This window comes from Mycobacterium sp. D16R24, assembly GCF_002013385.1.
In the GTDB taxonomy this organism is placed as follows: Bacteria; Actinomycetota; Actinomycetes; order Mycobacteriales; family Mycobacteriaceae; genus Mycobacterium.
Map to the genome: position 1 here is coordinate 57380 of NZ_MAEV01000010.1, position 55427 is coordinate 112806.

61 protein-coding genes and 2 pseudogenes (2 of these 63 running past the window's edge) are annotated in these 55427 nt (G+C 64.2%); 44 read left to right on the forward strand and 19 right to left on the reverse strand.

Translation table 11 applies throughout. The features are described from left to right. The 4 genes in view from B4383_RS08000 to B4383_RS08015 are tightly spaced (at most 34 nt apart) and all read left to right on the forward strand, a layout consistent with a single transcriptional unit that may run on beyond the window. Positions 1–527, forward strand: partial view of a phosphotransferase family protein gene (locus B4383_RS08000; protein ID WP_078290055.1) — the final stretch only. 541 nt of this gene lie to the left of the window's left edge; 527 of the gene's 1068 nt are visible here — the last part of the coding sequence; its start codon lies beyond the left edge, outside the window; it ends in the stop codon at positions 525–527. Then, on the forward strand, positions 524–1705 hold the full coding sequence (locus B4383_RS08005) for an acyl-CoA dehydrogenase (RefSeq protein WP_078290056.1): 1182 nt from the start codon (positions 524–526) through the stop codon (positions 1703–1705). The genes B4383_RS08000 and B4383_RS08005 overlap by 4 nt, the downstream gene beginning before the upstream one ends. Before the next feature lie 34 nt (positions 1706–1739). Further along, positions 1740–2723, forward strand: a complete 984-nt coding sequence (locus B4383_RS08010; RefSeq protein ID WP_078290057.1) for a DEDDh family exonuclease — start codon at positions 1740–1742, stop codon at positions 2721–2723. After that, positions 2723–3874: a serine hydrolase domain-containing protein gene (locus tag B4383_RS08015; RefSeq protein ID WP_078290058.1), complete on the forward strand. Its 1152-nt coding sequence runs from the start codon at positions 2723–2725 to the stop codon at positions 3872–3874. Before B4383_RS08010 ends, B4383_RS08015 begins: the two co-directional genes overlap by 1 nt. A 7-nt stretch (positions 3875–3881) precedes the next feature. Here B4383_RS08015 and rpsR read toward each other — a convergent pair whose 3' ends face one another. Genes rpsR through rpmB form a run of 4 tightly spaced genes read right to left on the reverse strand, consistent with a single transcriptional unit; the run spans position 3882 to position 4834 of the window. Further along, complete coding sequence (rpsR, locus tag B4383_RS08020) at positions 3882–4127, reverse strand: 30S ribosomal protein S18 (protein WP_078290059.1); 246 nt, start codon at positions 4125–4127, stop codon at positions 3882–3884. Beyond that, positions 4127–4432: a 30S ribosomal protein S14 gene (gene rpsN, locus B4383_RS08025; protein WP_078290060.1), complete on the reverse strand. Its 306-nt coding sequence runs from the start codon at positions 4430–4432 to the stop codon at positions 4127–4129. The genes rpsR and rpsN overlap by 1 nt, the downstream gene beginning before the upstream one ends. A gap of 1 nt (position 4433) precedes the next feature. After that, a complete protein-coding gene (gene rpmG / locus B4383_RS08030) occupies positions 4434–4598 on the reverse strand; it encodes a 50S ribosomal protein L33 (RefSeq protein ID WP_078290061.1) in 165 nt (54 codons plus the stop codon). Then, positions 4598–4834: a 50S ribosomal protein L28 gene (gene rpmB / locus B4383_RS08035; protein WP_005083638.1), complete on the reverse strand. Its 237-nt coding sequence runs from the start codon at positions 4832–4834 to the stop codon at positions 4598–4600. The genes rpmG and rpmB overlap by 1 nt, the downstream gene beginning before the upstream one ends. Before the next feature lie 121 nt (positions 4835–4955). Here rpmB and B4383_RS08040 point away from each other — a divergent pair, with 121 nt between their 5' ends. Both B4383_RS08040 and B4383_RS08045 read left to right on the forward strand, forming a co-directional pair. Further along, positions 4956–6149, forward strand: coding sequence for a GTP-binding protein (locus B4383_RS08040; protein ID WP_078290062.1), 1194 nt, complete (start codon positions 4956–4958; stop codon positions 6147–6149). Next, positions 6149–6391 carry a type B 50S ribosomal protein L31 gene (locus tag B4383_RS08045; protein WP_078290063.1) on the forward strand — a complete coding sequence of 81 codons (243 nt, stop codon included), beginning with the start codon at positions 6149–6151 and terminating at the stop codon, positions 6389–6391. The genes B4383_RS08040 and B4383_RS08045 overlap by 1 nt, the downstream gene beginning before the upstream one ends. On the opposite strand, the gene leuA is transcribed toward B4383_RS08045, so the two are convergent. Continuing rightward, positions 6388–8220 carry a 2-isopropylmalate synthase gene (gene leuA / locus B4383_RS08050; protein ID WP_078290064.1) on the reverse strand — a complete coding sequence of 611 codons (1833 nt, stop codon included), beginning with the start codon at positions 8218–8220 and terminating at the stop codon, positions 6388–6390. The two genes, B4383_RS08045 and leuA, sit on opposite strands and share 4 nt — an antisense overlap. 186 nt (positions 8221–8406) lie before the next feature. Here leuA and B4383_RS08055 point away from each other — a divergent pair, with 186 nt between their 5' ends. Further along, a complete protein-coding gene (locus tag B4383_RS08055) occupies positions 8407–9447 on the forward strand; it encodes a hypothetical protein (protein ID WP_078290065.1) in 1041 nt (346 codons plus the stop codon). Positions 9448–9557: 110 nt separating this feature from the next. Further along, entirely contained in the window at positions 9558–10469 is a 912-nt protein-coding gene (locus B4383_RS08060) for a hypothetical protein (protein ID WP_078290160.1), read from the forward strand. Between the two features lie 35 nt (positions 10470–10504). On the opposite strand, the gene B4383_RS08065 is transcribed toward B4383_RS08060, so the two are convergent. Further along, complete coding sequence (locus tag B4383_RS08065; RefSeq protein WP_078290066.1) at positions 10505–11107, reverse strand: nitroreductase family protein; 603 nt, start codon at positions 11105–11107, stop codon at positions 10505–10507. Between the two features lie 85 nt (positions 11108–11192). Between B4383_RS08065 and B4383_RS08070 the strand changes: the two genes are divergently transcribed. From B4383_RS08070 to B4383_RS08090, 5 genes are all read left to right on the forward strand, one after another. Then, positions 11193–12458, forward strand: a complete 1266-nt coding sequence (locus B4383_RS08070) for an aspartate kinase (protein ID WP_078290067.1) — start codon at positions 11193–11195, stop codon at positions 12456–12458. Beyond that, positions 12455–13492, forward strand: coding sequence for an aspartate-semialdehyde dehydrogenase (locus B4383_RS08075; RefSeq protein WP_078290068.1), 1038 nt, complete (start codon positions 12455–12457; stop codon positions 13490–13492). The genes B4383_RS08070 and B4383_RS08075 overlap by 4 nt, the downstream gene beginning before the upstream one ends. A gap of 93 nt (positions 13493–13585) precedes the next feature. Beyond that, positions 13586–13981, forward strand: coding sequence for a hypothetical protein (locus B4383_RS08080; protein ID WP_078290069.1), 396 nt, complete (start codon positions 13586–13588; stop codon positions 13979–13981). 128 nt (positions 13982–14109) lie between these two features. Continuing rightward, positions 14110–15192: a DUF4185 domain-containing protein gene (locus tag B4383_RS08085; RefSeq protein WP_353615624.1), complete on the forward strand. Its 1083-nt coding sequence runs from the start codon at positions 14110–14112 to the stop codon at positions 15190–15192. A 144-nt stretch (positions 15193–15336) separates the two neighbouring features. Then, positions 15337–15741, forward strand: coding sequence for a hypothetical protein (locus tag B4383_RS08090; RefSeq protein WP_078290070.1), 405 nt, complete (start codon positions 15337–15339; stop codon positions 15739–15741). On the opposite strand, the gene B4383_RS08095 is transcribed toward B4383_RS08090, so the two are convergent. Beyond that, entirely contained in the window at positions 15738–16571 is an 834-nt protein-coding gene (locus B4383_RS08095; protein WP_078290071.1) for an alpha/beta fold hydrolase, read from the reverse strand. The genes B4383_RS08090 and B4383_RS08095 overlap by 4 nt on opposite strands. Positions 16572–16627: 56 nt before the next feature. On the opposite strand from B4383_RS08095, the gene B4383_RS08100 reads away from it, so the two are divergent. The 6 genes from B4383_RS08100 (at position 16628) to B4383_RS08125 (ending at position 20720) form a co-directional block, all read left to right on the forward strand. Continuing rightward, on the forward strand, positions 16628–16978 hold the full coding sequence (locus B4383_RS08100; RefSeq protein WP_030095976.1) for a DMT family protein: 351 nt from the start codon (positions 16628–16630) through the stop codon (positions 16976–16978). Between the two features lie 54 nt (positions 16979–17032). After that, positions 17033–17452, forward strand: a complete 420-nt coding sequence (locus B4383_RS08105) for a Fur family transcriptional regulator (protein WP_078290162.1) — start codon at positions 17033–17035, stop codon at positions 17450–17452. Positions 17453–17487: 35 nt separating this feature from the next. Continuing rightward, complete coding sequence (locus B4383_RS08110) at positions 17488–18951, forward strand: catalase (RefSeq protein ID WP_078290072.1); 1464 nt, start codon at positions 17488–17490, stop codon at positions 18949–18951. A gap of 61 nt (positions 18952–19012) precedes the next feature. Further along, a complete protein-coding gene (locus B4383_RS08115; protein ID WP_078290073.1) occupies positions 19013–19441 on the forward strand; it encodes an organic hydroperoxide resistance protein in 429 nt (142 codons plus the stop codon). Then, positions 19441–20070, forward strand: coding sequence for a sensor domain-containing protein (locus B4383_RS08120; RefSeq protein ID WP_078290074.1), 630 nt, complete (start codon positions 19441–19443; stop codon positions 20068–20070). The genes B4383_RS08115 and B4383_RS08120 overlap by 1 nt, the downstream gene beginning before the upstream one ends. 5 nt (positions 20071–20075) lie before the next feature. After that, positions 20076–20720, forward strand: coding sequence for a sensor domain-containing protein (locus tag B4383_RS08125; RefSeq protein WP_286143809.1), 645 nt, complete (start codon positions 20076–20078; stop codon positions 20718–20720). A 24-nt stretch (positions 20721–20744) separates the two neighbouring features. On the opposite strand, the gene B4383_RS08130 is transcribed toward B4383_RS08125, so the two are convergent. Continuing rightward, positions 20745–21878 carry a nitronate monooxygenase family protein gene (locus B4383_RS08130; protein WP_078290076.1) on the reverse strand — a complete coding sequence of 378 codons (1134 nt, stop codon included), beginning with the start codon at positions 21876–21878 and terminating at the stop codon, positions 20745–20747. A 192-nt stretch (positions 21879–22070) separates the two neighbouring features. Between B4383_RS08130 and B4383_RS08135 the strand changes: the two genes are divergently transcribed. Further along, complete coding sequence (locus tag B4383_RS08135) at positions 22071–23396, forward strand: ammonium transporter (RefSeq protein WP_078290077.1); 1326 nt, start codon at positions 22071–22073, stop codon at positions 23394–23396. Here B4383_RS08135 and B4383_RS08140 read toward each other — a convergent pair. Both B4383_RS08140 and B4383_RS08145 read right to left on the reverse strand, forming a co-directional pair. Further along, positions 23380–23994 carry an isoprenylcysteine carboxylmethyltransferase family protein gene (locus B4383_RS08140; protein WP_078290163.1) on the reverse strand — a complete coding sequence of 205 codons (615 nt, stop codon included), beginning with the start codon at positions 23992–23994 and terminating at the stop codon, positions 23380–23382. The two genes, B4383_RS08135 and B4383_RS08140, sit on opposite strands and share 17 nt — an antisense overlap. 92 nt (positions 23995–24086) lie before the next feature. Continuing rightward, positions 24087–24665: pseudogene (locus B4383_RS08145) on the reverse strand (hypothetical protein). A gap of 143 nt (positions 24666–24808) precedes the next feature. Between B4383_RS08145 and B4383_RS08150 the strand changes: the two are divergent. From B4383_RS08150 to B4383_RS08165, 4 genes are read left to right on the forward strand one after another with little or no spacing between them, the layout of a single operon-like run. Then, positions 24809–25468, forward strand: coding sequence for a sensor domain-containing protein (locus B4383_RS08150; protein ID WP_078290078.1), 660 nt, complete (start codon positions 24809–24811; stop codon positions 25466–25468). A gap of 50 nt (positions 25469–25518) precedes the next feature. Beyond that, complete coding sequence (locus B4383_RS08155; protein WP_078290079.1) at positions 25519–26445, forward strand: PfkB family carbohydrate kinase; 927 nt, start codon at positions 25519–25521, stop codon at positions 26443–26445. A gap of 53 nt (positions 26446–26498) precedes the next feature. Then, on the forward strand, positions 26499–27161 hold the full coding sequence (locus B4383_RS08160) for a sensor domain-containing protein (protein ID WP_078290080.1): 663 nt from the start codon (positions 26499–26501) through the stop codon (positions 27159–27161). Between the two features lie 18 nt (positions 27162–27179). Continuing rightward, positions 27180–27809, forward strand: a complete 630-nt coding sequence (locus B4383_RS08165; RefSeq protein WP_139360626.1) for a sensor domain-containing protein — start codon at positions 27180–27182, stop codon at positions 27807–27809. On the opposite strand, the gene B4383_RS08170 is transcribed toward B4383_RS08165, so the two are convergent. The 4 genes from B4383_RS08170 to B4383_RS08185 are packed head-to-tail and all read right to left on the reverse strand — an operon-like array spanning position 27794 to position 32007. Beyond that, positions 27794–28678 carry an N-acetylglucosamine-6-phosphate deacetylase gene (locus B4383_RS08170; protein ID WP_139360627.1) on the reverse strand — a complete coding sequence of 295 codons (885 nt, stop codon included), beginning with the start codon at positions 28676–28678 and terminating at the stop codon, positions 27794–27796. The two genes, B4383_RS08165 and B4383_RS08170, sit on opposite strands and share 16 nt — an antisense overlap. A gap of 7 nt (positions 28679–28685) precedes the next feature. Beyond that, positions 28686–29699, reverse strand: a complete 1014-nt coding sequence (locus B4383_RS08175; RefSeq protein ID WP_078290082.1) for an SIS domain-containing protein — start codon at positions 29697–29699, stop codon at positions 28686–28688. 14 nt (positions 29700–29713) lie between these two features. Continuing rightward, complete coding sequence (locus B4383_RS08180) at positions 29714–30628, reverse strand: BadF/BadG/BcrA/BcrD ATPase family protein (protein ID WP_078290083.1); 915 nt, start codon at positions 30626–30628, stop codon at positions 29714–29716. Beyond that, positions 30613–32007, reverse strand: coding sequence for a sugar porter family MFS transporter (locus B4383_RS08185; protein WP_078290084.1), 1395 nt, complete (start codon positions 32005–32007; stop codon positions 30613–30615). Before B4383_RS08185 ends, B4383_RS08180 begins: the two co-directional genes overlap by 16 nt. Before the next feature lie 82 nt (positions 32008–32089). On the opposite strand from B4383_RS08185, the gene B4383_RS08190 reads away from it, so the two are divergent. Beyond that, the gene (locus B4383_RS08190; protein WP_078290165.1) at positions 32090–32977 is read left to right on the forward strand and encodes an LLM class F420-dependent oxidoreductase; all 888 of its coding nucleotides are present in this window, start codon (positions 32090–32092) and stop codon (positions 32975–32977) included. On the opposite strand, the gene B4383_RS08195 is transcribed toward B4383_RS08190, so the two are convergent. Further along, entirely contained in the window at positions 32946–33386 is a 441-nt protein-coding gene (locus B4383_RS08195) for a nuclear transport factor 2 family protein (RefSeq protein ID WP_078290085.1), read from the reverse strand. The genes B4383_RS08190 and B4383_RS08195 overlap by 32 nt on opposite strands. A 59-nt stretch (positions 33387–33445) precedes the next feature. On the opposite strand from B4383_RS08195, the gene B4383_RS08200 reads away from it, so the two are divergent. The 8 genes from B4383_RS08200 (at position 33446) to B4383_RS08235 (ending at position 40770) form a co-directional block, all read left to right on the forward strand. Then, positions 33446–34225: an SDR family NAD(P)-dependent oxidoreductase gene (locus B4383_RS08200; protein ID WP_005063198.1), complete on the forward strand. Its 780-nt coding sequence runs from the start codon at positions 33446–33448 to the stop codon at positions 34223–34225. Between the two features lie 45 nt (positions 34226–34270). Then, the gene (egtA, locus tag B4383_RS08205) at positions 34271–35521 is read left to right on the forward strand and encodes an ergothioneine biosynthesis glutamate--cysteine ligase EgtA (protein ID WP_078290086.1); all 1251 of its coding nucleotides are present in this window, start codon (positions 34271–34273) and stop codon (positions 35519–35521) included. Next, positions 35518–36813, forward strand: a complete 1296-nt coding sequence (gene egtB / locus B4383_RS08210) for an ergothioneine biosynthesis protein EgtB (RefSeq protein WP_078290087.1) — start codon at positions 35518–35520, stop codon at positions 36811–36813. The genes egtA and egtB overlap by 4 nt, the downstream gene beginning before the upstream one ends. 1 nt (position 36814) lies before the next feature. After that, a complete protein-coding gene (gene egtC / locus B4383_RS08215; RefSeq protein ID WP_078290088.1) occupies positions 36815–37495 on the forward strand; it encodes an ergothioneine biosynthesis protein EgtC in 681 nt (226 codons plus the stop codon). A 14-nt stretch (positions 37496–37509) separates the two neighbouring features. Continuing rightward, positions 37510–38460: an L-histidine N(alpha)-methyltransferase gene (egtD, locus tag B4383_RS08220; RefSeq protein ID WP_078290089.1), complete on the forward strand. Its 951-nt coding sequence runs from the start codon at positions 37510–37512 to the stop codon at positions 38458–38460. Further along, positions 38457–39527, forward strand: a complete 1071-nt coding sequence (gene egtE, locus B4383_RS08225) for an ergothioneine biosynthesis PLP-dependent enzyme EgtE (RefSeq protein WP_078290090.1) — start codon at positions 38457–38459, stop codon at positions 39525–39527. Before egtD ends, egtE begins: the two co-directional genes overlap by 4 nt. Before the next feature lie 197 nt (positions 39528–39724). Further along, positions 39725–40210: a hypothetical protein gene (locus tag B4383_RS08230; protein WP_139363143.1), complete on the forward strand. Its 486-nt coding sequence runs from the start codon at positions 39725–39727 to the stop codon at positions 40208–40210. Between the two features lie 29 nt (positions 40211–40239). After that, on the forward strand, positions 40240–40770 hold the full coding sequence (locus B4383_RS08235) for a hypothetical protein (protein ID WP_078290166.1): 531 nt from the start codon (positions 40240–40242) through the stop codon (positions 40768–40770). Here the strand turns inward: B4383_RS08235 and B4383_RS08240 are convergent. Then, complete coding sequence (locus tag B4383_RS08240) at positions 40767–42251, reverse strand: glutamate-cysteine ligase family protein (protein ID WP_078290092.1); 1485 nt, start codon at positions 42249–42251, stop codon at positions 40767–40769. The two genes, B4383_RS08235 and B4383_RS08240, sit on opposite strands and share 4 nt — an antisense overlap. Positions 42252–42446: 195 nt before the next feature. Here B4383_RS08240 and B4383_RS08245 point away from each other — a divergent pair, with 195 nt between their 5' ends. From B4383_RS08245 to glpK, 8 genes are all read left to right on the forward strand, one after another. Continuing rightward, positions 42447–42746 carry a hypothetical protein gene (locus B4383_RS08245; protein ID WP_078290093.1) on the forward strand — a complete coding sequence of 100 codons (300 nt, stop codon included), beginning with the start codon at positions 42447–42449 and terminating at the stop codon, positions 42744–42746. Beyond that, on the forward strand, positions 42743–43897 hold the full coding sequence (locus tag B4383_RS08250; protein ID WP_078290094.1) for a hypothetical protein: 1155 nt from the start codon (positions 42743–42745) through the stop codon (positions 43895–43897). The genes B4383_RS08245 and B4383_RS08250 overlap by 4 nt, the downstream gene beginning before the upstream one ends. Before the next feature lie 38 nt (positions 43898–43935). Beyond that, positions 43936–44565, forward strand: coding sequence for a TetR/AcrR family transcriptional regulator (locus tag B4383_RS08255; protein ID WP_078290095.1), 630 nt, complete (start codon positions 43936–43938; stop codon positions 44563–44565). A 179-nt stretch (positions 44566–44744) separates the two neighbouring features. Next, positions 44745–45962, forward strand: a complete 1218-nt coding sequence (locus B4383_RS08260) for a lipid-transfer protein (RefSeq protein ID WP_078290096.1) — start codon at positions 44745–44747, stop codon at positions 45960–45962. Positions 45963–45977: 15 nt separating this feature from the next. Further along, positions 45978–46829 (forward strand): MaoC/PaaZ C-terminal domain-containing protein, encoded by an 852-nt coding sequence (locus B4383_RS08265; RefSeq protein WP_078290097.1) that lies wholly within the window; start codon positions 45978–45980, stop codon positions 46827–46829. A gap of 27 nt (positions 46830–46856) precedes the next feature. Then, positions 46857–47735: an SDR family oxidoreductase gene (locus B4383_RS08270; RefSeq protein WP_078290098.1), complete on the forward strand. Its 879-nt coding sequence runs from the start codon at positions 46857–46859 to the stop codon at positions 47733–47735. A gap of 91 nt (positions 47736–47826) precedes the next feature. Beyond that, positions 47827–48639: an MIP/aquaporin family protein gene (locus B4383_RS08275; protein WP_078290099.1), complete on the forward strand. Its 813-nt coding sequence runs from the start codon at positions 47827–47829 to the stop codon at positions 48637–48639. Further along, the gene (gene glpK, locus B4383_RS08280; RefSeq protein ID WP_078290100.1) at positions 48632–50149 is read left to right on the forward strand and encodes a glycerol kinase GlpK; all 1518 of its coding nucleotides are present in this window, start codon (positions 48632–48634) and stop codon (positions 50147–50149) included. The genes B4383_RS08275 and glpK overlap by 8 nt, the downstream gene beginning before the upstream one ends. A 37-nt stretch (positions 50150–50186) precedes the next feature. Here glpK and B4383_RS08285 read toward each other — a convergent pair whose 3' ends face one another. Continuing rightward, positions 50187–50903 carry a PadR family transcriptional regulator gene (locus B4383_RS08285; RefSeq protein ID WP_078290101.1) on the reverse strand — a complete coding sequence of 239 codons (717 nt, stop codon included), beginning with the start codon at positions 50901–50903 and terminating at the stop codon, positions 50187–50189. Positions 50904–51041: 138 nt separating this feature from the next. On the opposite strand from B4383_RS08285, the gene B4383_RS08290 reads away from it, so the two are divergent. Both B4383_RS08290 and B4383_RS08295 read left to right on the forward strand, forming a co-directional pair. Then, positions 51042–51416: a hypothetical protein gene (locus B4383_RS08290; RefSeq protein ID WP_078290167.1), complete on the forward strand. Its 375-nt coding sequence runs from the start codon at positions 51042–51044 to the stop codon at positions 51414–51416. Between the two features lie 4 nt (positions 51417–51420). Then, positions 51421–52692, forward strand: coding sequence for a cation:proton antiporter (locus B4383_RS08295; RefSeq protein WP_078290102.1), 1272 nt, complete (start codon positions 51421–51423; stop codon positions 52690–52692). A gap of 368 nt (positions 52693–53060) precedes the next feature. Here the strand turns inward: B4383_RS08295 and B4383_RS27070 are convergent. Next, positions 53061–53372: pseudogene (locus B4383_RS27070) on the reverse strand (RDD family protein); the annotation flags it as partial. 86 nt (positions 53373–53458) lie between these two features. Here B4383_RS27070 and B4383_RS08305 point away from each other — a divergent pair. Next, positions 53459–54451, forward strand: coding sequence for a stage II sporulation protein M (locus tag B4383_RS08305; protein WP_078290103.1), 993 nt, complete (start codon positions 53459–53461; stop codon positions 54449–54451). A gap of 3 nt (positions 54452–54454) precedes the next feature. Here the strand turns inward: B4383_RS08305 and B4383_RS08310 are convergent, their stop codons facing one another. Continuing rightward, on the reverse strand, positions 54455–55427 hold the 3' portion of the coding sequence (locus tag B4383_RS08310; protein WP_078290104.1) for a DUF58 domain-containing protein. It continues 377 nt past the right edge of the window; only the last 973 of its 1350 coding nucleotides appear in the window; the start codon falls outside the window, past its right edge — the gene reads right to left on this strand; it ends in the stop codon at positions 54455–54457.

Here is a 55427-nt window from a genome sequence, read left to right on the forward strand (position 1 = left end):
GGGCCCATGCCGTCTGGCCCGAGGGCCTGCCCGGGGTCGTCACGAAGCTGACCGCGCAGCTGGAGCGGCAGATTCCCGAGCCCGCGGGAGTTTCGCTGCTGCACATGGACCTTAAGCTCGACAATATGCTCGTCGACCGGGAAACGTTGTCCCCCAACGCTGTCATCGATTGGGATATGACCACCCGTGGCTGCCCACTGTTCGATCTGGCGATTCTGGTCTCGTACTGGATGGAGCAGGGCGACGCGGCCGCCGTGCGTGCTGTCCATCAGATGCCCACCACAACACCCGGATTCGGAAGTCGCCGGGACGTTATCGATGCCTATTTCGCCGCGGCCGGAACGCAGCCGCGCCCGCTGCACTGGCATGTGGCCTGCGCGCGGCTTCGCCTCGCCGTCGCCTGGATGCAGCTGTACCGCAAGTGGCAGTCCGGCGATCTCATCGGGGCCGGATACGCAGATTTTGAGAACATCGCCATGTCCGTCCTTGACTGGGCGGCAACACAATTCACCGAGGGAGAGATATGATCGACTTCAGCATTCCAGAAGAGCTGGCCGCGAAGGCGCTGCGGGTGCGTGAGTTCGTCACCGAGACCGTGATTCCCTACGAGCGCGATCCTCGTCTGACCGCGCACGGACCCACCGACGAGCTGCGGAACGAGCTCGTCGGCAAGGCCCGCGACGCCGGGCTGCTGACCGTGCAGGCGCCGGAATCCTATGGAGGTTGGGGTCTTTCGCATATCGGTCAGGCAGTGATCTTCGAGGCAGCGGGCTGGTCCACCCTGGGCCCCATCGCCATGAACTGCGCTGCGCCCGACGAAGGCAACATGTTCCTGCTCGGCAAGATCACCAACGAAGAGCAGTCCGAGAGGTTTTTGCGCCCCGTGATCGAGGGGCACCAGCGCTCGGCCTTCGCGATGACCGAACCCGACGGCGCCGGATCGGACCCGTCGCAGCTCAAGACCTCGGCCACCTTCGATGGCCAGAACTTCGTCATCAACGGACGCAAGTGGCTCATCACCGGCGCACGCGGCGCCAAGACGTGGATCATCATGGCCAACCTGGAGGCCAACGACCACCTGCCCGAGGGTCCCACGCTGTTCCTCTGTGACGGCGATACCGAAGGCATTGTGATCGAACGCATCATGAACACCATGGACCGCAACTACGCCGAGGGGCATGCGGTGGTGCGGTTCGACAATCTGACTCTGCCGCGTGAGGCGCTACTCGGCGAGACCGGCCAGGCCTTCCGATACGCACAGCTGAGGCTGGCGCCAGCGCGGTTGACGCACTGTATGCGGTGGCTCGGGGCGGCCTCTCGCGCTCAGGACATCGCCGTCGACTACGCGCGCACCCGGACCTCGTTCGGCAAGACCATCGGCGAGCACCAGGGGGTTTCCTTCATGCTTGCCGACAATGAGATCGCGCTGCATCAATGCCGCCTCACCATCTGGCATGCCTGCTGGATGATGGATAACGGTGCCAAGGGACGGCACGAGAGCTCGATGGCCAAGTCATTCGTGTCCGAGGAGCTGTTCAAGGTCACCGACCGGTGCGTCCAGGTGCTCGGCGGTATCGGCATTAGTGACGAGACGCCGGTGGAGATGATCTTCCGCGATATGCGTGCCTTCCGTCTGTATGACGGGCCTACCGAGGTACACAAGTACGCCATCGGCCGGCAGGTTCTCCGGACCCCGCGCGCCTAGGGCGGGTTGTCGGTCCCACATGCCATCCTGAGTCATGCCGATCTGGGGGCAGACGCCCGACCACAGCCCCAAGTGGGTAGTGGTTGACCTGGAGACTTCCGGCTTTCAGCCAGGTAGGGCGCGTGTCATCAGTGTCGCGGCGTTGGCCTTGGACGCCGACGGGACCATCACCGACAGTGTGGTGAGTCTGCTCAACCCGGGTGTTGATCCGGGCCCGACGCATGTGCACGGCCTGACCCCGGAGATGCTGGAGGGACAGCCCGAGTTCGCCGATGTCGTTCCCGATCTCATCGCGCTGCTGCGGGGCCGGACATTGGTCGCTCATAACGTCGGATTCGACTATTCGTTCCTGGCGGCGGAGGCCGAACTGGCCGGCGCCGAACTGCCTACCGAGGCGGTGATGTGCACGGTCGAGCTGACCCGGCGTCTGGACCTGGATACGCCGAACCTGCGCCTGGAAACCCTTGCCGCGCACTGGGGCGTCGAACAGCTCAAGGCGCACGACGCCTATGACGATGCCCGGGTGCTTGCTGAGGTGCTGCCGAAGGTGCTTGAGCGGGCGCGGGAACGCGGAACCTGGCTTCCTATCCGCGAGACCACCCGTAAGCATTGGCCCAACGGCCGCGTGACACACGACGAGCTGCGCTCGCTCAAGACCGTGGCATCTCGCCAGCCGTGTCACTGGCTCAATCCCGGCCCGTTCATCGCGGGTCAGCCGCTGGTGCAGGGTATGCGGGTGGCCTTGAGTTCAGAGGTCACTCGCACCCACGAGGAGCTGGTCGAGCAGATCATGCAGGCGGGCCTAGCCTATGCCGATACGGTTGACGAGGACACCTCGGTGGTGATCTGCAATCAGCTAAACCCAGAGCAGGGTAAGGGATTTCATGCGCGGTCGCTCGGTGTCCCGCTGTTGGATGACGAAACGTTCATGACCGAAGTGCGGCGCGTTGCCGGCGGTACCGACATCGAGCAGTTCACGGTTCCCAGTCGCGCCGGAGCGCAGTACTCGCTGTTCTGATGCGCCGAATCCTCTGCGTGGTACTCACGCTCGCGCTGCTTATCGGCGGGTGCGCGACGCGCTCGCGCATTACCGTCACAGATCTGGACGCGGAGACATCGGCCAGGCTCGACACCGCCATCAACGAGGTGTTATCGAGTGCATCGGTGCCCGGCGCCATCGTCGGGGTGTGGGGGCCCAAGGGCCGGTATGTGCGGGCATTTGGTGTCGCGAACACTGCGACCCATGCGCCCATGCGCCCCGACTTCTATCACCGAATCGGCAGTGTGACAAAGACTTTTACGGCCACCGCAGTGCTGCAGCTTGTCGACGAGGGTAAACTGGGACTCGACGATCCGATTGCCAAGTATGTGGACCGGGTTCCGGGCGGAGACAAGATCACCCTGCGTGAGCTCGCCCGGATGCAGAGCGGACTGTTCAACTATTCGATGTCGCTGGCCTTCAACCGTGACCTGGAGGCCGATCCGAAGCGCCGCTACAGCACCCAACAACTGCTCGATTACGCCTTCACGCAGCCGCCGAACTTCCCACCGGGGCAGGGCTATGAATACAGCAACACCAATGCGGTACTGCTGGGGCAAGTCGTGGAGAAGGTTAGCGGACAGAAGTTGCCCGAGTTCGTGCGCGAGCACATTACCGAGCCACTCGGCTTGAGCCACACCAGCTTTCCGGACACCAATACCCTTCCCGATCCGCACGCGCAGGGTTACACGCAGCTGACGCCGACCGGGCCGCTTATCGATAGCACCGATTGGAGCCCGTCGTGGGCCTCATGGGCGGGTGCGATGATCTCGACGCTCGAAGATCTCAGGATCTGGGTGCCCGCGCTGGCGACCGGCAGGCTGCTTACACCGGCCACCCAGGAGCAGCGCCTGCAGGCCGTGGCGATGCCCCCAGTCCCTGACGATATCCGTTATGGCTTGGGGATTTTCGACGCGCGAGGGTGGATCGGTCACAACGGCAGCATCCCCGGCTTTCAGACACTGGCCATCTACTCGCCGGCCGAGCAGACCACGGTGGTGGCGCTGCTCAACACCGATGTGGCCAAACAGCCCGCGCAGCCCAGCACGCTGTTCGGCACGGCGATCACCAAGGTGATCAGCCCGGAGCACGTCTTCCTGTTGGAGAACGCGATTCCGCAGCCACGCTGACTCGGAGTCAGGCGTAGGGCAGTAGCGCCATCTCGCGCGCGTTCTTGATCGCCGTGGCGACCTGGCGCTGCTGTTGCACGGTCAAACCGGTCACCCGGCGGGCGCGGATCTTGCCGCGCTCGGAGATGAACAGGCGCAGAGTGTTGGTGTCCTTGTAGTCGACCGATGAAAGACCCAATTTGGCAAAGAGATTCGGCTTGGGCTTGGTATCGGCGACCTTGACCCGACGATTGCGAGGTGTCTTGGTGGCCATCACCAGCTCGCTTTCCGGACGCCGGGCAGCGACCCGTCGTGCACGAGTGCACGGACCCGCACCCGGGACAGTCCGAACTTGCGCAGATAGCCGCGGGGCCGCCCGTCTACCGCATCGCGATTACGCAGCCGTACCGCACTGGCATCGCGTGGCTGGCGGGCCAGCTCGGCCTGGGCGGCGAGACGCTGCTCCTGGCTGCTCGAGGGTTGGCGGATAATCTCCTTGAGCTCCGCGCGTCGCTCGGCATAACGCTCGACGATGACGCGACGCTGCTCGTTCTTGGCGATCTTGGACTTCTTGGCCATCTCAGCGCTCCTCTCGGAAATCCACGTGCTTGCGCACAACGGGGTCGTACTTGCGCAGGACCATCCGGTCCGGATCGTTGCGCCGGTTCTTGCGGGTCACGTAGGTGTATCCGGTGCCCGCCGTGGATTTCAGTTTCACGATGGGCCGGATCTCATTGCGCGCCATCAGAACTTCCGCCCTTGCGCGCGCAGCCGTGCCACCACGGCCTCGATGCCGTCGCGGTCGATCACCTTGATGCCCTTGGTGCTCACCCGGAGCTTGATGCGCCGGTCCTCCGAGGGCAGGTAATACGTCTTGAGCTGGATATTGGGTGACCAGCGGCGACGGGTACGGCGGTGTGAATGCGATACCGCGTTACCGAAGCCCGGTGACCGTCCGGTCACCTCGCAATGCGCGGACAACGGACCTCCATTCATACCCATTTGATAATGGGAATCGTTTTCGACAAGTGCTGATCCGGACTGTACCGTGAAGCGCGTAGTAATGAAAATCGTTTCCAATAGGTCGCAAGAGGGAGAAGTCATGCGCACGCCGGTGCTACTCGTATCCGGACAGACCGATACCGACGCGGTCGTGGATGTCTTGGCGCGCGACCCGGGAACTGTCGTGGTCACGCACCGGTTTGACGGGCACATCGTCAAGCGGTCCGTCGTATCCGGTGGAGTCCGGGACCCCCAAGTGACCGTTCTGGAACTGGCCCACGGCTGTGTTTCCTGCACCGTCCGTGACGATCTGCTCGTGCTGCTACGCACGCTGCATCGCCGGGAAGACGTGGGACGGATCGTCCTGCATCTGGAGCCATGGCTGGAAGCCGATCCGATCTGTTGGGCGATCAAGACGGTGCCCGTTCGCATGGGACCGGGATACGTCGATGGACCGGCGGCGCGTGATGTGGAAATCGCGGGGGTGGTCTCATGCGTCGATACCGCGAACTGGCTGGAGCAGGCCCTCGGGGACGACGAGCTCGACGACGGCCGGACGGTGGCCCAGGTGGTGATCGGTCAGGCCGAGTTCGCCGACGTCCTGGTGGTACGCAATCCCGAATCTGAGGTACTTTCGGTGCTGCGGCGCTTGGCGCCGCGCGCACGCATCACCGCCCGCATCGGCCGAGTCGAACAAGCCCTCGATCATCTGGAGGACGATGCGCGGTGTGGTCGGGCGGACGACCCACATGGCGCGCTGCTCGCGGGACAGCCCTCCCTGGCCGTTGACGGCCGGATCGCGCTGGTGGAGTTCAATGCGCGCAGGCCATTTCACCCGGAGCGGCTGCATGCGGCGATCGACCTACTGCTCGACGGCGTGATCCGTACCCGGGGCCGGTTGTGGCTGGCAACTCAGGATCGGCAGGCGATGTGGCTGGAGTCCGCCGGTGGTGGGCTCAGGGTATCGGCGGCCGGGAAGTGGCTAGCGGCAATGGATTCGGCAGAGGTACGGCAGGCCGATCTGGAGCGGAGGGCATTCGCCGACCTCATGTGGGATTACCGGTTTGGGGACCGGCATACCGCGATGACGGTGCTGGTATGCGGCGCCGAGAGCGCCGAGGTGCTGGACGCCCTGCGCGGCGCCTTGCTCACCGATGACGAAATGGCAAGCCCCGCAAGCTGGGAAGAGTTCAGCGATCCGTTTGGCGATTGGCATGAAGACCCGTGCGAGCACGTGTCCGAGCTTGACAATTTCCTCTCCTACGGCGAATACAACACAGAAGGGAACCACTGATGAAACCCGGAATACACCCCGACTATCACCCTGTCGTCTTCCAGGACACCACCACCGGAAAGATGTTCCTGACTCGCTCGACGGCGACGAGCACTCGCACCGTGGAGTTCGAGGGCCAGGAGTATCCGCTGATCACCGCCGAGGTGACAGCGGACTCCCATCCGTTCTGGACCGGAGACCGGCGGATCGTCGATACCGCCGGCCAGGTCGAGAAGTTCCGTAGGCGCTACGGGACCCGCTAGGTACGAGCGGCGCGGTTGACCGCCGACACCACTGCCCTGAGGGAGGCGGTGGTGATCGACGGCGCGATACCGACACCCCACACCGTCTGTGCCTCACCGCCATCGGGGCCGACAACCATGGCTTCCACGTACGCGGCTGCCTGGGCGTCATCTCCCGCGCTCATGGCGTGCTCGGAGTAGTCCAAGACATTGACGGCGTAACCCACGGTGGACAGCGCATCCACGAACGAGGCTAGCGGGCCGTTGCCGGTGCCGTTGACTTCGGTTTCCTTGCCGTCGATCTTCACTACGGCGGCAATGGAATCCGTGCCACCGTCCTCTTCGGAGGCGGTCACCTTCTGGCGGATCCGCTCCAGCGGGACGATCGGTGCCAGGTACTCCTCGGCGAAGACATCCCAGATCTCCTTGGGGTTCACCTCGCCACCCTCGCCGTCGGTGATGCGCTGGATCGACTGCGCGAATTCGATCTGCAGGCGCCGCGGCAGCACCAGTCCATGATCAGACTTCATGATGTAGGCGACGCCGCCCTTGCCGGACTGCGAGTTGACCCGGATCACGGCCTCGTAGTTCCGCCCCACGTCCTTGGGGTCGATCGGCAGGTATGGCACCTGCCACAGGATGTCGTCGACGTCGGAATCCGCCTCGTCCGCATCGCGTTTCATTTGGTCCAGGCCCTTGTTGATGGCGTCCTGGTGGCTGCCGGAGAAGGCGGTGTAGACCAGGTCGCCGCCGTACGGATGCCGCTCGGGGACCTTCAGCTGGTTGCAGTACTCGACCGTGTGCCGAATCTCGTCGATGTTCGAGAAGTCGATCTGGGGATCCACGCCGCGGCTGAACAGATTCAGCCCCAGCGTGACCAGGCATACGTTTCCGGTGCGCTCACCGTTACCGAACAGGCAGCCCTCGATGCGGTCGGCACCCGCCTGAAACCCCAATTCCGCTGCGGCCACCGCTGTTCCGCGGTCATTGTGCGGGTGCAGGCTCAGGATCACCGAGTCGCGCCGAGCCAGGTTGCGGCTCATCCACTCGATGGAGTCGGCATACACATTCGGAGTTGTCATCTCCACCGTCGACGGCAGGTTGAAGATGATCGGGTCTTCCGGTGTTGGCTCGATGATGTCGCCGACGGCGTTACACACCTCCAGCGCATACTGCAGCTCGGTGCCGGTGTAGGACTCCGGGGAGTATTGGAAACGCCAATGTGTATCGGGGTATTTGGCCGCTTCCTCAACGCACTTGCGGGCGCCGTCGGTGGCGATCTTCTTGATCGTGTCCTTCTCGCCCCGGAACACCACGCGCCGCTGCAGGATCGACGTCGAGTTGTAGAAGTGCACGATCACCTTCGCCGCGCCCTCACAGGCCAGGAACGTCCGCTCGATCAGTTCCGGGCGGCACTGTGTCAGCACCTGGACGGTCACGTCCTCGGGGATGGCGTTCTCGCTGATCAGCTCGCGGATGAAATCGAAATCGGTCTGGCTCGCCGAGGGGAACCCGACCTCGATCTCCTTGAACCCCATCCGGATCTGCATATCGAACATCCGGCGCTTACGTGCGGGGCTCATCGGGTCGATCAAGGCTTGGTTTCCGTCACGCAGGTCGACCGCCGCCCACTGTGGTGCGCGGGTGATCACCTTGTCCGGCCAGGTGCGGTTGAAGGGCGCAGTCGGTTCGCCCCCTGGAACCTCCGAGGCGAAGGGGCGGTACCGACGTACCGGCATCGAGCTGTTCTTCTGGGTGTTCCACGCCGGTTGGTCGGCCGGAATGGGTCCGTTCGGAGTGACGATGCTGCGGGGGGTGTAGTTGAACTCGTCTGGGGAAAAGCTAGTCATGGGAAGGCTCCGGGAGTTTGAGGGGGATCTCGACCGGCACGCCAACAACCCGCGACAGGAAGCCGGTCTGGATCAGACCCTGTCGCGGCGTCGGAGGAGGAGCGCCCGCTGCATAGACGGGACTCTACCAGCCGCGCGAACCGCGATCATCTGGCACGATCGCTGAGCATGTGGGTACGGAGGGGGATGGCTGCGCTGGCGATTCTGCTGATGGCCACCGGCTGCACGCGCATCGTTACCGGGCAGGCGCGGGGAGGCGAACCGGCGCCCGGGGCCGACTCATTCTTTCGGGGTGATCAGCCGGACTACGGCCAGAAGCTCACTGCTCAGGAGAAGACGACGCTTACTTATGCGCGAGCGCTGCGGCGCGTGGACCCCTGCGGTTTCGCGGCCAACCTGAAGGAGTACGGAGACCCGGGACAGGTCGTCGGCGACTTTCAGATCTGTTATGCCAGCGTGAAGGTCACCGGCGATCCCAGCCTCACCGAGGTGTCCTACGAGTACTCCATGCAGGACAAGCGCGATACCTCCGTGGCGTTCCAGGTGGGTTCTGTCCCGGTCTACGACACCGGATCAGAGTGTGAGTATGAGGTCCCTCTCGGCCTGGAACGGCTACCGGGAGCGCCCGCGAGTCCCACGCTGCAGGCCGTGTTGACGGTCAGCGCGTACCTCTATGGGTCGGACGAGTACTCGGACCCGGACTGCCGACTGGCCAAGCAATTGGTGACAGCGATCGCCAAGGGCCTTCCCTCGGGATTGCCGCCGCGTTCCGCGCTCAGTGCGTATCCGATCAAACTCGCCGAACGTGATCCCTGCGAGATCCTTGGGGAGTACCCGGGCAGGGCGCGCAAGGTGTCCGTCGACCTGCTGGGCGATCCCTTCGGCTGTGACTTCACGCTCGCGGATTCCGATATCGACTACTCCGTCGAACTCACCAGCAGTGTCGACGACTTTCCCGATGAATACGTCGAATCGCACCGTGACGGCGTGACGTACTTCCACAACGAGGACACGAGCACCCCGACGGGATGTCACGCCCTGGCATTGGTGGGAGATCCGTTGTATCCCAAGGACGTCGGCGGCGGAGCGATGAATACCGATGATGCCGAGGCGTATTCCCCGGCGGTCGTGGCGAGTGGCTTCACCCGGCAGGGACGATCGAATTGTGGGCAGATGCGGGAGATCCTGGACAAGGCGGTGCGGCTATTCGCGAACTCCGCTCGGTAGCAGTGCTTTTCGTCACCATGCTGGCGATCGCGGGATGTACGAATATCGTGTCCGGTACCGCGACCGGAAAGCTGCCCGCGCCCACTGGCCAGACCCTGTTCGCCGATGCTGTGCCCACATATGGTCAAACCTTCACTCAGAACCAGACCACGCTGCTGGCCTACCTACGGGCGCTGCGACGGGTAGATCCGTGTGGCCTTTTGTTGGTACTCAAGGATATTGGTGCTCCCGAATACGTTTCAGGAGACATAGGTGGTTGCTTCGGCTCCATCAAGGTGACGGGTACGGCGAACCCGTCGAGTATTGGCCTGTCGCTGATGTTGGGCGACTATTCCGGTGAGAAGCCCGAATTCACGATCGGCGGAGCGCCCGTGTTTCACACCGCGGGCACCTGCCTGTATGAGTTTCCGATCGCATTGGACAAGCTCCCGGATGCTCCGCGGTTGAAGGGGGCCAAAGTGCCAGCTTTGCGCGTCGTGGTCGTCGACGGATCACGGAGCGCACTGGCGCCGAATTGTAAAATGGCACAACCAGTTATTGGGCTATTAGCCAAGCTGAGCCCGGCCGATATGCCCGTGCGTGATGCGCTGAGCGCGTACCCGATCAAGATTGCTGAACGTGATCCGTGTGAGATTCTCGGCGAGTATCCGGGCAAGGCGGACGACCTGAGGCCATCACTTTTCGGTGATCCGTTCTCATGCCGATTCTCGTTGCAAGACAGCGATACTCAATTCGAGTTGTCTATCAGGACCGGTATCGATGCGCCGTCAAGGCTGCGGGAAGACGTCCGCGACGGTATCGAGTATTTTCACGGACAGGACGGCAGCATGTGTACCAGCATGGTGCGTCTGGGCAAGCCGCTCTATGCCCGTGAGGTTCCGGGCGGTGCCATGCAGGAGAGCAGCACCCCGGAGCGCATTTTCGTCGAGGTGCTCAGCTTCTCGCTGAAGAACGCTGATTGTGCATCAACCCGGGCGATGATCGACAAAGCGGTACGGATCTTCCGCGGTTCGTTCGACTGACGCGCGAGCCGGGACACACTGGCGGAACCCCCGAGCTAGCTGACCAAGCCGTTGCCCCAGCGCTCGGTAAAGGCGATATCGCTGAGCGCTGGCCGCTGCCGGGGGGCATGATCGCGTTCGAGGGTCGATTCGTCGGCCTGGGCGTAGTCATCGAGAACGTCCCCGATCGCGACGACGGCGATGGGCCGCACGTTCTCGGGGATGTTGAACACAGCAGACGTCTCCTCCACCCGGAAACCGGCCATCGGATGGGTGTGCAGACCATGGGAGCGCGCCTCCACACCCAGCTGGGCGATGGCCAGCCCGGCATCGACTGCCGCATACACCGCGGTGTTGTCGTCATCACCCAGGTCGGTGCTCACCAGGACGAGCGCCGCCGCAACTTTTGCGTAAGAGTTTCCCCGATTGAGCAGCTCACTCAGCGCTTCGTGGGTGGCGTCGCCGCGCAGACCCGCGATGTACCTGACAGGGAAGCGCTTACCCCAGCTGGCAGCCCAGCGACCCGCTTCGAGCAGGGCTGTCAGGGTCTCGGGAGCCAGGCTTGCGCCGGGATCGAAATGCCGCGGACTCCAGCGCGAGGCGATCAGCGGCTGGATAGGAACCGAGGTGATGGCGGTACGTTCGGTCGGGTTGCCCATACGGGCCAGGTTATCGAGTTGTCGTAACCCCTTATCCTGATGACTGGATCTCCCCGACCCTGGCCGAACAGCAGGAAGGTATGCCGTGGCGCTCGTCGTCCAAAAGTACGGCGGATCGTCGGTCGCAACGGCCGAACGCATCCGCAGGGTGGCCGAACGCATCGTCGAGACGAAAAAGAACGGCAACGACGTCGTCGTGGTCGTCTCGGCCATGGGTGACACCACCGACGAGCTGCTTGACCTGGCCCAACAGGTCTGCCCGTCGCCGCCGCCGCGCGAGCTGGACATGCTGCTCACCGCGGGTGAGCGAATGTCCAACGCCCTCGTCGCGATGGCGATCCACTCGCTCGGTGCCTCGGCGCGCTCGTTCACCGGCTCGCAAGCTGGCGTCATTACCACCGGTAGGCACGGTAGCGCCAAGATCATCGATGTCACCCCCGGCCGGTTGCGCTCCGCCCTGGATGAGGGCCAGGTGGTGCTGGTCGCCGGGTTCCAGGGTGTGAGTCAGGACAGCAAGGACGTCACCACGCTGGGACGGGGTGGCTCCGATACCACCGCCGTCGCGCTGGCAGCCGCGCTGAAGGCCGACGTCTGCGAGATCTACACCGATGTCGACGGGGTATTCACCGCCGACCCGCGGATCGTGCCGAATGCGGCCCGGCTCGACAAGGTCAGTTTCGAGGAAATGCTGGAGATGGCAGCGGCCGGGGCCAAGGTACTCATGCTGCGCTGCGTGGAATACGCCCGGCGATACAACGTTCCGGTTCACGTGCGCTCGTCGTACACCGACAAGCCGGGCACGATCGTCAGCGGATCAATGGAGGACATTCCTGTGGAAGAAGCGATTCTCACCGGCGTCGCACATGATCGTGGTGAGGCCAAGGTCACGGTCGTCGGGATTCCCGACGTTCCGGGATACGCCGCCAAGGTCTTTCGTGCCGTGGCCGATGCCGAGATCAACATCGACATGGTGCTGCAGAACATCTCCAAGGTCGAGGACGGCAAGACCGACATCACTTTCACCTGCCCGAAGGAGAACGGACCCACCGCGGTGGAGAAGCTGGACTCGCTGAAGAACGAGATCGGGTTCTCGCAGGTGCTCTACGACGACCACATCGGCAAGGTGTCGCTGGTGGGCGCGGGCATGCGCAGCCACCCGGGTGTCACTGCCGGCTTCTGCGAGGCGCTGGCTAAGGCCGGGGTCAACATCGAACTCATCTCCACATCGGAGATCCGGATCTCGGTGCTGGTCAAGGACACTGAACTCGATGCGGCCGTGCGGGCCATCCACGACGCCTTCGATCTCGGCGGCGAAGAGGAAGCCACCGTATACGGAGGCACCGGACGATGACCTCCATCGGTGTTGTCGGTGCCACCGGTCAGGTGGGCGCCGTCATGCGAAAGCTACTGGAAGAGCGTGACTTCCCGGCTTCGTCGGTGCGGTTCTTCGCGTCGGCTCGCTCTGAGGGCAAGAAGCTGACGTTCCGCGGTCGGGAGATCGAGGTCGAGAACACCGAGACCGCCGATCCGTCCGGGTTGGACATCGCGCTGTTCTCGGCCGGTGCGACCATGTCGCGGGTGCAGGCGCCGCGGTTCGCCGAGGCGGGTGTCACCGTGATCGACAACTCCTCGGCCTGGCGCAAGGACCCGGACGTGCCGTTGGTGGTTTCGGAGGTCAACTTCGATCGCGATGTGCGTGGGGTGAAGCTGCCGAAAGGCATTATCGCCAACCCGAATTGCACCACCATGGCCGCGATGCCGGTGCTTAAGGTGCTGCACGACGAGGCGGGCCTGCAGCGGTTGATCGTGTCGACCTACCAGGCAGTCTCGGGTAGCGGCCTGGCCGGTGTGGAGGAACTGGCCACCCAGGTGCGCGCCGGCATCGGCGAGAGTGAGCGGCTGGTACACGACGGCTCCGCCGTCACCTTCCCGGACCCGGTGAAATACGTTGCACCCATTGCCTTCAACGTGATCCCGCTGGCCGGATCGCTGGTTGACGACGGCTCCGGTGAAACCGACGAGGATCAGAAGCTGCGCAACGAGAGCCGCAAGATCCTGGGCATCCCAGAGCTTTTGGTGAGCGGCACATGCGTGCGGGTTCCGGTCTTCACCGGACACTCGCTCTCGATCAACGCCGAATTCGAACGTGAGCTGACTCCGGCGCGCGCTACCGAGCTGCTCGCCGCGGCATCAGGTGTCACGCTGGCCGATGTGCCCACGCCGTTGGCTGCCGCGGGAGCCAACGACTCGCTGGTGGGCCGGATCCGTGAGGATCCGGGCGTGCCGGGTAATCGCGGTCTGGCACTGTTCATTTCCGGAGACAACCTCCGGAAGGGTGCGGCGCTCAATACGATTCAGATCGCCGAATTGCTCGTCGCTAGCTAACGATGAGCGCTCGCGCAAAGAGCGTGGGCAATACACAGGAACTTCACGGGTTTTCCCTGGGTAACGGTCAGTCGGTTCGGTCATGCTCGGGGCATGACAACTCCAGACAATCCCGATACATCAACGAATCCGGTGTCTGTACCGCAGGCACCTGCGCCCGCGCCGCGTTCGGCGAGCAACACCCTGCTGGTAAAGATCGCCGCCGTCGTCGGCATCGTCGCGGGCGCGTTCGTGATCCTTGGCGTCACCTTCGGTCTGGGCGTGCTGGCCGGCTCGCAATGCGGGCATGGCGGACACGGCGGACCTGGCGGGCACGATCGAAGCCGCGTGATGATGTTCGACCGTGACGACGCACCGCCGATGCGGGGCCCGGTGATCATCCAGCGTGGATCGGAGGTAGGGCCGCCGGACTTCCCGTCCGCCCCCGGTGAGCGGCGCCAACTGCCCCCGCCCCCGCAGTCGCCCTCTCAGACCGCTCCTCGTCCATAGCGATCCCACCGCGGCGCCACTGGCTACCCTGTCCAGGGATGGCTAGTGGCGCCGTGGCGTCGGATGGGAGATGAGGCGTGCGGCGCATCGCGGCTCTGTTGACTGCGATGGTCTTAACGATCCTTCAATTGGCTTATATTCCAGCCACACTCGCCGACCCGCTACGTCCCGTTCCGCCGGCTCTCGCTCCCGGTGAGGTGGTGCGGATTGGCCCCGTCGCGGGCACCGGCACCGCGACCTCTGACTACAATCTCGGTGCGACCGACTTGTGCGAGTTCATGGTCTTCACCGGCGGCATGCTGCAGATCTGCGGCGACAGCTTCGCAGGCCAGGGTGTGGGATATGGCGGCTGGTACTCCCCGGTGGCGCTGCGCGTCGACACGGAAACGGTGCCGAACACCTCCGGCGTGCGTCACTCCGGTGTCCTGGGCATCGACCGACCGCTCTTGGAGGACCCGACACCGCCGGGATTCTCCCAACTTCCCGCCGGCGTCATCGATATCAACGGCACCAACTGGCTGTTCATCGCCGTCACCAAGAATTTGATCCCCCAGTCGACACGACTGGTGAAGCCCGACCCCTTCCGCGCGGGATGGCCGACCGTGCCGGGATCGATACGACCTGGGGACTACGCGGGCGGCCAACAGACCCAGATCAGCGGCTACTACGACCCGCTGTGGACACCCGAGTCGCCGAAGGGCTGGGTGTACATCGTCAGCGACGCCTTCGATCGCTCGCGGCCGGTGGTCCTGTACCGGGCCAAGCCCGACACGTTCACCGACCGTGCGACCTGGCAGGGCTGGGGAACAGACGCGCAGGGGAAGTGGGCCTGGGGTGCCGCCGTGACGCCATTGTTCAACGATCACCTGGGCGAGCTGAGTATGAAGATGGTGGACGGACAGGCGGTGCTGTCCTACTTCAATCAGACCACGGGCAACGTCGAGGTGCGGGTCGCTGACAACCCGACGCGTCTCGGTGCGGTGCCCGCGACCACAGTGGTGAATGCCGGGGCCTGGCCGGCGATGGCGGACGAACTTCCCGAGTCCTGGGACAACACCTTGGCTCAGCCGTACGGGGGATACATTGGGCCGGACTCCACGCTCGATCGCCTCAGCATCTACGTCAGCCAGTGGAACACCGACTCTCGCGATCACGCGCCCTATCGGGTGATCGAATTCGCGGTGAACCCGCTGCTTGCCGGTGAGGGCTAACTAACACTCGATTGTTACCAGAGTTTGTCGACCCATGCGAGCTGGCTGGTTAGGACGGGTAACAATGATTGCTAGCGTAACCTCGATCGACATTGCGGCCGTGAGTGGATAACCGGCGGAGAGGGTTCGCGTACCTTCGTTTCTGTGGACGCTGAGCAGCTGGCAACCCGCGCAAGCGAGGCTCTGGCGTCCGGAGACGATAGCGAGGCGCTGCGTCTCGCCAATGATGCGCTGGAGCTGGAGCACAAGAATTCGTTGTCGTGGCGGATCTTGGCCTACTGCCTCGGCAGCATGGGGCGGCATTTCGACGCGATCGATTGCGCGCTTTCCGCAGTGCGATATGGCAGCCGTGACGCCATCAATCACTACACCCACGCATGGGCTCTCCGTGGTGCCCGCAAACCGAATGAGGCGCTCGCGGCGGCCGATGAGGCCCTCGAACTCGATTCCGGGTTCGCCGATGCGCTCGCGCTGCGCGCGGTGATCCGCAATGAGCTGGGTGACCGTGCCGGGGCCATCGACGATATGCGCAGGGCGCGCTCCCTCTAGTCCTCCAGCGGATGACGCTTCAGGAACTCGTCGATGAGGGCGTTGACCTCCTGAGGGCGTTCCAGAGCGGCCAGATGCCCGATGTTCTCCATGACCACGAACTCGGCCCCGGGAATCGCCTCGGCCATGAGCTGGGTCTCCACGACGGGAAAGGTCGGATCCTCCCGGCCCGCCACGACCAGGATGGGTGCGGTGATGCTTCCGAGTAGCTCACGTTGGTCAGGCCGTGCCGGAACCACGCTGTTGACCGCCCAGTAGACGGAGTCGACGTTGAGCTCGCGCAATTCCGCCCGGATTGTCTGCTCTACCTGAGGGCGTTCTCGCATGATGGTGGGCCCGACGAAGGCCTTCACCGCGCGGGTGGTGAGCGGTTCACGGAATCGGCCGAGAAGCCGGACTATCTCGGTGAGCAGCCGAAACTCGACCGTCTGGCGTAGGTTGGCGCGCGAGGCGGTGGCGTTCATCAGCACGGACGCTCCCACCCGATGCGGATACAGCGCGGCGAAGGTTCCTCCGATCATTCCGCCCCAGGAGTTGCCGACGACGTGTGTGCGTTCGATGCCGAGCGTGTCGAGGATCTGTTCGACGGCGCGTGCGCAGTCCTCAAACCGGAACATGCGGTGCAGGGCCTGGCTGTCGCCGTGGCCGGGCGGGTCAACGACGATCACCGTGTACCGGTCGGCGAAGTATTCTGCCTGGTCGGCCCACATGGACCCCGTCATCAGCAGGCTGGACCAGAAGAGGATGGCGGGCCCCTGGCCGCCTACTCGCACGTGCAGTCCGCCGAGGCAGCTTTGGATGTACCGGTCATGCAATGTGGCGCCGCCCATGCGCAGCAGGCTAGCGTCTGTGGACGGTTGACAGGGAAGATCTACAGAATGTGGACATGATTGCCGCCCGGTTTCTGCCGCCAGTGCTGCTCATCTGCTCGAACATCTTCATGACCTTCGCCTGGTATGGGCATCTCAAGTTCAAGGATCACCCGTTGTGGGTGGTTGTCCTTGTCAGCTGGTTCATCGCGTTTTTCGAGTACTGCCTGGCAGTTCCCGCGAATCGCCTTGGCAGTGAGGTGTATTCGGGCGCGGAGCTCAAGGCGATGCAAGAGGTCATCACCTTGACGGTCTTTCTGGGTTTCGCCGTGTGGTACCTGGGCGAGAAGCTCACCCTGAATCACCTCGTGGGGTTCGTGTTGATCGCTGCCGGGGCCTACTTCGTGTTTAACGGCCCGTTCGGCTAGAAGGTCATTTCTTGACTCATTCCAGAAAAGGCGCATACTGGTGGAGTGACCGTAGTGCAGCCCCCCGCCCCAGACGCAGCATTGCGCCGGGCGGGACTGCGTGTCACGGCCCCACGCGTCGCGATTCTGAACGCGGTTGCGGCGCATCCACATTCGACCGCAGACATCATCGCGATGGTGGTGCGTGCCGAGCTTGGGAAGGTGTCCACACAGGCCGTTTATGACGTGCTCAAGGCCTGTGTCAGTGCCGGGTTGGTGCGACGCATCGAACCGGCCGGTTCCGCAGCACTTTTTGAGACGCGTATCGGCGATAACCATCACCATCTGGTCTGCCGTCGTTGCGGTGTCGTCACCGATGTGGACTGCACCGTTGGGCATGCACCGTGCCTGGAGCCGTCACATACCGCGGGGTTCGTGGTCGACGAGGCCGAAATCGTCTTCTGGGGTCTCTGCCCCGCATGTCAGCCCAATTAGTTCAGCCCAGTTAGTCAGGTATCGAGGAGGTTTTCATGTCCATCCGAACAACCACGAACACCGGAATCGCGGTGGAGAGCGACGACGAGTCGTTGACCGCAGGCATCCAGGGCCCGGTCCTGCTGCATGATCACTATCTGATCGAGAAGCTTGCGCAGTTCAACCGGGAACGCGTTCCCGAGCGCATCGTGCATGCCAAGGGTGCAGGCGCGTACGGAGAGCTCGTCGTCACCGCGGATGTCTCGAAGTACACCAAGGCCAAGCTGTTTCAACCGGGCGTGAAAACAGAGTCGCTGGTTCGCTTTTCGACGGTGGCGGGGGAACAGGGGAGCCCCGATACGTGGCGTGACCCGCGTGGTTTTGCCATCAAGTTCTATACCGAGGACGGCAACTATGACCTCGTCGGCAACAACACCCCCGTCTTCTTCATTCGTGATGCCATCAAGTTCCCGGACTTCATCCGCTCGCAGAAGCGGTTGCCGGGATCAGGGTTGCGGGACCACAACATGCAGTGGGACTTCTGGACGCTGCGTCCCGAGACGGCGCACCAGGTCACCTGGTTGATGGGTGATCGCGGGATCCCGAAGAGCTACCGCCACATGAATGGATACGGTTCACACACCTATCAGTGGGTCAATGCCGAGGGTGAGCGTTTCTGGGTGAAGTACCACTTCCGGACCGATCAGGGGCAGGATTTCCTGACCCAGCAGGAGGCGGATGCACTCGCCGGATCCGACGCCGATGCGCATCGTCGTGACCTGTGGGACGCGATCGCGCAAGGCAATTTTCCGAGCTGGACCCTCCATGTGCAGATCATGCCGGTGGCTGAGGCGCAGGGATACCGATTTAACCCGTTCGATCTGACCAAGGTCTGGTCCAAGAAGGATTACCCGCTGATCGAGGTCGGCAAGTGGACGCTCAATCGCAACCCAAGGAACTATTTCGTCGACATCGAGCAGGCTGCCTTCGAACCGTCGAATATCGTTCCGGGGATTGGCTTTTCGCCCGACAAGATGCTGCTCGGCCGGGTCTTTGCCTACGCCGACGCGCATCGCTACCGGATTGGCACCAACTACGCGCAGTTGCCGCCGAACTCGCCACGGGCCGCTGAAGTGAACTCTTACTCCAAGGAGGGGGCGATGCGGTATCACTTCAACGAGCCCGAGGTTCCGGTGTACGCCCCCAACTCCTTTGGCGGTCCGCATGCGGATCCGGAGGCTGCGGGCGACGGCGGCGCGTGGGATTTCGGCGGCACCGCGGTACGCGCCGGGTATGTCCAGCATGCCGAGGACGGCGACTTCGTTCAGGCCGGAACCTTGGTGCGTGAGGTGCTGAACGACGATCAGCGTGCTCGTCTGGCGAGCAACATCGTCGGCCATGTGCTGGGCGGCGTCAGCGAACCCGTGCTGTCCAGGGTGTTCGATTACTGGAAGAACGTCGACCCCGAGCTCGGCAAGGCCGTCGAAGAGGGCGTTCGCGCCGGTCTCGACGCTCAGTAGGCAGTTCTTGGATGGCGCCGGTTCTCTTCAAGGGAGCCGGCGCCTTCCGTATGCTCGTCATATGTCCAATGAGGCCGTCTACACCGCAGAAGCCACGTCGACCGGGGGAGGCCGTGACGGGCATGTTCGCTCCTCGGATGGCCGGATAGATCTAGACACCCGAATCCCAAAGTCGATGGGCGGCAACGGGGAAGGCACCAATCCCGAGCAGTTGTTCGCGGCCGGGTATTCGGCGTGCTTCTTGAGCGCGCTCAATCTGGTCGCCCGAATAGCGAAGGTCCAGCTTGATCCCGCGACGTCGATCACGGCCAAGGTGGGAATCTTCAAAACCCCCGAGGGCGGTTTCGATCTGTCTGCCGAGCTGGACGGGTATCTGCCCGGGTTGTCTCAGGAGGTTGCCGAGGACCTCTTGGAACAAGCCCACGAGGTGTGCCCGTACTCCAACGCCACCCGCGGCAACATCGAGGTTACGGTCAAGGCGCGAGTCTGATGCGTGCTCTCGTCGTTGTGGCGGTGTCGGGGATGGCCCTGGCCTGTGCGCCGTCTGCGTGGGCTGTCGGTCCGGAGGCATTGGACACCGTTCTACAGGAACCCGCTGCGGTCAGCAGGATCGTTGGCACCGAGCTGCAGGCCTCACGCGTCCTTGACGCCCCGACGGGCGGTGTTGAGCTGAGCGAGCCGAACTGTGTGGACTTCGCCGAGGCCGGTTTGGACCAGGTGTTCAATGGGAACCCGGGGACGCTAGTTGCCTACCGGGGCCAGTACTCGAAGAAGTCTGCATCGAACGCGCGGTACTCCGTGCGACAAGCTGTGGGCGTGTTCAATAGTCCGACGGCTGCGGTCGATCCGGTGGTGGCGTTGCTGTTCATGTCGGACTGTTATGGGCATCCAATCAAGATCACCGATGACCAAGGGGTAACGGACTCATGGACATTCACTGAGGGAAGCTCCGGCGGTGGTGCGGCCAGCTGGTCGATGACCAATAGCGCGAACGACCGCAGCTGCTCTGTTGAGATGCGGGCGCGGCAAGAGGTGCTGCTCCAGGTGAAGGTGTGCTCGCCAAGGAACGCTGAACGCGCCGCGTCGCGAATTGCCGATGCGATGGAAGCTGGTGTGTGATGGGAATGACTCGGATTGTGTCGATTTCGGCGGTGGCCGCCGCGTTCGGCTTGGCACTGGCCCCGGCGGCGGGCGCCCGTCCGTCCGATCCGGGGGTCGTCAATTACGCGGTGCTCGCGCGCGGTTCGGTAAGCAACGTCATCGGGTCGCAGCTAGGGTCGCATAGCGAGTTCACTCAGCCGTTCCAGGCGTTCTCGGTGGATGTTCCGGAATGTAACAACTGGTCGGATATCGGGCTGGACGAGGTGTACGCAGATCCGGATCTGGCCTCGTTCCGGGGCGCGACAACGCAAGACTCCGCGACGGATGCAACGCATTTGGTGAAGCAGTCGATCGGTGTGTTCGCCAACAACGATGCGGCCGACCGCGCATTCCATCGGGTGGTGGACCGCACTCAAGGATGCTCTGGGCAGACGGCCACCTTGATCCTGAATGACGGCCGACGCGAGGTGTGGACATTCACCGGACCAGCGGCCGGCGCCGCCGATGCCGCGTGGATCAAGGAGGAGGCGGGTGTTGACCGCCGCTGCTTCAACCAGACCCGCAGGCGCGAGAACGTGCTGCTGCAGGCGAAGGTCTGTCAGCCGGGAAACGGCAGCCTTGCGGTGAACGTGCTGGCCAACACGATGCAAAACGGCCTGGGCCAGTAGGGGATTGGCCCAGGCCGCTCTCAGTTAGACCGACGCGGCGGCTTCGTTGAGCTCATTGAGCGTGGTGGTGGCTTCCAGGTACTCCTGCACCCAGCGCTCGATGACCGCGGCCGACTTCTCCACCTTGGTGAACTGGCCGACAACCTGGCCGATCGGGTTGAAGGCGACATCGATGCTCTGATCCGGGTACTTGTTAGTCGCCGCGACGGCCATCCCGGAAACCATGTACTGCAACGGCATTCCGAGCGGTTCCGGGTTACCTTCAGTCTCCCATGCCACGGTCCAGTCGTTGCGCAGCATGCGCGCGGGCTTACCCGTGAACGAGCGGCTGCGCACAGTATCGCGGCTGCCCGCCTTTGCGTACGTCTCCTGCTGGACCGACGTGGTGTGCGCCTCTTCGACCATCAGCCACTGCGAACCGGTCCACGCTCCCTGCGCGCCCAACGCCAGCGCTGCCGCGACCTGGGCGCCACTGCCGATTCCGCCTGCGGCCAGCACGGGTACGGGGGCGACGGCCTTGACGACCTCCGGCCACAGCACGATAGAGCCCACATCACCGCAGTGGCCGCCGGCTTCGCCGCCCTGGGCGATGATGATGTCCACTCCGGCGTCCGCATGCTTGCGGGCCTGCTTGGCCGAGCCGCACAACGCGGCGACCTTGCGACCGGCATCGTGGATCTTCTGGATCATGTCGGGCGGAGGCGTGCCGAGTGCATTGGCGATGAGCGTCATCTTGGGGTGCTTGAGCGCGATCTCCACCTGCGGGGTAGCGGTGGCCTCGGTCCAGCCCAGCAGCTGCAGGGCGTTGTCATTGCCCTCCTCCATCGGCACGCCGTGGTCGGCGAGGAGCTTGCGGCCGAAGTCCAGATGCTCCTGCGGCACCATCGACTGGAGCATCTTGGTGAGCTCCTCGGCCGGCATGTTCGCGTTCATGCCCTCGTATTTGTTGGGGATGACGATGTCGACGCCATAGGAGTGGTCACCGATGTGCTCGTCGATCCACTTGAGCTCGATCTCGAGCTGCTCGGGGGTGAACCCGACGGCGCCCAGCACGCCGAAGCCGCCGGCCTTGCTCACCGCGACGACGACGTCGCGACAGTGCGTGAAGGCGAAAATCGGAAACTCGATGCCGAGCTCGTCGCAGATGGGGGTATGCATGGCCACTCCTTGGGTGGGTGGTGGGAAAGGTTGGGTGGGTGGTGGGAATCGGTCGGTCGGGCAGGTATGAGAAGGAAATCGTACGCCAGAAAACTGGAACGTGTTCTAGTTTAGATCAGGTCTTGCGCGCGCGGGCGGCGGCTTCCCTACACTCACGCTGACCCAATCGCACGATCCGGGAGTAGCCAGCACATGTTTCCGCATATGGGAGTGCCCGACGCGGCCAATACCGCCTGGGTGCTGACGAGTGCCGCACTGGTGCTCCTGATGACCCCGGCATTGGCCTTCTTCTATGGCGGCATGGTGCGCGCCAAGAGCGTCCTCAACATGATGATGATGTGTTTCTCGGCCGTCGCCGTGGTGTGGGTGCTCTGGGTGGCCTATGGGTACTCGATGGCGTTCGGCACCGACATGGGTGGCGGGTTACTTGGCGATCCGTTCCAATTCGCCGGATTGCGGCACCTGTTCGAAGGCGATTACAAAGCTTCCTCGGTTCCGCTGTGGGGGCCGACCAAGATCCCTGCATTGGTGTTCGTCATGTTCCAGGCCGGGTTCGCCATGGTGACGGTGGCGCTGATCGCCGGTGCGGTCGCCGATCGCATGCGCTTTCTCCCGTGGATCGCTTTCACGGCGCTATGGGCAACCCTGGTCTACTTCCCGGTGGCGCACTGGGTGTTCGCGGTCAAGGGCACCACTGCCGAGAAGGGCGGATGGCTCGCGAACCTGGGCGTCATCGACTTCGCCGGCGGCGCCGCCGTGGAGATCAACTCGGGCGCCGCCGGTCTGGCACTGGCGATCATCCTCGGCAAGCGGCACGGCTGGCCGCGCGAGGCGATGCGTCCGCATAACCTGCCCGCGGTGATGCTCGGAGCGGGGCTGCTGTGGTTCGGTTGGTTCGGGTTCAACGCGGGGTCGGCATTGGCCGCCGACGGCACCGCGGCCCTTGTCATCGCCAACACCCTTGGCGCGGGGGCAATGTCGATGGCGGCCTGGCTGCTGGTCGAGAAGATCCGGCACGGCAAGCCGACCTCCTTCGGTGCTGCCTCGGGTGTGGTGGCGGGGCTCGTGGCCATCACGCCCTCCTGTTCGTCGGTCACCCCGATAGGCGCCCTGGTCATCGGAGCGGTAGCGGGCGCTTTCAGCTCGTTGGCCATCGAGCTGAAATACCGCTGGGGATACGATGATTCGCTCGACGTCGTGGGCGTGCACCTGGTTGGTGGCATCGTCGGCACGTTGATGATCGGCGTTGTCGGCAGTGCCGCGGCACCTGCCGGTGTCAACGGGCTGCTGTACGGCGGCGGACTGCATCAGTTCTGGTTGCAGCTTGTCGCTGTCATCGCGGTGCTCGTCTACTCGGTCGCGATTACCGGGCTGATCGGTCTGGGTCTGCGGCATTCCATGGGCATCAGGTCGCATCCGCAGCACGAGTCCGATGGTCTCGACGATGCCGAGCATGCGGAGTCGGCCTACGAGCTGGCCACCACTCGCGGTGGTGGGCTCATCAACCCTGGGCGCTGAATCTGCCGATTCCGGGCAGGAATCGTCCGACCCGGGCTGCGTAGTCGCGGTAGGTCCTGCCGTGTGCCGCGAGGAGGTAGGGCTCCTCAACCACGCGCACCTGCAGTTCGATGGACGTGACGAGTAGCACGAAACCACTGAGGGCCAACGGGTTCGGGATCATGAGGGCAGACCCGGCGGCGAACGTCAGCATTGCCGTGAAGATCGGATTGCGGACCCATCCGAAAACGCCGGTGCTCACCAACGTGGTGGTCTCCCGGGTGTCGACGCCTACCCGCCAGGATTCGCCCATGGTGTGTTGCGCCCAGACTGTCGCGACGATTCCCGCCGTGGCCAGTGCGATTCCCGCGGTCTGCAGAGGCCGGTTATCAAGCGCGGCAAGGGGAGTGATGAGCGCCGTCAGCTGCAGAATGGGTGCGAGCAAGGCTAGGACTATCGCGGCGATGAATCCCGCCCCCGCGAGCCATTCGCGCGAGCCTGCGCGGTCATGGAATCCGTGGATCCCGCTGGAGCCGGTTGCGCGCCACTGTTGGTAACTCTTCCAGCCGAGCCCAGCAGCGATGAAGACCAGATACAGGACGAGCGCCGCCGCGGCCATGAACTTCCCTTCCACTAGTGCATACATCCGCATGGAACAATGCTTAAACGTGACTGTCAACACCATGAAGGGGTCTCGAGGTGGCTAGCCGCCTACCGCGGCCATAGCCGCCACGTGCTGGTCGCGGCGTCGTATCCGCGTGCCCGCTCTGCTGCTTCGGCCACGGTTCAGCCCGCGGTCAGCTCGTAGAAGAACAGCACCGCGACAAGAAATGCGGCATGCTCGTCGGGTGCTTCTTGTGGCGCGAAGTAGCCGACCGCGCCCGCGTCCAGGAACGCATCCGCGAGTTCCGGGCTCCCCGTTTCGCACCCGATGGACACCACGAAACTTCCGGTAAGCCGCAGGTGCCGGCGTACCTCGTCGGCACCCATCAGCCCGGTAAACGGTTGTTCGGAAGCTATCGGCTCGCCGAGTTCGGGGAGCAAGATCCGACCGTCGTCGCCGTGGCATCCCAGGATCACAAAGGGCGCGACCTGCCGATCACTGCCCAGCGCCGCGACAATATGCCGTGGCTGTCCGACAGGGTGGTAGTGCACCCTGATCCCAAACTCCTCCAACGCATCCCGCAGCGGGCGGGCAGAGGAATCGGCGATGTCGATGAGGTCGACTTCTGTCCACGCCAGCGCTCCGGCGACAACATCATCGATACGCGACTGGGGGACGCGTGGCAGCTTAGGCGCCGATCCCGGAGCCGGGCCACCGAGTTTCGTCCGCAATGTTGCTGAAAGGTACTGCGGTAATGCCCGTCTCGATTGTCCACTCGGCGGTGACACCTCTCCTCTAGGCTCCTGCAGATATGAGGACTGTTCTGGGGGTGGCGTCGTTTCTTTGTGTGCTGGTTATGGCGATGACGGTGTCTGCGGGTACCGCGTCGGCGGACCCCGACGAGCTTCCCGTGCTGGTGGACGCGCTGCCCGCTCTGATGCTCGAGCCCAGGGACGTGAGTCCTGTCATGGGGGCCGGCATGCATGTGTCCGGAGATTGGGCCGGGCTGGTGTCGGATCGGACCGACAGACCCGAATGCGGCAGTGTGGTTTTCGCATCGACGGCGAGCTATGAATCGTCCAATTATTTATCCGGGCGGTACCGCTCATTGGTGGACAATCCGAGCTGGACGCGGCTGGTGGACCAGAGCATGGTGATCTTTCCTGAGTGGTCGGATGCGACGGACTTCGCGCTTAGTGAGGCGGATCGCTGGCGTGCCTGCGAGAACCAGCGGGTCACTTCGCTTCTGCCGCAGCCGGACGGAAGCACGCGTCGTGAATGGGTGCAGCTTCGCAACATCGTCCAAGTGCAGGAGGTTCTGGTGGTCGGCTACGCGTGGCCGACGGATTTTGGTGGAGTGATCTACTGCCAGCACGCGCTGGCGCCGCTGCGGAACGTGGCTATCGATGTGCGGGCATGCGCGGAACGGGACGGCAGCCGAGCCCTCGATCTCATCCTGAGTCTTCTGCCTCGGGTGGCCCGGGCATAGGCGAAATGAAAGACGCTGCGAGAAAAGCGGTCCCGGGTAGCGTTGGGAACGTGCCCGACAGAGACGGCCTCATCGTCTGCGGCGAGACACTCGTTGATCTGGTCCCGGCGGCTGGCGGATTGTGGCGCCCGATACCCGGAGGCGGCCCGTACAACACCGCGATCACCGCCGCGAAGATGGGCGTTCGGACGGCGCTTCTTACCCATGTGTCCGGCGATGCCTTCGGGCGTCAGTGCGTACAGAACCTGGCCGAGGTAGGTGTCGATGAATCATTGGTCATGCGCCATGATGTTCCGACGACATTGGCCGTCGCCGACGTCGACCAACACGGAGCGGCCCAGTATCAGTTCTACTGGCAGGGAACCGCCAATGATGTTGCGCCCTCGTCACTTCCCGATCCGGTGCGCGTTCCGGTGGCCATCTGGGCGGGTTCGATCGCCAGCGTGCTCTGGCGTGAGCGCGATGAGCTACGCGCGTGGATCATGCGGCACTATGCGGACATTCCGCTCACCTTCGATGTGAACGTGCGCCCGACGCTCGTCGGCGACCGAGAGACGTATGTCGCGCGTATCGCCCCATGGTTGTCCATTGCGGAGGTGGCGCGGGCCAGCACCGAAGACCTTGAATTCCTGTACCCGGGCGGGTCGGTCGAGGGCGTGGTTGGCCGTTGGTTCGACGAGCACCCGCGCCTCGAGATCGCGTTGGTCACTTGTGGGTCGGCGGGGTCGTTGGCCTTCCTGCGGGGTGAACCGTCGCCGCTGCACGTCCCTGCCCACGAGGTCACCGTCGTCGACACCGTCGGCGCCGGTGACACGTATACCGGCGTTTTCCTCGACGGGTTCTATCAGCGCCGGCTCGATCTGCCTGAGGCGTTGCGGCGCGCGGCGGTGGCCGCGGCGATCACCTGCACCCGGCCCGGGGCGCAACCGCCGGATGCGGCCGAGCTGACCAAGGAACTGCGCCGGGTGGCTCACTAGAGTTCAATACACAACAACCGGGAGCCCATCGAAGGCCTAGTGAGGGGGAATGCATGCGATCGGTGGTGGGGGCACTGACGGTGGCACTGGGCGCCGTGTACCCGGCCGTCGCACTCGCCGAACCTTCACCACACGTGCCGCCCGCGTCGATCGATCGACTCATGTTCACGCAGCAGGAGGCAGAACAGGTGATGGGCGTCGGTCTCCCCAATATTCACCGGCAGAGTGCGACCTTCGCATCGGATACCGATCGGCCGGATTGCGGAAGCGTTGTGTTGGCTTCTGTGTCGAGCTACGACCGGTCCTCCTACGTGGCGGCGCACTCCCAAGCGTTGTGGGATCACTCCGGCTGGTTCACCTTGGTCGATCAAAGTGTGGCGGTGTTCAGCACGGATGAGGAGGCCCGAGATTTCGCGCGGACCGAGGCCGACCGCTGGCGCAAGTGCGAACAGCAGACGATCAACGTCTCTGAACAGTCGATCGATGGCACTACTCTGACGGCGACGGTGGACATCCGGGGTGTCACGCAGGTCGACAACGTTCTGGCCGTTGGCTACGGAAGGAACGATGCCGCGTATGCCGCATGCCAGCACGTGCTTCTGGGCGAACGCAATGTCGCAATTGACATTCGCACCTGCTCAACGGTTTCCAAGAGTGGTGGTGAGCGCGCCTTCGAGTTGATGAAGATCGTCGGCCCGCGGGTGTGGGAGGTCTGAGCCATGAGAATGTCGGCGATGACGGTCGTGCTGATGGTGGCCGCACTGGTATTCGCGGCGCCCGCTTCCGCCGAACAGGGCGTGCCGATACCGCCTGCCGCGATCGACGATCTGATGGTGACACCGGAAGAGGCGTCCTCCGTTATGGGAGCGACTTTTCCGGTCGTCGATCGGCGCAACGCCCTCTCCGACCTCACGACGGATAGACCGGACTGCGGCAGCGTGGTCCGCCCGTCAGTGGCCACCTACGACCGCGGCCCGTACATGGCCGCGCACGAGCAGTACTTGCAGGACAGCTCACCGTGGAACGTGCAGGTTGCACAAAGCATCGCTGTCTTCCCCACGGATGCCGAGGCGCGTGACTTCGCCTCCAGCGAGATGGACATGTGGTTGAGGTGTGCGAAGCACACCGTGTACGACTCCGCGCAATGGAGATACGTGATCGGCTCGTTGCACCGAGACGATGACGCGGTAGTTGGTTCCTACGTGATGATTACGAACGACGGAGCGCGCATGTCCTGCTCGCGTGTACTGGCCAGGGTGCGCAACACCGCGACCGATCTACGAGGATGCTCGGCAGGTCCAGAAAGTTACCAACGGCTGTTGGGGATCGCGAAGATCATCGGACCGCGCTACGACGCCGCCTGAACACGCACCGCGCGTCGGGGATTGACCGACGTCTGCAGGGTGGCCACCGCAGAACCGGCCTGGGTCACCGCGAACCGATGCAGGTCGGCCATGCTTGCGGTGCTCCCCGCGATGGTGCCATCGGACAGCCGCGCCTCGCCGCAGGCCACAGTGACCGGCAGCTGGCCCAACTGATAAGCACCGTCCGGCATTCCGGCCGCACACATCGCATCGGTGACAAGAGCGATCCGGTCGGGGCCCACCGTAGCCAGCACCATTCGGTAGATCGCGGGGTGGATGTGGACACCGTCGGCGATCAGCTCGATGGTCACCTCTGGGCTCTCCAGGAGCGCCGGGATGGGGCCGGGTTCGCGGTGGTGGATCGGGCGCATGGCGTTGAAGAGATGAGTGGCGACTGTCGCACCAGACGAAATGGCCTGCAATGTCTGCTCATACGTGGCATCGGTATGTCCTACTGCGGCCACCACGCCGCGCGCGACGAGTAACTCGATGGCCGGGATTGCACCTGCGAGTTCAGGCGCGATGGTGACCATCCGAATGTGCCCGGCCCCGGCGTCCAGTAGCCGCTCCAGCTCGGCGAGATTCGGTGTGCGCAGCAGGCGTGGATCATGAGCACCGGCATACCGTGGTGACAGCCAGGGGCCTTCGAGGTGAATCCCGGCGATGCCATCCGCACCCGCTATCCCGGCAAGCACACGCACGGCGCTCAGCAACTCATCGGGCGCCAGGGTGACCAGGCTGGCCAGCATCCCGTCAGTTCCATGGGATTGATGCCATTCTGCGGCAACGCGATTGGCCTCAGGATCGTCTCCGAATGATGCGCCGCCTCCGCCGTGCACGTGCATATCAAAATACCCGGGCATGGTCACTGTCGCTTCACAGCGTATCGGTCACCTTGGATAGACCTCTGGGTACGTCTGGATTTTCGCCGCGCCCGATCGCCAACTGCATCGCGAGTAGCTGCAGCGGAAGAATGGCCAACATGGGTGAAAGTTCCTCGAGCGTCGGCTCCAGGGTCACACCCAACCCGGTGGCCGCCACCGCGTCCGCCGACCCCACACAGCACACGTCCGCACCGCGTCCGGCCAGCCGGTGCAGCACATCGTTCATGGCACGTCCCCCGACTCCGTCGGGAACGATCGCGATCACCGGTACCTGAGGGTCGATCATCGCCAGCGGTCCGTGTAACAGATCGGCCCCTGAGAAGGCCTGAGCGGAAAGATAACTCGTTTCCATCAGCTTGAGGGCGGCCTCGCGCGCCGTCGGGTACGAGTAGCCGCGGCCGGTGGTGACCAGCCGCGATGCGAAGCGGTAGCGGGTGGCCAGCTGCTGCACGACGGAGCTGTGCAGGATCTCCTCGCCGCGTTCCGGGAGCAGGTTGACAGCCGTATTGTCGCGGCCGGCCACATCGGTGAGCAGTAGGTACAGTGCCAGCAGTTGCGCGGTATACGACTTGGTGGCGGCGACGGCGAGTTCGGGTCCGGCCAACACGTCTACGTGATACTCAGCGGCTGTCGCCAGCGCGGATGTCGGGGCGTTGGTCACGGCCACGGTGAGTGCACCCCGCTCGCGTGCCACCGCCAGCGTCTGCACCAGGTCAGGGGAACTACCCGATTGGCTGACCCCGATCACCAGCACACCCGAAAGGTCGGGGCGCGCACCGTAGGTGGTCATGGTCGACGGCGAGGCAAGTCCCGCGGGGACTTGCAGGATGATCTCGGTGAGGTACTTGCCATACAGCGCCGCATGGTCACTGGTTCCCCGGGCGGCGAAGAGCACAAAGCGGGGCCTGTATTCGACGATCTTCGCTGCCACCTCCGCAATCGCGGCCCGGCCGTCAGAAAGCAGCCGCCCCCACACGGCTGGCTGTTGACGGATCTCGTCAGCCATATGCGTCCCCGCGGTCATGCCTTCTCCAATCCGTCGACATCGGCCCCGGCTAGGATCAATGCTCCAAACACCGGTTCACGTTGCAGCACAGCAATATCCGAAACACCCGTGGTCCGTGTACATTCGATGATATCGGCGACCAGGCCCGGCTGGTTGACCAGCAGGCCGCCACCGAGCACCACGGGCAGTCCAGGGCCCAATCGTATGCAGACACCCTCGATCAACGCGGCCACGTCGATGGCGGTTTGTCGGGTGATCACCTTGGCGGCCTCGTCACCGGCCGCGGCGAGGTCGAAAACGAGCCCCGCCATCTTGGCCCAATACCGCCGTTCGGAGTGGGCATAGAAATGGTCGAGCAGCTGGGCGGGCTCGGTCACACCACACTCAGAGGTGAACCGCCGCGATAGCGCATCTGGCGGGTCACCTCTGTCCGACAGGGAGAGAGCGTGCCGCACAGCAGATCTCGACACGCCGTAGCCGCTGCCCTCGTCCCCGAGTAGGTACCCCCAACCCCCTACCCGCGCCGCGGTGCCGTCGGCGCGTTTTCCCCACGCCACCGATCCGGTACCGGATATCACCGCGATACCTGCCGTCAGACCGCCCGCCGCGAGGACCAGCTGTGTGTCGTGCACCGCGGTGATGTGCGCATGGGGTGCGTACGGTCGCAGCAGCCGAATCAGGGTTTGCGCACCCTCCTCGGTATCCACACCGGCGGATCCGGCGCTCACGCGGGAGATGTCGTCGTAGTTCAGCTGGGAAAAGATATCGGCGAATACGGTTTTCGCCTGTTCTTCGGTCACCGACTGCAGGTTCGCACTCCCGGCCAGCGCCTCGCCGATCACCGTGCCACCCGAGACGGCCAGCGCGCGGGTCTTGGATCCGCCGATGTCGATTCCGACTATTACGCCGCCGGCTACGTCTCGGGCCACTTGCCCCCGCTTTCCCAGAAGTGCCGGATCTCCTCGAGGTCGCGGCCCTTGGTCTCCGGCGCCAGCAGATAGACGAACAGGAGGGCCGCCAGTGCGAGGGCGCCGAATACGCCGAACGCCACCACGCCGCCGAGCGCGGTCAACAAGGTCAGGAAGTACATGGACACAATGGCGTTCGCCACGAGATCCGATGTCAGCATGGCGCTGGCACCATAGGACCGCAGCCGTGCCGGGAAGCTCTCGCCCGCGTACACCCACACCAGCGAGCCGAATCCGAAGGTGAAGCCCACCGCGATGAGCACGATGCCGAGGAATCCGAGGACGGTCAGCACGCCGCCGAATGAGGATCCGCCGACTGCGAATACGCCCACCAGCAGCGCGTCGGCAATGATCATGATGGTGATACCGATCATGAGGATGGGCCGGCGGCCCATCCGGTCGATGGTCGACATGGATACGAACACTGCCAGTAGCGCGGCCACCTGAACGAGTGCAGGGAGCCCGAGTTTGGCGAAGTATCCCGACATGCCCATCGCCTCGAAGATGCGAGGCCCGTAGTAGACGACGGCGTTGATGCCGGTGATCTGGATGAAAAAGCCAAGGCCGACAACGAAAAATGTTGCCCTGTTATAGGGCGGAGTGATCATCTCTCGCAACCGCGCCAGCACCGAACCGCCGCCCTCGGCCCGCAACGCCTCAGTGATCTCGTCGAGCTCGTGGTCGATATCGATATCCGGATCTACCGCGGCGAGGATCTCACGCGCACGTGCACGGTCACCGCGCATCATGTACCAGCGTGCGGTGTCGGGGAGCTTGCGCAAGGCGATCAGCACCAGCGCGGCCGGGATGGCCGCCAGGCCCAGCATCAGTCGCCAGCTGCCGGTGGACGACAACGCCCAGGCAATGAGGTACCCGGCGATGATGCCCGTCACGCAGGCCAGTTGGTAGAGCACCAGCATGGAGCCGCGGATCTTGGTGGGGGAGGACTCGGCGACGAACACCGGAACCACCACCACCGAAATTCCCACCGTCACCCCAAGCAGCGTTCTGGCCGCGACCAGCGTTGTCAGATCGATGGCCAGTGCGGACAACAGGGAGAAGATTCCAAATGTTGCTGCCACCAAGACCATTGACTGCTTCCGGCCAATCCGGTTGGAAAGGGGCCCACCGATGAGTGCGCCGACGATCTCGCCGATCACCACCGCGGTGGCGGCCAGCTGCTGGTCGTGGGTGGACAGGTGTAGGTCATCGGTGAGGAACAGCAACGCTCCCGCGATGTTGGAGGAGTCGTATCCGTAGATAACGCCCACCGCTGCGGCGGTCACGGCCACCATCAAGCCCAGACGCGACGTTGCGCGGAGGTCGGTGATCAGGCTCATCCCACGTATTAGACACTGATGAGCGCTTGCGTGAAGAAGATTAGGTACCGATGAGCGCTTGCGTGAAGAAGATTGGATGACTGTGCAGATCGGTGTTGTCGCTCCTGTGGAGCTCGGAATTACCGCAGAACCAGACAAGATCCTCGAATTCGCGCGTGCCGCAGAATGCCTGGGATTCAGCGAGATCTCCGTGGTGGAGCATGCCGTCGTCATCGGAAATACGCAGAGCACCTATCCCTATTCGCCGACCGGGCAGTCGCACCTGCTCGATGACGTCGATATCCCCGACCCGCTTGAGCTGCTGTCCTTCATCGCGGGCGCCACCACGACCCTAGGGCTGTCCACCGGGGTGCTGGTGCTGCCGGACCACCACCCCGTGGTGCTGGCCAAACGCCTGGCCACTCTGGATCGGCTGAGCCGGGGGCGGCTGCGAATCTGCCTGGGCGTGGGGTGGATGCGTGAGGAGATCGAGGCGTGCGGCGGCGATTTCGATCGTCGGGGCCGGGCCACCGACGAGGCCATCGCGGTCATGCGTGCGCTGTGGTCCACAGACGGTCCCGCAGCGTATGATGGCGAGTTCTATCGATTCAAGGATGCCTATTCGTATCCCAAACCGGCACAGCCTCAGGGTGTCCCGCTGTACATCGGCGGGCACAGCAGGGCCGCGGCGCGGAGAGCGGGGCGACTGGGCAACGGCTTTCAACCGCTGGGTCTGGTCGGTGAGGACCTGTCGGCCGCGGTGGGCGTCATGCGCGCGGCGGCAGCTGACAGGGGTCGAGATCCCGCGGAGATCGATCTCGTGCTCGGCCACGGTCTGCATCGCGTGGATCAGGCAGCGCTGGACCAGGCTCAACAGACCGGGGCGGGGTGCATGCTGCTCTCGGCCTCGCGGCGCGCCACCACCCTGGAGGCGGTGCTCGACGAGATGGCCGAGTGCGCTAGTCGACTCGAACTGGCCGGTCCTCGCTGAACACCACGACCGGCTCACGGCGGGTGAAGACCCAACCGGTGGGTCCGCGCTCGTAGGTATCGAGATAGCGCACGGCCAGCACGTTATCGCGATGCTCATCACCGCGGAGATAGATGTGGTGCGCCATGCAGTAGACCTCGCCCGTCGCGGTATCGCCGTTGACTGTCGCCGACTGCTGGCCAAGGAGGTGGTAGGTCGCACGGAGCGGCGCAAGCGCCGCGACAATCGAATCCGCAATGGCCTGGCGTCCCTGCAGGGCCGCCGAATCACCCCGGCGGAGCAGGACGGGAGGGCGCACCAGCTCGGCGTCGGGCGAGAACAATCCGACGAGTGTGTCGACGTCGCGGCGGTCTGCCGCACTGGCGTACCGGGCGACGAGATCTTGGATGGCGAGTCGGTCATCGGTCACGGATACAAAGCCTATGGGGCCTGGACCTCCCAACCAACCGATCGGTTATGGTGCGGCTCATGGATATCAATGGTGTGTCTGCAATCGTCACGGGTGGTGCCTCGGGTCTCGGCGCCGCAACTGCTCGCCTACTCGCTGCACAGGGCGCCAAGGTCGTCATCGCCGACGTCCAGGACGAAAAGGGTGAGGCTCTGGCCAAGGAACTCGGTGGCGCTTTCGTGCACACCGATGTCACCAGCGAGGCCGACGGCATCGCCGCCGTCGACGCGGCCAAGGAGCTCGGCCCGGTGCGCGTGCTCATCAACTGCGCGGGCGTCGGCTGGCCCGGTCGCACCATTGGCAAGGACGGCCAGTACGCCTCGGCGCACTCGCTGGACATCTTCTCCAAGGTCATCGGCATCAACCTCATCGGCTCGTTCAACCTGATCCGCCTCGCGGCCACCGCGATCAGCCAGGAAGAGCCTGTCGATGAGTTCGGTGAACGCGGTGCCATCGTCAACACCGCATCTGTCGCGGCCTTCGACGGCCAGATCGGGCAGGCCGCCTACTCGGCTTCCAAAGGCGGCATCGTCGGTATGACTCTTCCGATCGCGCGTGATCTGTCGGTCGTCGGCATCCGTGTGAACACCATCGCACCCGGCCTCATCGACACCCCGATCTACGGTGAGGGCGAGTCCGCGCAACAGTTCAAGGACCGCCTGGCGCCGAACGTGCTGTACCCGCAGCGCCTGGGTAACCCCGAAGAATTCGCGTCGCTGGCTCTCGAGCTTGTCACCAACAGCTACATGAACGCCGAGACGATTCGCATCGACGGCGGGGCAAGGCTTCAGCCGAAGTAGCCCCGAAAAGATTCACTTGTCGGTGGCCTATGGAACATTGGAGAGATGGCCACCACGGCGTCGGCGGCTCTCACTGGGCGACCGCTGTCCGGACATGACGAGGCTGCCGAGCACATCGCTCGGCAGGCCTTCGTCGACGCGCACGTTGGCACGGTCGGGCTCGAACTGGAGTCTCATACCGTCGAGCTGGCTGCCCCGCACCGCAGGGTCAGCTGGATTCGGCTGCATGAGATCGCGGATTCGGTTCCCGATCTGCCCGGGTCCAGCACCATCACGTTTGAACCGGGAGGGGCGGTCGAACTCTCCGGTCCCCCGCATGCCGATGTATTGTCCGCAATCTCGTCAATGCGGGCCGATCACGCGATCTTGACCTCGGCATATCGTGGTGCCGGGGTGGCGGTCGCCAGCCTGGGCACCGATCCGTTACGCACCCCTGAGCGTGTGAATCCCGCAGCGCGATACGCCGCGATGGTCGGCCATTTCGGTGCCGCGGGTTTCGGCGAGACCGCGCTGCAGATGATGACCTGCACCGCGTCTTTGCAGGTCAATCTGCAATCCGGGACACCACGACAGTGGCGGGACAGGTTCGCGCTGGCACAACAGATCGGCCCGACGATGGTGGCTCTCTCGGCATCCTCGCCCATGCTCGCGGGTCGCCGGACAGGGCAGCGAAACACCCGGCAGTGGATTTGGGACAACCTGGATCCACGGCGCTGTGCCCCGGTCGAGATCGGCTCCGACCCGACCGAATCCTGGGTCAGATATGCGCTGCGAGCACCCGTCATGCTGGTGCGAAACGAGGACGGCGCGGAAGCTGTTGTCACCCATGTGCCGTTCCAATCCTGGGTCGACGGGACTACGCGGCTCGCAGGGCGCGTTCCCACCACCGAAGACCTCGACTATCACCTGACCACGCTCTTTCCGCCGGTGCGACCGCGGCGCTGGCTGGAGCTGCGATATCTGGATGCGGCACCAGATTGGTGGTGGCCCGCGCTGGCCTTCACCGTGGTCGCTGCGCTCGATCATCCGCAGGTCGCGGACGTTGCCGCGGAGGCGGTTGAACCGGTTGGTGACGCCTGGGAGGTGGCGGCGCGGGACGGCCTGGCGGATTCGGCCCTGCATGCGGCCGGGCGTCGGTTGGTGTCGGCCGCGTGCGCGGTGGCGCCGCCCGAATTGGCCGCGGATATGGCCTTCCTTGTGGAACGTGTCGAGCAAGGGCGTTGCCCTGCAGATGATTTCATCGATAACGTCACCGAATACGGGGTGGAACAGGCCTTCTCTGGAGCGGCCCGATGATCCGGGAGGATTTAGCGCGGGATCTTGAAGCGGCACGTGCGCGCACGTTGACGATCACCGACCACGACGATGCCGAGTTGCATCGTCAGTACGACCCGTTGATGAGTCCGTTGGTGTGGGACCTCGCGCATATCGGCCAGCAGGAAGAGCTATGGCTGCTGCGCGGTGGAGATCCGCGCACGCCAGGGATCCTGCCCGGTGATATCGAGTCCCTCTACGACGCCTTCCGACACACCCGGGCCAGCAGGGTGCAGCTCCCGCTGCTCTCGCCGGCCCAGGCGCGGGCCTTCTGTCACGAGGTGCGGGGCCGGGTTTTGGACCGACTCGAGACGTTGCCCTCCGATGGTTCCGCGCGGTCGGACGAATTCATCTACTCCATGGTGCTCAGCCATGAGCATCAACATGACGAAACCATGTTGCAGGCCTTGTCGATTCGCCGCGGTGCCGCACTGCTGGAGCGTGTCGACCCGTTGCCGCCGGGACGCTCTGGTGTGGCGGGAACCTCGGTGCTGGTGCCGGAGGGCCCGTTTGTGCTGGGCGTCGATGCGAGCGACGAGCCGTTCTCGCTCGATAACGAGCGGCCCGCGCATGTGGTGGATCTCAAGAGCTTCCGGATCGGCAGGGTTCCGGTGACCAACGCCGAGTGGTCGGCATTTATCGCCGACGATGGATACCGGCGCCAGGAATTCTGGGCCGAGGCCGGGTGGACACACCGATGCGCGGAAGATCTGACGGCGCCTAAGTTTTGGAACCGGGGCGGAACACTCACACGGTTCGGTCGTGAGCTGGAGATCGTGCCCGACGAGCCCGTGCAGCACGTCAGCTTTCACGAGGCGCAGGCCTACGCTGCCTGGGCGGGAGCGCGATTGCCCACCGAGGCCGAATGGGAAAAGGCCTGTGTCTGGGATTCGGAAGCCTCTGCGCGACGGCGGTTTCCGTGGGGTGAGGATGCACCCGACCGTGACCGAGCCAATCTCGGCGGAGGCGCGCTGGGCCCCGCGCCGGTCGGGGCCTACCCGGCGTCGGCATCGGCGTATGGCGCTGAGCAGATGCTCGGTGATGTGTGGGAGTGGACGACATCCCCGCTGCGGCCGTGGCCCGGTTTTACGCCGATGATCTACCAGCAATACAGCGAGCCGTTCTTCGAAGGTTCGGGGGCCGGTGACTATCGCGTGCTACGCGGAGGTTCGTGGGCGGTGGCACCCTCGATCATGCGGCCCAGCTTCCGGAACTGGGATCATCCGATCCGTCGGCAAATCTTCAGCGGCCTTCGTCTGGCCTGGGACGTCTAGCATGTGTCGTCATCTGGGCTGGCTGGGGGAGCCGCGTAACCTGGCCTCGCTGATACTTGAACCACCGTATGGCCTTCTGGTGCAGTCGTATGCGCCACGGCGCCAAAAACACGGCCTGGTGAATGCCGACGGGTGGGGGGCCGGATTCTTCGCCGACGGAAAACCTTGCAGATGGCGTAGCGCGCGGCCGCTGTGGGGTGATGCTTCCTTCGTCTCGGTGGCCCCGGTGCTACGTAGCCGATGCGTGGTGGCGGCGGTCCGTTCCGCCAGTGCCGGAATGCCCATCGACGAGTCCGCGGCCGCGCCGTTCACGGATGGAACATGGCTGTTGTCGCACAACGGGATAGTCGATCGCGGTGCGGTGGGCGAGGTCTCCGGGGCTGAATCGGTGGTGGACAGCGCGGTGCTGGCGGCGCGCATATTCGCGTCGGGACTGGAGAACCTGGGGGAGGTGGTCCGCCAGGTTGGGGCTGCTGATCCGGGTGCTCGGCTGAACATACTGGCGGCCAATGGAAATGAGTTGATCGCCACGACCTGGGGTGACACCCTGTCGATCTTGGAGGCCGCCGACGGTGTGGTGGTGGCCAGTGAACCGTACGACGACGACCCGTCCTGGGTCGACATCCCGGACCGGCAAGTGGTGCGGGTACGCGATGGGAAGGTAGAGATAAGAGGATTATGACGCCGTCGTCCCCGATGACCCTGGAGAATCACTTAGCCTCTGGTGCGGCAGCAGAGGCGCTACGACGTGATGTCCGGCAGGGCCTGACCGCAGACGCGAAATCGCTTCCCCCTAAATGGTTTTACGACGAGGTCGGTAGCGACCTGTTCGACGAGATCACCAGGCTGCCGGAGTACTACCCGACGCGGACCGAGGCTGGGTTGTTGCGGGCCCATGCGGCCGATATCGCGGCGGCCTCCGGCGCCGACACTCTGGTGGAGTTGGGCAGCGGCACCTCCGAGAAGACGCGGATGCTGCTCGATGCGTTGGCTCCCGGCACCTTCATCCCTTTCGATGTGGATTCCGGGGTGCTGCGCGCGGCGGGGGATGCGCTCGTCGATGAGTATCCGGGGATGCGGGTCCGCGCGGTCTGTGGAGACTTCGAGAAGGACCTCGGGCGGATTCCCCAGGAGGGCCGCCGTCTGGTGGCATTCCTGGGCTCCACGATCGGGAATCTGACCACCGAACCGCGGGCGCGATTCCTGGCCGATGTCGCAGGTGTACTCGATTCCGGTGAAATGCTGCTGTTGGGAACCGATCTGGTCAAGGATACTGGGCGTCTGGTGCGGGCCTACGATGACAGCGCCGGAGTGACAGCCGCCTTCAACCGCAATGTGCTGGCGGTGATCAATCGTGAACTCGACGCGGATTTCTCTCTCGAGGCTTTCGAACACGTCGCGTTGTGGAACGACGACGAGGAGCGCATGGAGATGTGGTTGCGGTCCGTGTGCGTTCAGCGGGTGAGGATCCAAGCCCTGGATCTCGCCGTCGAATTCGGGGCTGGCGAGATGATGCTGACGGAGGTGTCCTGCAAATTCCGGCAGGAGGGCGTCGCGCGCGAGTTGGCGGCTGCGGGTCTGGATCAGACGCACTGGTGGACTGACGATTCCCATGATTTCGGACTATCACTGGCAGTGAAGCGGTGAGCCTGGGCGAGCAGTGGAGGCAGGGCAGGCCGCCGGTTCTCGGCGTGCACGTGGACTCGGCGGCTTGCTCGCGGCAGAGCATCGAGACCATTCGTGCGGTGGCTCAGCATGCCGAACATGAGGCGCAGATCGGCGGCTACGTGGCGCAGGAGGCTGCGACACCGGTGCTCGACGCCGGGCGTGCCGCGGTGCGGAAGTTGACGGGCATGCCCGAGGCACAGGTGCACTTCACCACGGGCGCGGCTGATGCATTGCGCACGCTTCTGCAGTCGTGGCCGGTCGATGCCGGACGGGTTGTTGCCTGTCTGCCAGGAGAATTCGGTCCGAATCTGATGATCATGAACCACTTCGGATTTACTCCGGTGTGGCTGCCGGTTGACGGGGATGGCCGGGCCGATCTTGACGGGATCGAGGCGTTTCTGCGCCGCGAGAAGGTGGACTTGGTGCATGTCACGGCCATCGGCAGCCACCGCGGTACGGTGCAGCCGGCCGTCGACGTGGTGACGTTGGCGCGTGCGGCCGGAGTGCCTGTCGTGGTCGATGCCGCCCAGGCGTTGGGACATATCGACTGCACCTATGGCGCGGACGCCATGTACGCACCGTCACGCAAGTGGTTGGCCGGGCCGCGCGGGGTGGGTGTGCTTGCCGTCAATCCAGCTCTTGCACATCTGATTCCGCAGTGGGGAGGCCATGTGGAGGCGCATGTCGCGGGCTGGGTGGGTCTGTCGGTCGCGGTGGGTCAGCATCTGGCGGCGGGTTCTACGGAGGTTCAGGCCGCCTTGGCCGAACGCGGACGCTCGGCACGAAAGATCCTGGGGGATCTTACGGATTGGCGGGTTGTGGAATCAGTGGACGAGCCCAGTGCCATCACCACACTGGAGCCCGTCGGGGACATCGACGTCGTGGCCGTGCGGGCGCGCCTCATCGCGGAACACTCGATCGTGACGACCGCTGCCGAGACCGTGCGCGCGCCGTTCGAGATGACCAAGCCCGTGCTGCGGATCAGCGCGCATATCGACGGCACCGACGAGGAGCTGGGGCAGTTGGCCGAAGCCCTACGGACGTAACCGGTCCGAGGTTGTCATACGGCAGCTGGATGTTATGAGTTGAGCACAGGTATGTATTGGAGCCGACTCTCGCAACTAGACGTAACGGGCGTATACTTGAAAATTGAGTGTTACAGCAACATGTAAATCTGGGGGTTGATGTGCTAAAAGAGCTTGTGGCCGCAGCTGGTGTAATTGCTGCTGGGGGATTGCTGGGGATGTCGGTCGTGGCCAATGCCGAGCCGCCCAAGAGCCCATATCCGGATACCAGTCGATACGCCAAGGTCGACTTCGAGAGTTACCGTCTGTCGCCTGATGATGACGATTACTGGTTCAGCACACCTGCCGGATTGAACTGTGGGATCTGGGCAGACGGCAGTTTTGGGTGCACCGGCGCGATACCGGGTGCTCCGGCAGGAGCCAATCAGATTGGCTGGTTCCAGGGGGACTGGCAGCCACACTTCGATGAAACGCAGCAGCCGAGATTCGTCAACCCCCAGGGGCGCGCGCAACGTGTCATTCCGCGCAATAGCTACATCGTGGTGAGCCAGTCGAGTGCTGCGACGACGTGTGCGGTTACCGATTCCGACGGTGTCTACTGCTTCAAAACAGGCTTTGGGAAGGGTGGCGGTAGCGCCTACGGAGGCGCTCGATTCATCGTTAGCCCGTCGGTCACTCATATCGGCGAGGCACCCACCAGCTAGGTATGGCAAAGAGATTCGAGGAGGGGTGCATGAGAAAATTGGTTGCAATACTTGGAGTTTCGGCTGTTGTTGCCGGGGTGGTCACCGCTGCCGCTGCATCCGCAGATCCGCAGGCGAATCCGTACCCGGATGTCAGTCGCTACGCGAAGCTCGACTCGGAGGGCTTTCGACTCGGATCCGATAGCGACAATCTCTGGTTCAGCTCCCCGCGCGGGCTCAACTGCGGAATATGGGCCGACGGCAGCTTCGGCTGCAACGGGCCGATTCCGGGCTCTCCGGCAGGCACCAACCAGATCGGATGGTTTCTCGGTGACGGTCAGCCGCATTTCGATAACACCTCGACCGTCAGATTTGTGAACCCCTTTGGGCTGCATCAGCGACTGCTTCCCCGCAATAGATACATCGAGCTGGGGAAGACGGTCTGTGCCGTAAGTGACAACGACAGTGTCTATTGTGGGTGGACCCAATACCGATACGGGAGTTCGAGCGACGCTGGCCAGTTCATCATCGGCCCCGAAAGCAGCTTCCTAGGCGCACCGCCGTCGAAGGATGGCAGCTAGATCATTTCCCAGGTGTGCACGGGCTCGTTGGAATGCATGTGCTCGCAATACATCCGGAGCATCTCGGAGAGCGCTGCCCGGCGGTTTGATCCGCGCTCCTGCAGTGCGCCGACGGTGTGTGTCTGCCAGGCCGCGCCGTTGATTCCTGATGTCGCACGCGCCTCGATGACACCGAGATAGCGTTCGCGCACTTCGGTGGCAACACCCCACCGTTGCAACCCCTCATGGGCCATGGGCAGCAGGTGCCGCAGTGTCAATTCATCGGCGGTGATCTCACCGACACCGGGCCAGTACATCCGTGCCTCTACACCGCGCCGCGCACCTTCGAGGAAATTGTCATGGGCCGCAGCGAAAGTCACCTTGGTCCATACCGGGCGGTCATCCTCGGACAGCGCTCGCAGCGCACCGTAGTAGAACGCGGCGTTGGCCATCACGTCGATGACCGTCGGCCCGGCCGGCAACACCCGATTCTCCACGCGCAGATGCGGGGTGCCGTTGACGACGTCGTAGATCGGCCGGTTCCAGCGATAGATGGTGCCGTTGTGCAACCGCAGTTCCTGAAGCCGTGGTGCCCTGCCGGCAGCGAGCTCGGCGACGGGGTCCTCGTCGGAGATCTCCGGCAGCAGCGACGGGAAGTAGAGGACGTTTTCTTCGAAGAGGTCGAAGAGGTCGAAGATCGAGGTGATCCAGCGCTCGCCGAACCACACCCTGGGGCGCACCCCCTGCACCTTGAGCTCCTGCGGGCGGGTGTCGGTGGACTGCGTGAAGAGCTCGATGCGCGTCTCCGCCCACAAGGACTTGCCGAAGAAGAACGGTGAGTTGGCGGCCAGCGCCAGCTGCGGACCCGCCAGCAGCTGGGCGGCATTCCAGTTGGCGGCGAAGTCATCGGGCGCCACCTGCAGATGCAGTTGCATGCTGGTGCACGCCGATTCCAGGGCGATCGAGGGCGACCTGACGCTGAGCCGTTCCGCGCCGGCAATGTCGATCTGCATGTCCTCACCGCGGGCGGTGAACACCGCATCGTTCAATGCCCGGTACCGCGTGGACGGGCTCATCCACGCGCCGTCCAGATGTTCGGGCATCACGGTCGGCAGGATGCCGATCATCAGGATGTGCGCGCCGCGCTCGCCGGCGCGCTGCTCGGCGGCATTCAGACTGGCCCGCACATCGCCTTCGAGTTCCAGGGCGGCGGACCCCGACAGCGCGCGGGGCGGCACATTCAACTCGATGTTGTAGGCGCCCAGTTCTGTCTGAAAGGCTGGATCGGCGATCGAGGCGAGGACTTCGGTGTTCATCATCGTCGGCTGATAGTTGCCGTCGACCAGGTTGAATTCGATCTCCATGCCGGTCAGTGGTCGTTCGAAGTCGAATCTGGACTCCGACAGCATGGTCTCGAACACGTCCAGGCAGTTCTGCACCTTGGTGCGATAGGCCCGGCGGTGCTCACCGGTGAACTGGGTGCGCGCAACCTCGTCGCCCATGGGTCGTATTGTTCCTCACCCAGGGTCTTGGACCTGGCGATTTGCCCGCACGCGGCCCGGGGCGATTCGGCGAAAAAAGGTGGAAAAACATGGAACCGAATCAGCGCTAGGCCCGTCGTATCTGATCAGAGGCACAATCTGGCGACGAACCGCGCCGTTCCGTGCGCGCAGGCCCGGTTCCTTGGGGAGGTAACTATGAGCGACATCATGAAGGCCAACGGTGCCGAGATGTCACGGTTGGCGAGTCGCGTGGCAGGGCGTGCGAAGGATGCGTTTCCCGACGTTGATTTCGAGGCGGCGGCAAACTCGGTCGCCGGCACCGAGTTCGCGGAGGTGCTGCGCGCGGTCAGCGCGGCACTCAAGCGCGCCGGGGGCGGTGCCTCCGAACGCATCGAGAGCATCTCGAACTTTGTGCAGAACAGCTCGGGGGCGTTGACCGGCCAGGACGCCGTCAACCGCCGCCAGGTGTCCAGGGTTGCGGAGGTCAACCTGTGAGGCCGACGATTTCACAGCTGCGGGGGTGGAATGTCGCCAACCTCGACGCCGCCGCCAAGGCCATTGAGGACGCCAGCAAGAACCTGGACCTGTCCATCGACGGGGTGGTCCGCGATCTGGACTCGGCCGAGTCGTTCTGGAAGGGCAAGTCCTTCAAGTCCGCGTACGACCAGGCATCGAGCGAGCAGTCTTCGACCAACCGGCTTTCCTATGCCATCGGCAATGTCGCCGAGGCGGTCCGCGGCGGACACTCGGCACTCACCGCGGCGCGGGACAAGGTGATGGCGCTGGTGGACGAGGCCAACGCGAAGGGCCTGCAGGTTGCCGATGACGGCACCGTCACGGCTCCCGAAGGCAATAGGGATCTACAGGCGGAGGCCCGGCGGCTGACCGACGCGATTCGCCAGGCGCTGAAGTCCTTGGAAGAGGCCGATCGCGCCTCGTCGAACGATCTGCGTAAGGCATCGGAGACGGTGGACGCCGAGCACAATACGGCCAGCACCCAGCCCGCAGCCTTCATGCCGACCAGCAGTGGCGGTGCGGCAAGTGGCTCGATGAGGGCCGGCAGTGGTGGATTCGGGGGCGGCAGCGGAGGTGGCGGTTTCGGGGGCGGCAGTGGTGGGGGCCACGGCGGTGGCAGTGGTGGCGGCGGGGGCCACAGTGTGCCCGACGGGAGCTACTCCAACACCGGTGCTCCGTCACTGCGCCCCTCGGGTCCGTCGGTTTTCATGAATCTCGACGCCGGTCAGATGGAAGTCGCCCGCAAGATCATTGAAGAAGGTCTGCGTCGTGGGCTTTCGCCCGAGGCGATTCAGATTGCCTTGGCGACCGCACTCACCGAGTCCGGCCTGCGCAGCCTTGCCAACTCCTCGGTGCCCGACTCGATGATGCTGGCCAATGACGGTGTGGGACATGACCACGACTCGGTAGGGCCATTCCAGCAGCGGCAAAGCTGGGGTGCGACAGCCGATTTGATGGATCCATCGAGGTCGGCGGGCAAGTTCTACGACCAGTTGGTGAAGGTGTCGGGCTGGCAGGATATGAGCGTTGCTCAAGCCGCACAGGCGGTTCAGCGCTCGGCCTTCCCCGACGCATACGCGAAGTACGAGGCGCAAGCCGCGCAGATTTTTCACCAGGTCAGCGGCCGATAGTCGCGCTTCGTATTGACTGACTGTGGTGCAATGTGGGCATGCCCACGCCGCGACGCACCCAGGAGGAACGTTCGGCGGCGATGCGGTCCCGGTTGCTTGAGGCGACCATCGACTGCCTTGTCGAATTCGGGTACTCCGGCACCACCACCTCGCGCATTGCGAGCCGCGCCGGCGCCACGCGCGGTGCGCTGATTCATCACTTCCAGTCCAAGTCGGAATTGATGGCCGAATCGGTGCGCCACCTCGCGTTCATGCGCACCCAGGCGGTGCTCGAAAAGCTGATGTCGATGGATCAGTCCGCCGACCCGGTCGAGCGGTATCTCGATATGCTCTGGCGGATTCACCAGGGGCCGCTGTTCATCGCGATGGTGGAGCTACTCATCGCGGCGCGCACCGAGCCCGATCTGCGCGTGCACCTGGACCAGTTCGAAAAGATGGTGCTGCACAATCTGTCGGCGCTTCACGTGCTTGACGACGATGATCCGACCTCGCCCAAGGACCGTCGCGACTTCGGACTTCTCGCCATGGACATCATCCGCGGCGTCCTGGTCAGCAGCTTGACCGCCTCTCAGGAAACCCGCGATCGTCGCTGGTCCCGGGCCAAGCAGATGCTGGAGCTGCGACTTCGTGCACCGTTACCCGGTGCGCAGAAACAAACTGCATTGTAGGTAAATGTCCGGGGCATTCCGGGCAAGTGTGGTGCGCGTTCACCAAGCACTTCGTTCGATGGGGCCAGGCGTTCCCTGGGCCTGGCAATACATTCGTATCGGACCCTTACATTCAGGATAGAACGTATGTTACGTTGACGACGCCCCCATCGAAGTGCGCGCAAAAGGAGCTTGGAACGATGCCCCCTAAGGCCCCCGAAAAGGTATTCGTCATCGGCGTCGGGATGACGAAATTCGAGAAACCCGGACGACGTGAGGGTTGGGATTACCCGGCCATGGCCAAGGAGTCCGGCACCAATGCGCTGACGGACGCCGGTATTGACTACGGCAAGGTGGAAGCCGCCTATGTCGGGTACTGCGCCGGTGAGTCCACCTCCGGCCAGCGCGCGCTCTACGAGCTTGGCATGACCGGCATTCCGGTCACCAACGTCAACAACAACTGTTCGACCGGATCGACCGCCTTGTTCAATGCGGCGCAGGCCATCCGCGGCGGGCTCGCCGATGTCACGCTGGCGCTGGGATTCGAGAAGATGCAGCCCGGTTCGTTGGGTGCGACCTTCACCGATCGTGAGCAGCCGATGCGGCGGCACATCGAAGCACTCGCCGGATTGTTCGATTTCGCCTTCCCGCCTGCACCCTGGATGTTCGGCGCCGCTGGTCGTGAGCACATGCAGAAGTACGGCACCACTGCCGAGCACTTCGCCAAGATCGGTTACAAGAACCACAAGCATTCGGTGAACAACCCTTATGCGCAGTTCCAAGAGGAATACACACTGCAGGACATCTTGGATGCCAAGGAGATCTACGCACCGCTGACCAAGCTGCAGTGCTCGCCGACCTCCGATGGATCGGGTGCGGCCATCCTGGCCTCCGAGCGGTTCGTCGAGGAGAACGGGCTCGGCGACCGTGCCGTGGAGATCGTCGGCCAGGCGATGACTACCGACACTCCGGGGACCCTGGAGTCCAAGTCGGCGATCACGCTCGTCGGGTTTGACATGGCCAAGCTCGCGGCACAGAAAGTGTATGAGCAGGCCCAGATTTCGGCCGACGATGTGGACGTCATCGAACTGCACGACTGCTTCTCGGTCAACGAGCTGATCACCTACGAGGCGCTGGGACTGTGCGCCGAGGGTGAGGGCGGAAAGCTGATCGACAACGGCGACACCACCTACGGTGGTCGCTGGGTGGTCAACCCGTCGGGTGGCCTGATCTCCAAGGGGCATCCACTCGGTGCCACCGGCCTGGCGCAGTGCGCCGAGCTTACCTGGCAGCTGCGCGGCGATGCCGACAAGCGTCAGGTGGCATCTGCATCGCAGAAGACCGGTGTCGCTCTGCAGCACAACCTCGGTCTCGGTGGCGCCTGCGTCATCACCGCCTACAAGCCCGCCAACCGTTGAAGGGGTTGGCGGGCAATGGCTGACAGCAAGTATCCGTTTAACAACGATGGCCTTGATCAGTGGGGCGCCGAGGAGACCATTGAGGTCGACAAGGACCGCCTGATCTCTTACGCCGAGGCCACTAATGACCCGATCGAGGAGCATCGGAAGGGAGAGGTGGCGCCGCCGGTTTTCGCGGTGGTGCCCATCTTCCAGTCGCTGGTCGGAACAACGATGAGTGTGGTTCCCTACCAGCTGATTCCGCGCGTGGTGCACGGCGAGCAGTTCTTCAGGTTCCACCGGCCCATCAAGCCCGGTGACACGCTGGTCGCCAAGTCGAAGATGACCGGCTATGAGGGCATGGAGAACGGCACTCGCGGCACGGTGTATGCCGAAACACGTGATGTCTCGGGCGATCTGGTCAACGAGCAGTACGTGACGTTCTTCTTCCGCAAGTACGACGTGGGTGAGACGCGCGGCGTTCTCGGCCCGAACGTTGTGCTGGATGAGGCGATCAAGGCCAGTGGGCCGGCTGCCTCCCTGGTGCAGCATGTCGATGACGACCAGACGTTCCGGTACAGCCCGGCATCGGGTGATCCGATGCCGATCCACCTGGACAACGACGCCGCGGTGGCGGCCGGACTACCCGGCATCATCGCGCATGGGTTGTGCACCATGGCATTTACGTCATGGGCTGCTTTGACCGAGCTTGCCGACTCGCGCACCGAGCGTCTCAAGGAGCTGGCGGTGCGGTTCGCCAAGCCGGTGCTGCCCGGACAGGACATCACCACCAGCTTCTGGAAGAACGGTGCCGCCGGCACCTTTTCGTACGAAACCAACGTCGGCGACGACCTCGTCATCAAAAACGGCCACGCCGTTATCGGCTAAGTCATCGCAGAACGAGAGGGAATCAACATGGGACAACTTGACGGACGGGTGGCGGTCATCACCGGTGCCGGACGTGGCATCGGCCGCGAGCACGCGCTGCTCTTCGCCAGGGAAGGCGCATCGGTGGTCGTCAACGACCTCGGTGGCGCCAACGACGGCTCCGGGTCGGATGCCGGGCCCGCACAGGAAGTGGTCGACGAGATCGTTGCGGCCGGCGGCAAAGCCGTGGCGAACACCGACAACATCTCCACCTGGGCCGGTGCCTCGAATCTGGTGAATCAGGCCGTCGAAACCTTCGGACAGCTGGACGCCGTCGTGAACAACGCGGGCATTCTGCGGGACGGCTTCGTCGCCGGCCTGGAGGAGGACCAGTGGGATTCGGTCATCCAGGTGCACCTCAAGGGGCATTTCGCGGTGTTGCGTCACGCAGCCGAGTACTGGAAGGCACAGTCCAAAGCCGGGGCCGATGTCAAGGCAACTGTGGTGAACACCGCATCGGATTCCGGTGTGACACTGCCGAACCCGGGCCAGGGCAACTACGGTGCGGCCAAGGCCGGTATCGCCGCGCTGTCGTGCGTCGCGGCTGCCGAGCTCGAGCGGTACGGCGTCAAGGTGAACGCGATCGCGCCGGTGGCGCGCACACGCCTGACGCTGGCAACCCCGGGCATGGGCGCGATCTTCGCGGCCCCGGTGGACGAGGGACAGTTCGACATGTTCAGCCCCGCCAACATTTCTCCGCTGGTGGCGTACCTGAGCACCGAGAAGAACCCGTGGACCGGCCAGGTGTTCAAGGTGACCGGTGGATCGATTCAGCGGCTCAAGGGTTGGTCGGTGACCGATACTGCCGAGACCGATGGACCGTGGAGCATCGACCTGGTGCGCGAGCAGGTCGAGCCCTGGAAGTAGGAAGCTCCTCACGCGAACGGTCCTCCGGAAACGGGGGACCGTTCGGCGTTTTCAGGTGTGCCCGCGGCAACCCACCCCTAGATTCGATGGTATGAGGCTGACGGGTCAACTCGCCGCAGAGTTCGTTGGCACGATGATCTTGATTTTGTTCGGCGTGGGTGTGGTCGCGCAGGTGGTGACGGCCGGGAACGCGGACTATGGCAATCACAACTCCATCGCCTGGGCCTGGGGCATGGGAGTCACCTTCGGTATCTTCGCCGCCGGACGGATATCCGGTGCGCACCTCAACCCGGCGGTCACGCTGGCGTTGGCGGCGTTTCGTGGATTCCCATGGAAACAGGTGATTCCGTTCATCGTGGCGCAGACCGTCGGCGCGTTCGTGGCGGCGCTGCTGGTTCGGTGGAACTACGGGAGCGTGCTGTCCGCTGTCGACCCCGGCCACACCATGGCGACGCAGGGGGTTTTCTCGACACTCCCGGGTAACGGCGCGCTCGACGTCAGTCTGTGGGGCGGCCTGCGCGACCAGATCATTGGCACCGCGATTCTGCTGTTCCTGATCTTCGCCATCTCGGACCGGCGCAATATCCGCATGCCCGAGAGTCTGTCGCCGTTCGCGATCGGTGCGGTGGTCGTCGCTCTGGGCATGGCGTGGGGGTCCATCGCGGGGTATGCGATTAACCCGGCCCGCGACTTCGGACCGCGGCTGGCGTCCTATCTCACGGGCTTCGATACGGCCTTCCTGGACCAGCACGGTGCCCAGTACTGGTGGGTGCCGATCATCGGACCGCTCGTCGGAGGACTGCTGGGGGCCGCGCTGCATCGCTATCTCGTGGAAGCATTCCTGTACGCAGATGATCCTGAAACCCAATCACCGTCGCACACCGAGGAGTTCGCCAATGGCTGATTTCGTGGCATCGATCGACCAGGGCACGACCAGCACGCGTGCCATGATCTTCAACCACCGGGGCGAGGAGGTCGGCCGCCACCAGTTGGAGCATCAGCAGCTCTTGCCGCAGCCGGGCTGGGTAGAGCACAACCCGGTGGAGATCTGGGAACGCACCTGGTCGGTGCTGGCCACATCGCTCAACGTGACCGGATTGTCGGCCGGGGACCTCGCCGCCGTGGGGGTGACCAACCAGCGCGAGACCACCCTGGTGTGGAACCGTCACACCGGTAGGCCGTATGGCAATGCCATCGTGTGGCAGGACACTCGCACCGACAAGATCGCGACAGCACTGGACCGGGACGGGCGCGGTGACGTTATTCGTGAGAAGGCCGGCTTGCCGCCTGCCACATACTTTTCCGGCGGGAAGCTGCAGTGGATTCTGGAGAATATCGATGGTGTGCGCCGAGATGCGGAGAAGGGAGACGCGCTCTTCGGTACTCCGGACAGCTGGGTGATCTGGAACCTTACCGGCGGCATTCGTGGCGGGGTGCACGTCACCGATGTGACCAACGCCAGCCGCACCATGCTGATGAACCTGGAGACCCTGGATTGGGATGACGAGCTGTTGTCGTTCTTCTCCATTCCGCGCCAAATGCTTCCGCCGATCAAGGCGTCCTCACCGGTCGAGCCCTTTGGCTTCACGACCCGTATGGGGCCGCTCGGTGGTGAGGTGCCCATCGCCGGCGACCTGGGGGATCAGCAGGCGGCGATGGTGGGGCAGGTGTGCCTGAGTCCCGGCGAGGCCAAGAACACCTACGGCACCGGGAACTTCTTGCTACTCAACACCGGTGAAGAATTGGTCCGCTCGCGCAACGGGTTGTTGACCACCGTGTGTTACCAATTCGGGAACAACAAGCCGGTGTACGCGCTGGAGGGTTCCATCGCGGTGACCGGTTCGGCGGTCCAGTGGCTGCGCGACCAGCTCGGCATCATCAGCGGTGCCTCACAAAGCGAGGACTTGGCGCGTCAGGTTGAGGACAACGGCGGGGTCTATTTCGTGCCGGCCTTTTCGGGTCTGTTCGCGCCGTATTGGCGTTCGGATGCCCGCGGCGCGATTGTGGGTCTTTCCCGGTTCAACACCAACGCGCATTTGGCGCGGGCGACCCTCGAGGCGATCTGCTATCAGAGCCGCGAAGTGGTTGAGGCCATGGAGGCGGACTCGGGTGTCCACCTGGAGGTGCTCAAGGTGGATGGCGGCATCACCGCCAACAAGCTCTGCATGCAGATCCAGGCCGACACGCTGGGCGTCGACGTCGTCAAACCCGTTGTCGCCGAGACGACCGCGCTCGGTGCGGCGTATGCGGCGGGACTGGCCGTCGGCTTCTGGAAGGACCCCGACGACCTTCGCCGGAACTGGCAGGAAGACGAGCGATGGAGCCCGTCGATCAGTGAACAGCAGCGGGCCGACGGATTCGCCGGCTGGAAGAAGGCCGTGCAGCGCACGTTGGGCTGGGTCGACGTGAGCTAGGCCCCCCCGCCTGTAATAGCGGGGGGCCTAGGGTCATTCAGTCGGTCTCACCCAAAATGCCGTAGATCTGCTTGCGGGCAGAATTGACGATCTCGATGATCCGCTGCTGCTGCTCGGCTGAGGCGGCGTGGGCCGACTGGGCGACCGCGCCCATCAGCTGGCCGAGTGCCGAACGAAGATCAAGTACCGAGGGATCGGCATCTTCGTTGATCTTGTCCCAGGGCGGGGTGTCGAGTTTCTCGGCCGCCTCGCGGCCCTCTGCAGTCAGGTCGAACTGCTTGCGACTGCCACTGCCCTCGGCCTCAACGATGAGGCTCTCGTCGACGAGCAGTTGCAGTGTCGGATATACCGAACCGGGGCTTGGCCGCCAGATGTTGTTACTACGTTCGGCGATCTCACGGATCATTTCGTAGCCGTGCATCGGGCGTTCGGCGAGCAGTGCCAGGATGGCGGCCCGGACGTCGCCGCGCTGGCCACGTCCTCGTCCGCGTCCACGCGGCGGGTCACCGAAACCGAATCCGAAACCAGGGCCGAAGCCCGAACCGAATCCACGTCCGAACCCGCGGTCCATGAACGCGCCGGGTCCGCGACGACCGGCCCAGGCTTGCTCCTGGAACTCGCCGCGCGGGTCGCATTCGTGACGATGACCGCCGTGGCACCGACCTGGTCCGCGACGTGTGGGGTCGAAACCGAATCCGAAACCAAAGGGTGTGTCGGGCCGGAACTGATCGGCCCTCTCCTCATGGGAAGTCATGTGTTGCTCCTTAGTACTTGGGGGAGGCGGTATCGCCTCTCATAGTTAACGATATATCGGAATCGATCGTGATGCAACGAAAACTTTCGGCGACGATTTTCCGAGCTGCTGCCAGCCATGCGCCGTAGGGTGACCGCCATGACGGTGAAGTGGCTGGAACAACCCGAGGACCATGACTACGCGGCGGCCGTGGACTACCTGACGCTCGTCGGTGAAGCCGACGAGGTGAAGCGGACCGTGAAGGCGCTGCGCAATGCGACGCTGGAGTACCGCAAGGCCAAGGACATCCTGCGGGCGGCTCATCTGGACATGCTGCCCAAGACCAATGCCCACGTGGCCCGCGACCTCGCGAAGATCGCCAAGGACAAAGCGCTGTCCCCGATCTTGCTGGTGCGTGGGAGCACGAGCTCCGGGGCGCGGCTGGAGATCGCGGACGGTTACCACCGGGTCTGCGCGAGCTACATATCCGACGAAAACACCGACATCCCCTGCCATCTGGTCTCCTGGCAGTAACTCCATGAATGGCTTCGGTTTCCCGACTCTGGCGATAGTCGTCGTCGTCGGCATGGTGGGGCCGCTGCTAGCGCTCAATACGCGGCTGCGGATCCCTGTGGTCATCGGCGAACTTCTCGCTGGAATCATCATCGGCCGCACCGGATTTGGCTGGATCGATGCCTTCGACCCCACGTTCAAGATGTTCGCCGACGTCGGATTCGCGTTGGTCATGTTCGTGGCCGGCACACATGTGCCGATTCGAGATAAGACCATGGTGGCGGCCCTGCCCAGGGCGGCGCTGCGCGCCGTGGTGGTGGGCGTGGTGGGTGCCGTGTTGGGTGTGCTGCTGGCCAACGCGTTCCACACGGGACATGCACCGCTGTACGCGGTGCTCATTGCGTCCTCGTCGGCGGCGCTGGTGCTGCCCATCATTGACTCGCTGAGCCTTGACGGCCCCAAGGTGCTGAGCACTACCGCGCAGGTGGCCATCGCCGATACCGCCTCGATTGTGCTGCTGCCCTTGGTCATCGATCTCAAGCACGCCCCCCGCGCGGCGGTCGGCGCGGTGGCGGTCGCGGCGTGCGCGGGCATTGTGTTCGTGATCCTGCGTGCGCTCGAGCAAGCCGGAACACTCGATCGGTTCCACCGCTACTCGAAGCAGCACCGGGTGGCGATGGAGCTGCGGATCAGCCTGGCCATCGTCTTTGGGCTGGCCGCTCTGGCGGTGGCGACCCACGTGTCGATCATGCTGGCCGGATTCGCCCTGGGCCTCGTCGTCGCGGGTATTGGCGAGCCACGTCGCCTTGCCAAGCAGCTCTTCGGGTTCGCCGAAGGCTTCTTCTCACCGCTGTTCTTCGTCTGGCTGGGGGCGTCGCTACATGTGCGCGAGCTCGGTGAGAACCCCAAGCTCATGCTGCTGGGGCTGGGCCTGGGCGGTGCGGCAGTGTTGGCGCATGCGGTCGGCCGGCTGTTTGGACAGCCGTTGTCGCTGGGTGCCTTGGCCGCGGCTCAGCTCGGCGTGCCCATCGCCGCGGCCGCGATCGGCGAGCAGCAGCAGTCATTGATGCACGGTGAGGCCACGGCGCTCATCCTGGGAGCGCTCGTCACGATCGTCGCGGCGACCCTGGGCGGCTCGCTCTATGCGAAGACCTCCGCCCGACATCAGCCGGGTGTGGCGAAACCCGAAGGCCCTCTGGGTGACTCGGAAGGCTCCGGCGCCGCCGATGCTGCGGGCGGCGGGACGGGTGGTCCGGCCCAGTCCACCGGTGGTACCGGCAACGGCGCCGCGGGATAGGCAGGCTGCATCTGCTCCAGGGCGCGAAGGTGACGTTCGGCCAGTACCGCGGCGAGCATGAACTGCGGGGGAGTGCCGGGTGGCGGGGGCGGTGCGATGCTGGCGAGCACATCGGTGGAGATTTGATAGAGCATCTGGTCCCGGGTGTGCGGTGCCAATTGCCCTGCGCGGTTGAGAAATTGACGGGCCAGGTTGGCCTGATCCGTGGTGAGACCGGACAGTTGCAGCGTCTGTGCCCACGCCGCCAGTTGCGGTGGCATGACCGGCGGCGGAGGGAGCTTGGGTCCGCGTTCGCTGATCACCATCGTGCCCGCGAAGATGTCGCCGAGGCGCTTGCCCTGGGGCGACACCAGGCTGGTGATCACGGCCGGAGCACCCATGAACAGGTAGATCTCCACCACGGCCGCGAGTGCGCGGATGACGGCCTGCCGCAGGTGTTCCGGGCCGCCGTCGTCGGATACCACGCGCAATCCCATGGCCAACTTGCCCAGGGAGCGTCCCCGGGTGGACATCTCCCAGATGACGGGATAGCCCACGAGTGCCAGCACCGAATAGGCGATGCTGAGCGCCCCCGCCAGTGCCTCGTCAAACTGCGAGAGCGAGAACGCGACCACGAAGATGCCGGCGTACAGCACGATCACCTGGACGACGATGTCGATGAACGCGGACACGACCCGCACCGGAAGCTGGGCAACCTTGACGTCCAAGACAACCGCGTCGCCCGTCACCAACTCCGACATCACTCGAGACTACTAGTATTTGCCAGATGGACGTGGACGCATTCGTCGCCACCCACCGGGGGACATGGGACCGACTGGAGTTGCTGCTCAAGCGCAGGCGGACCCTGAGTGGGCTAGAGATCGATGAGCTGGTCGACCTGTACCAGACGGTGTCGACACATCTGTCGACCGTGCGGTCGTCCTCGGGGGATCCGGCCCTGGTCGGACGGCTGTCGACCTTGGTTGCTCGGGCGCGTTCGGCCGTCACAGGCGAGCACGCCCCGCTGTGGCGTCACTTCATCCGTTTCTGGACGGTGTCCTTTCCGGTGGTCGCCTACCGAAGCTGGCGTTGGTGGCTCGGCGCGGCGGTCGGGTCGATGGCGGTGGCGGTCGCCGTGGGCATCTGGGTGATGCATTCGCCCGAACTGCAATCGGTGATCGGGACACCCGATGAGATCGCGCATCTGGTGAACGAGGATTTCGAAAACTATTACAGCGAGCATCCCGCGGCGGCCTTCGCGCTGCACGTGTGGATCAACAACTCGTGGGTGGCGGCACAGTGCATCATCTTCGCAGTGCTGCTGGGCATACCCATCCCGTATGTGTTGTTCCTCAACGCGGCGAATCTGGGCCTGGCCGGTGGGTTGATGATCGCGGCGGGCCGCACAGACGTGTTCTTCGGCCTGATCCTCCCGCACGGTCTGCTGGAGCTGACGGCGGTGTTCCTGGCCGCGGGCGCTGGTATGCGCTTGGGATGGAAGGTGATTGACCCCGGCGACCGGCCCCGTGGACAGGTGCTCGCCGAACAGGGACGTGCCGTCATGTCGGTGGCCGGTGGGCTGGTCGGGGTGCTGCTGGTGAGCGGTCTCATCGAGGCACTGGTCACCCCGTCGCCGCTACCGACGTTCGCCCGCATCGGAATCGGTGTGATCGCCGAGGTGCTGTTCCTGGCCTATGTGGTGATTCTCGGGCGGCGCGGGGTCGCTGCCCATGAATCCGGCGATATCGAAAACGCGCCCGACTACGCCCCGGCATCGTGAGCGCTACAGGCGCCCAGAGGCTTTCAGCGACAGATAGCGGTCGGCAAGCGCCGGAGCGATCTCGTCGGGCGGGGCATCGACAACCTCGACACCCTGCCGGCGCAGCAGTGTGACGACGCGCCGACGTCCTCCTCGGGTACGTTCGGCCGCGGCCGCGTCGTAGACCTGCTCGGCATCGAGCGACCGGATGTTTCCTGGCGCCGTGGCATTTTCGGGCATCGCCATGTCATCGACCCGCGGATCGCTGACCGCGGCCACCAGTAGATGGTGATGGCTGGTTAGCTGGGGAAGTAGCGGCAACAGGCCCTCCTCCAGCGCTGCCGGGTTCAGGTCGGTGAGGAGCACGATGAACGAGCGATGACGGGATCTGCGGCGGATGGTCGCGACGAGATCGCGGGAATCGGACTCGACGAGCGAGGGCTCCAGGGGCGCCATCGCATTGACCACCAGTGGAAGCAGCTCGTTGCGTGAGGCTCCCGATACTTGCGAGCGCACCGTACGGTCGTGTGCCAGGAAGTCCACGCGGTCACCGGCACGCGATGCCAAGGCGACCAACAGCAGCGCGGCATCCATCGCCCAGTCCAAACGGGGCCAGCCGGCTGGGTCGCCCGATGTCGGGTCGACGCCGATGCGCCCCGCCGAGGTGCGGCCGGTGTCCAGGACGACGAGGATGCGGCGGTCTCGTTCCGGTCGCCAGGTGCGCACCACCACGTCGTTGCGTCGGGCTGAGGCGCGCCAGTCGATGGAACGGACATCGTCGCCGACGACATATTCACGCAGCGAGTCGAATTCGGTGCCTTGGCCACGGATCAGGACCGGGATGGCGCCCTCAAGCTCGCGCAGTTTGGCTAGCCGGGATGGTAGATGCTTGCGACTCAGGAACGGGGGCAGCACCCGCAGCTGCCACGGCACGTTGTGACGCCCCTGTCGCCCGGCCAGCCCGAGCGGGCCCACCGTGCGCACGGTTACGGTCGCC

Coding starts and splice junctions, on each gene's coding strand:
- B4383_RS08010 (WP_078290057.1), top strand. CDS start 1,740: ATGCCGATCTGGGGGCAGACGCCCGACCACAGCCCCAAGTGGGTAGTG.
- glpK (WP_078290100.1), top strand. CDS start 48,632: ATGGCTGATTTCGTGGCATCGATCGACCAGGGCACGACCAGCACGCGT.
- B4383_RS08265 (WP_078290097.1), top strand. CDS start 45,978: ATGGCTGACAGCAAGTATCCGTTTAACAACGATGGCCTTGATCAGTGG.
- B4383_RS08235 (WP_078290166.1), top strand. CDS start 40,240: ATGAGAAAATTGGTTGCAATACTTGGAGTTTCGGCTGTTGTTGCCGGG.
- B4383_RS08290 (WP_078290167.1), top strand. CDS start 51,042: ATGACGGTGAAGTGGCTGGAACAACCCGAGGACCATGACTACGCGGCG.
- B4383_RS08270 (WP_078290098.1), top strand. CDS start 46,857: ATGGGACAACTTGACGGACGGGTGGCGGTCATCACCGGTGCCGGACGT.
- B4383_RS08255 (WP_078290095.1), top strand. CDS start 43,936: ATGCCCACGCCGCGACGCACCCAGGAGGAACGTTCGGCGGCGATGCGG.
- B4383_RS08005 (WP_078290056.1), top strand. CDS start 524: ATGATCGACTTCAGCATTCCAGAAGAGCTGGCCGCGAAGGCGCTGCGG.
- B4383_RS08095 (WP_078290071.1), bottom strand. CDS start 16,571: ATGGGCGGCGCCACATTGCATGACCGGTACATCCAAAGCTGCCTCGGC.
- B4383_RS08055 (WP_078290065.1), top strand. CDS start 8,407: ATGGCTGCGCTGGCGATTCTGCTGATGGCCACCGGCTGCACGCGCATC.
- egtB (WP_078290087.1), top strand. CDS start 35,518: ATGATCCGGGAGGATTTAGCGCGGGATCTTGAAGCGGCACGTGCGCGC.
- B4383_RS08240 (WP_078290092.1), bottom strand. CDS start 42,251: ATGGGCGACGAGGTTGCGCGCACCCAGTTCACCGGTGAGCACCGCCGG.
- B4383_RS08140 (WP_078290163.1), bottom strand. CDS start 23,994: ATGGCCGCGGCGGCGCTCGTCCTGTATCTGGTCTTCATCGCTGCTGGG.
- B4383_RS08160 (WP_078290080.1), top strand. CDS start 26,499: ATGCGATCGGTGGTGGGGGCACTGACGGTGGCACTGGGCGCCGTGTAC.
- B4383_RS08165 (WP_139360626.1), top strand. CDS start 27,180: ATGACGGTCGTGCTGATGGTGGCCGCACTGGTATTCGCGGCGCCCGCT.
- B4383_RS08015 (WP_078290058.1), top strand. CDS start 2,723: ATGCGCCGAATCCTCTGCGTGGTACTCACGCTCGCGCTGCTTATCGGC.
- B4383_RS08260 (WP_078290096.1), top strand. CDS start 44,745: ATGCCCCCTAAGGCCCCCGAAAAGGTATTCGTCATCGGCGTCGGGATG.
- B4383_RS08175 (WP_078290082.1), bottom strand. CDS start 29,699: ATGGCTGACGAGATCCGTCAACAGCCAGCCGTGTGGGGGCGGCTGCTT.
- B4383_RS08125 (WP_286143809.1), top strand. CDS start 20,076: ATGACTCGGATTGTGTCGATTTCGGCGGTGGCCGCCGCGTTCGGCTTG.
- B4383_RS08245 (WP_078290093.1), top strand. CDS start 42,447: ATGAGCGACATCATGAAGGCCAACGGTGCCGAGATGTCACGGTTGGCG.
- rpsN (WP_078290060.1), bottom strand. CDS start 4,432: ATGGCCAAGAAGTCCAAGATCGCCAAGAACGAGCAGCGTCGCGTCATC.
- rpmG (WP_078290061.1), bottom strand. CDS start 4,598: ATGGCGCGCAATGAGATCCGGCCCATCGTGAAACTGAAATCCACGGCG.
- B4383_RS08115 (WP_078290073.1), top strand. CDS start 19,013: ATGTCCAATGAGGCCGTCTACACCGCAGAAGCCACGTCGACCGGGGGA.
- B4383_RS08075 (WP_078290068.1), top strand. CDS start 12,455: ATGACCTCCATCGGTGTTGTCGGTGCCACCGGTCAGGTGGGCGCCGTC.
- B4383_RS08120 (WP_078290074.1), top strand. CDS start 19,441: ATGCGTGCTCTCGTCGTTGTGGCGGTGTCGGGGATGGCCCTGGCCTGT.
- B4383_RS08135 (WP_078290077.1), top strand. CDS start 22,071: ATGTTTCCGCATATGGGAGTGCCCGACGCGGCCAATACCGCCTGGGTG.
- B4383_RS08045 (WP_078290063.1), top strand. CDS start 6,149: ATGAAACCCGGAATACACCCCGACTATCACCCTGTCGTCTTCCAGGAC.
- B4383_RS08230 (WP_139363143.1), top strand. CDS start 39,725: ATGTCGGTCGTGGCCAATGCCGAGCCGCCCAAGAGCCCATATCCGGAT.
- B4383_RS08040 (WP_078290062.1), top strand. CDS start 4,956: ATGCGCACGCCGGTGCTACTCGTATCCGGACAGACCGATACCGACGCG.
- rpsR (WP_078290059.1), bottom strand. CDS start 4,127: ATGGCCACCAAGACACCTCGCAATCGTCGGGTCAAGGTCGCCGATACC.
- B4383_RS08305 (WP_078290103.1), top strand. CDS start 53,459: ATGGACGTGGACGCATTCGTCGCCACCCACCGGGGGACATGGGACCGA.
- leuA (WP_078290064.1), bottom strand. CDS start 8,220: ATGACTAGCTTTTCCCCAGACGAGTTCAACTACACCCCCCGCAGCATC.
- egtC (WP_078290088.1), top strand. CDS start 36,815: ATGTGTCGTCATCTGGGCTGGCTGGGGGAGCCGCGTAACCTGGCCTCG.
- egtD (WP_078290089.1), top strand. CDS start 37,510: ATGACCCTGGAGAATCACTTAGCCTCTGGTGCGGCAGCAGAGGCGCTA.
- B4383_RS08185 (WP_078290084.1), bottom strand. CDS start 32,007: ATGAGCCTGATCACCGACCTCCGCGCAACGTCGCGTCTGGGCTTGATG.
- B4383_RS08275 (WP_078290099.1), top strand. CDS start 47,827: ATGAGGCTGACGGGTCAACTCGCCGCAGAGTTCGTTGGCACGATGATC.
- egtA (WP_078290086.1), top strand. CDS start 34,271: ATGGCCACCACGGCGTCGGCGGCTCTCACTGGGCGACCGCTGTCCGGA.
- B4383_RS08065 (WP_078290066.1), bottom strand. CDS start 11,107: ATGGGCAACCCGACCGAACGTACCGCCATCACCTCGGTTCCTATCCAG.
- B4383_RS08110 (WP_078290072.1), top strand. CDS start 17,488: ATGTCCATCCGAACAACCACGAACACCGGAATCGCGGTGGAGAGCGAC.
- B4383_RS08130 (WP_078290076.1), bottom strand. CDS start 21,878: ATGCATACCCCCATCTGCGACGAGCTCGGCATCGAGTTTCCGATTTTC.
- B4383_RS08200 (WP_005063198.1), top strand. CDS start 33,446: ATGGATATCAATGGTGTGTCTGCAATCGTCACGGGTGGTGCCTCGGGT.
- B4383_RS08100 (WP_030095976.1), top strand. CDS start 16,628: ATGATTGCCGCCCGGTTTCTGCCGCCAGTGCTGCTCATCTGCTCGAAC.
- B4383_RS08080 (WP_078290069.1), top strand. CDS start 13,586: ATGACAACTCCAGACAATCCCGATACATCAACGAATCCGGTGTCTGTA.
- B4383_RS08285 (WP_078290101.1), bottom strand. CDS start 50,903: ATGACTTCCCATGAGGAGAGGGCCGATCAGTTCCGGCCCGACACACCC.
- B4383_RS08295 (WP_078290102.1), top strand. CDS start 51,421: ATGAATGGCTTCGGTTTCCCGACTCTGGCGATAGTCGTCGTCGTCGGC.